General features: G+C 66.9%; 53 protein-coding genes (2 of these 53 running past the window's edge). 28 read left to right on the plus strand and 25 right to left on the minus strand.

The window, feature by feature from the left end:
- From EDF58_RS08690 to EDF58_RS08700, 3 genes are all read left to right on the plus strand, one after another.
- Positions 1-107: the final stretch of a 3-oxoacid CoA-transferase subunit B gene (locus tag EDF58_RS08690; RefSeq protein ID WP_132264552.1), read on the plus strand. 529 nt of this gene lie to the left of the window's left edge; 107 of the gene's 636 nt are visible here — the last part of the coding sequence; its start codon lies off the left edge, out of view; it ends in the stop codon at positions 105-107.
- Positions 108-130: 23 nt separating this feature from the next.
- Positions 131-817: a glutathione S-transferase family protein gene (locus EDF58_RS08695; RefSeq protein ID WP_132264554.1), complete on the plus strand. Its 687-nt coding sequence runs from the start codon at positions 131-133 to the stop codon at positions 815-817.
- A gap of 98 nt (positions 818-915) precedes the next feature.
- The gene (locus tag EDF58_RS08700) at positions 916-1461 is read left to right on the plus strand and encodes a glutathione peroxidase (RefSeq protein WP_132264556.1); all 546 of its coding nucleotides are present in this window, start codon (positions 916-918) and stop codon (positions 1459-1461) included.
- A 63-nt stretch (positions 1462-1524) separates the two neighbouring features.
- Here EDF58_RS08700 and EDF58_RS08705 read toward each other — a convergent pair whose 3' ends face one another.
- The 8 genes from EDF58_RS08705 to hisS form a co-directional block, all read right to left on the minus strand.
- Entirely contained in the window at positions 1525-4476 is a 2952-nt protein-coding gene (locus EDF58_RS08705) for a CHAT domain-containing protein (RefSeq protein WP_132264558.1), read from the minus strand.
- Between the two features lie 140 nt (positions 4477-4616).
- Positions 4617-5501 carry a sulfurtransferase gene (locus tag EDF58_RS08710; RefSeq protein ID WP_243654140.1) on the minus strand — a complete coding sequence of 295 codons (885 nt, stop codon included), beginning with the start codon at positions 5499-5501 and terminating at the stop codon, positions 4617-4619.
- 197 nt (positions 5502-5698) lie between these two features.
- Positions 5699-6916, minus strand: a complete 1218-nt coding sequence (gene metK, locus EDF58_RS08715) for a methionine adenosyltransferase (protein ID WP_132264560.1) — start codon at positions 6914-6916, stop codon at positions 5699-5701.
- Between the two features lie 41 nt (positions 6917-6957).
- The gene (lnt, locus tag EDF58_RS08720; protein WP_132264562.1) at positions 6958-8610 is read right to left on the minus strand and encodes an apolipoprotein N-acyltransferase; all 1653 of its coding nucleotides are present in this window, start codon (positions 8608-8610) and stop codon (positions 6958-6960) included.
- 227 nt (positions 8611-8837) lie between these two features.
- On the minus strand, positions 8838-9809 hold the full coding sequence (locus EDF58_RS08725) for a DUF4167 domain-containing protein (RefSeq protein ID WP_132264564.1): 972 nt from the start codon (positions 9807-9809) through the stop codon (positions 8838-8840).
- 238 nt (positions 9810-10047) lie between these two features.
- On the minus strand, positions 10048-10896 hold the full coding sequence (gene prmC, locus EDF58_RS08730; RefSeq protein ID WP_132264565.1) for a peptide chain release factor N(5)-glutamine methyltransferase: 849 nt from the start codon (positions 10894-10896) through the stop codon (positions 10048-10050).
- A gap of 61 nt (positions 10897-10957) precedes the next feature.
- On the minus strand, positions 10958-12028 hold the full coding sequence (gene prfA, locus EDF58_RS08735; RefSeq protein ID WP_132264567.1) for a peptide chain release factor 1: 1071 nt from the start codon (positions 12026-12028) through the stop codon (positions 10958-10960).
- Positions 12025-13269 (minus strand): histidine--tRNA ligase, encoded by a 1245-nt coding sequence (hisS, locus tag EDF58_RS08740; protein ID WP_132264568.1) that lies wholly within the window; start codon positions 13267-13269, stop codon positions 12025-12027. The genes prfA and hisS overlap by 4 nt, the downstream gene beginning before the upstream one ends.
- 104 nt (positions 13270-13373) lie before the next feature.
- Here hisS and EDF58_RS08745 point away from each other — a divergent pair, with 104 nt between their 5' ends.
- Both EDF58_RS08745 and ppa read left to right on the plus strand, forming a co-directional pair.
- The gene (locus tag EDF58_RS08745; RefSeq protein WP_132264570.1) at positions 13374-15317 is read left to right on the plus strand and encodes a M61 family metallopeptidase; all 1944 of its coding nucleotides are present in this window, start codon (positions 13374-13376) and stop codon (positions 15315-15317) included.
- Between the two features lie 263 nt (positions 15318-15580).
- Positions 15581-16129 (plus strand): inorganic diphosphatase, encoded by a 549-nt coding sequence (gene ppa, locus EDF58_RS08750; RefSeq protein ID WP_132264572.1) that lies wholly within the window; start codon positions 15581-15583, stop codon positions 16127-16129.
- 153 nt (positions 16130-16282) lie between these two features.
- Here ppa and EDF58_RS08755 read toward each other — a convergent pair whose 3' ends face one another.
- The 9 genes from EDF58_RS08755 to panC form a co-directional block, all read right to left on the minus strand.
- A complete protein-coding gene (locus EDF58_RS08755) occupies positions 16283-17032 on the minus strand; it encodes a glucose 1-dehydrogenase (protein WP_132264573.1) in 750 nt (249 codons plus the stop codon).
- Positions 17033-17212: 180 nt separating this feature from the next.
- Positions 17213-18655 (minus strand): PepSY domain-containing protein, encoded by a 1443-nt coding sequence (locus EDF58_RS08760; RefSeq protein ID WP_243654141.1) that lies wholly within the window; start codon positions 18653-18655, stop codon positions 17213-17215.
- Positions 18652-20952 (minus strand): TonB-dependent receptor, encoded by a 2301-nt coding sequence (locus EDF58_RS08765; protein ID WP_132264577.1) that lies wholly within the window; start codon positions 20950-20952, stop codon positions 18652-18654. The genes EDF58_RS08760 and EDF58_RS08765 overlap by 4 nt, the downstream gene beginning before the upstream one ends.
- 95 nt (positions 20953-21047) lie before the next feature.
- A complete protein-coding gene (locus tag EDF58_RS08770; protein WP_132264579.1) occupies positions 21048-21449 on the minus strand; it encodes a hypothetical protein in 402 nt (133 codons plus the stop codon).
- An 84-nt stretch (positions 21450-21533) separates the two neighbouring features.
- Complete coding sequence (locus EDF58_RS08775) at positions 21534-22124, minus strand: hypothetical protein (RefSeq protein ID WP_132264581.1); 591 nt, start codon at positions 22122-22124, stop codon at positions 21534-21536.
- Positions 22121-23464, minus strand: coding sequence for a HAMP domain-containing sensor histidine kinase (locus tag EDF58_RS08780; protein ID WP_243654142.1), 1344 nt, complete (start codon positions 23462-23464; stop codon positions 22121-22123). Before EDF58_RS08780 ends, EDF58_RS08775 begins: the two co-directional genes overlap by 4 nt.
- A 17-nt stretch (positions 23465-23481) precedes the next feature.
- Positions 23482-24168, minus strand: coding sequence for a response regulator transcription factor (locus tag EDF58_RS08785; RefSeq protein WP_132264585.1), 687 nt, complete (start codon positions 24166-24168; stop codon positions 23482-23484).
- 71 nt (positions 24169-24239) lie between these two features.
- The gene (locus EDF58_RS08790; protein WP_132264587.1) at positions 24240-25025 is read right to left on the minus strand and encodes a CsgG/HfaB family protein; all 786 of its coding nucleotides are present in this window, start codon (positions 25023-25025) and stop codon (positions 24240-24242) included.
- Between the two features lie 137 nt (positions 25026-25162).
- A complete protein-coding gene (gene panC / locus EDF58_RS08795) occupies positions 25163-26032 on the minus strand; it encodes a pantoate--beta-alanine ligase (protein ID WP_132264588.1) in 870 nt (289 codons plus the stop codon).
- A gap of 191 nt (positions 26033-26223) precedes the next feature.
- Here panC and EDF58_RS08800 point away from each other — a divergent pair, with 191 nt between their 5' ends.
- The 3 genes from EDF58_RS08800 to EDF58_RS08810 are packed head-to-tail and all read left to right on the plus strand — an operon-like array spanning position 26224 to position 28735.
- A complete protein-coding gene (locus EDF58_RS08800; RefSeq protein ID WP_132264590.1) occupies positions 26224-27036 on the plus strand; it encodes a division plane positioning ATPase MipZ in 813 nt (270 codons plus the stop codon).
- On the plus strand, positions 27033-27329 hold the full coding sequence (locus EDF58_RS08805) for a J domain-containing protein (protein ID WP_132264592.1): 297 nt from the start codon (positions 27033-27035) through the stop codon (positions 27327-27329). Before EDF58_RS08800 ends, EDF58_RS08805 begins: the two co-directional genes overlap by 4 nt.
- Positions 27330-27331: 2 nt before the next feature.
- Complete coding sequence (locus tag EDF58_RS08810; protein WP_132264594.1) at positions 27332-28735, plus strand: phosphomannomutase/phosphoglucomutase; 1404 nt, start codon at positions 27332-27334, stop codon at positions 28733-28735.
- Positions 28736-28741: 6 nt separating this feature from the next.
- Here EDF58_RS08810 and EDF58_RS08815 read toward each other — a convergent pair whose 3' ends face one another.
- The gene (locus EDF58_RS08815) at positions 28742-30013 is read right to left on the minus strand and encodes a DUF4010 domain-containing protein (protein ID WP_132265290.1); all 1272 of its coding nucleotides are present in this window, start codon (positions 30011-30013) and stop codon (positions 28742-28744) included.
- Positions 30014-30187: 174 nt separating this feature from the next.
- On the opposite strand from EDF58_RS08815, the gene EDF58_RS08820 reads away from it, so the two are divergent.
- Complete coding sequence (locus EDF58_RS08820; RefSeq protein WP_132264596.1) at positions 30188-32650, plus strand: ligase-associated DNA damage response DEXH box helicase; 2463 nt, start codon at positions 30188-30190, stop codon at positions 32648-32650.
- Positions 32651-32777: 127 nt separating this feature from the next.
- On the opposite strand, the gene EDF58_RS08825 is transcribed toward EDF58_RS08820, so the two are convergent.
- The 4 genes from EDF58_RS08825 to EDF58_RS08840 form a co-directional block, all read right to left on the minus strand.
- Positions 32778-33212 carry a biopolymer transporter ExbD gene (locus tag EDF58_RS08825; protein WP_132264597.1) on the minus strand — a complete coding sequence of 145 codons (435 nt, stop codon included), beginning with the start codon at positions 33210-33212 and terminating at the stop codon, positions 32778-32780.
- 29 nt (positions 33213-33241) lie between these two features.
- Complete coding sequence (locus EDF58_RS08830; protein WP_207912874.1) at positions 33242-33775, minus strand: biopolymer transporter ExbD; 534 nt, start codon at positions 33773-33775, stop codon at positions 33242-33244.
- 117 nt (positions 33776-33892) lie between these two features.
- Positions 33893-34666 (minus strand): MotA/TolQ/ExbB proton channel family protein, encoded by a 774-nt coding sequence (locus tag EDF58_RS08835; protein ID WP_132264599.1) that lies wholly within the window; start codon positions 34664-34666, stop codon positions 33893-33895.
- A gap of 73 nt (positions 34667-34739) precedes the next feature.
- Positions 34740-35411 (minus strand): energy transducer TonB, encoded by a 672-nt coding sequence (locus EDF58_RS08840; protein ID WP_132264601.1) that lies wholly within the window; start codon positions 35409-35411, stop codon positions 34740-34742.
- A 360-nt stretch (positions 35412-35771) separates the two neighbouring features.
- Between EDF58_RS08840 and EDF58_RS08845 the strand changes: the two genes are divergently transcribed.
- A complete protein-coding gene (locus tag EDF58_RS08845; protein ID WP_132264603.1) occupies positions 35772-36674 on the plus strand; it encodes a hypothetical protein in 903 nt (300 codons plus the stop codon).
- A gap of 107 nt (positions 36675-36781) precedes the next feature.
- Complete coding sequence (locus EDF58_RS08850; RefSeq protein WP_132264604.1) at positions 36782-38089, plus strand: homoserine dehydrogenase; 1308 nt, start codon at positions 36782-36784, stop codon at positions 38087-38089.
- An 85-nt stretch (positions 38090-38174) separates the two neighbouring features.
- On the opposite strand, the gene EDF58_RS08855 is transcribed toward EDF58_RS08850, so the two are convergent.
- Positions 38175-38516 carry a hypothetical protein gene (locus EDF58_RS08855; RefSeq protein WP_132264606.1) on the minus strand — a complete coding sequence of 114 codons (342 nt, stop codon included), beginning with the start codon at positions 38514-38516 and terminating at the stop codon, positions 38175-38177.
- A gap of 234 nt (positions 38517-38750) precedes the next feature.
- On the opposite strand from EDF58_RS08855, the gene glpX reads away from it, so the two are divergent.
- Together glpX and EDF58_RS08865 are read left to right on the plus strand one after the other, a co-directional pair.
- A complete protein-coding gene (gene glpX / locus EDF58_RS08860) occupies positions 38751-39734 on the plus strand; it encodes a class II fructose-bisphosphatase (protein WP_132264608.1) in 984 nt (327 codons plus the stop codon).
- Positions 39735-39947: 213 nt separating this feature from the next.
- A complete protein-coding gene (locus EDF58_RS08865) occupies positions 39948-40883 on the plus strand; it encodes a ribose-phosphate pyrophosphokinase (RefSeq protein ID WP_132264610.1) in 936 nt (311 codons plus the stop codon).
- Positions 40884-41005: 122 nt separating this feature from the next.
- On the opposite strand, the gene EDF58_RS08870 is transcribed toward EDF58_RS08865, so the two are convergent.
- Positions 41006-41950, minus strand: coding sequence for a helix-turn-helix domain-containing protein (locus tag EDF58_RS08870; protein ID WP_132264611.1), 945 nt, complete (start codon positions 41948-41950; stop codon positions 41006-41008).
- A 182-nt stretch (positions 41951-42132) separates the two neighbouring features.
- Between EDF58_RS08870 and hisN the strand changes: the two genes are divergently transcribed.
- The 15 genes from hisN to EDF58_RS08945 all read left to right on the plus strand — a co-directional run bounded on the left by hisN (position 42133) and on the right by EDF58_RS08945 (position 56324).
- Positions 42133-42915 (plus strand): histidinol-phosphatase, encoded by a 783-nt coding sequence (gene hisN, locus EDF58_RS08875; protein WP_132264613.1) that lies wholly within the window; start codon positions 42133-42135, stop codon positions 42913-42915.
- Between the two features lie 20 nt (positions 42916-42935).
- Positions 42936-43370, plus strand: coding sequence for a gamma-glutamylcyclotransferase family protein (locus tag EDF58_RS08880; protein ID WP_132264615.1), 435 nt, complete (start codon positions 42936-42938; stop codon positions 43368-43370).
- A gap of 22 nt (positions 43371-43392) precedes the next feature.
- Positions 43393-44157, plus strand: a complete 765-nt coding sequence (locus tag EDF58_RS08885; RefSeq protein WP_132264616.1) for an SDR family oxidoreductase — start codon at positions 43393-43395, stop codon at positions 44155-44157.
- Positions 44158-44402: 245 nt separating this feature from the next.
- Complete coding sequence (rpmI, locus tag EDF58_RS08890) at positions 44403-44606, plus strand: 50S ribosomal protein L35 (protein WP_021232722.1); 204 nt, start codon at positions 44403-44405, stop codon at positions 44604-44606.
- A gap of 13 nt (positions 44607-44619) precedes the next feature.
- Positions 44620-44982, plus strand: a complete 363-nt coding sequence (gene rplT / locus EDF58_RS08895; protein WP_132264618.1) for a 50S ribosomal protein L20 — start codon at positions 44620-44622, stop codon at positions 44980-44982.
- A gap of 195 nt (positions 44983-45177) precedes the next feature.
- Entirely contained in the window at positions 45178-46029 is an 852-nt protein-coding gene (locus EDF58_RS08900) for a helix-turn-helix domain-containing protein (RefSeq protein WP_132264620.1), read from the plus strand.
- 119 nt (positions 46030-46148) lie between these two features.
- Positions 46149-47246, plus strand: a complete 1098-nt coding sequence (gene pheS / locus EDF58_RS08905) for a phenylalanine--tRNA ligase subunit alpha (protein ID WP_132264622.1) — start codon at positions 46149-46151, stop codon at positions 47244-47246.
- Between the two features lie 20 nt (positions 47247-47266).
- The gene (gene pheT, locus EDF58_RS08910; protein ID WP_132264623.1) at positions 47267-49687 is read left to right on the plus strand and encodes a phenylalanine--tRNA ligase subunit beta; all 2421 of its coding nucleotides are present in this window, start codon (positions 47267-47269) and stop codon (positions 49685-49687) included.
- 56 nt (positions 49688-49743) lie between these two features.
- Positions 49744-50634, plus strand: coding sequence for an aldose 1-epimerase family protein (locus EDF58_RS08915; RefSeq protein ID WP_243654143.1), 891 nt, complete (start codon positions 49744-49746; stop codon positions 50632-50634).
- A 13-nt stretch (positions 50635-50647) separates the two neighbouring features.
- Positions 50648-51397, plus strand: coding sequence for an SDR family NAD(P)-dependent oxidoreductase (locus EDF58_RS08920; protein WP_132264625.1), 750 nt, complete (start codon positions 50648-50650; stop codon positions 51395-51397).
- A 187-nt stretch (positions 51398-51584) separates the two neighbouring features.
- Positions 51585-53120, plus strand: coding sequence for a peptide chain release factor 3 (locus EDF58_RS08925; protein WP_132264627.1), 1536 nt, complete (start codon positions 51585-51587; stop codon positions 53118-53120).
- Between the two features lie 99 nt (positions 53121-53219).
- Positions 53220-53924: an endonuclease/exonuclease/phosphatase family protein gene (locus tag EDF58_RS08930; RefSeq protein WP_132264629.1), complete on the plus strand. Its 705-nt coding sequence runs from the start codon at positions 53220-53222 to the stop codon at positions 53922-53924.
- A 150-nt stretch (positions 53925-54074) separates the two neighbouring features.
- Positions 54075-54413 carry a P-II family nitrogen regulator gene (locus tag EDF58_RS08935; RefSeq protein ID WP_132264630.1) on the plus strand — a complete coding sequence of 113 codons (339 nt, stop codon included), beginning with the start codon at positions 54075-54077 and terminating at the stop codon, positions 54411-54413.
- 29 nt (positions 54414-54442) lie between these two features.
- Positions 54443-55747, plus strand: a complete 1305-nt coding sequence (locus tag EDF58_RS08940; protein ID WP_132264632.1) for an ammonium transporter — start codon at positions 54443-54445, stop codon at positions 55745-55747.
- Positions 55748-55985: 238 nt separating this feature from the next.
- A complete protein-coding gene (locus tag EDF58_RS08945) occupies positions 55986-56324 on the plus strand; it encodes a P-II family nitrogen regulator (protein ID WP_132264634.1) in 339 nt (112 codons plus the stop codon).
- 37 nt (positions 56325-56361) lie between these two features.
- Here EDF58_RS08945 and EDF58_RS08950 read toward each other — a convergent pair whose 3' ends face one another.
- A protein-coding gene (locus EDF58_RS08950; protein WP_132264635.1) for a TIGR01244 family sulfur transferase crosses the window boundary here: on the minus strand, positions 56362-56623 show its 3' portion. The gene runs 167 nt beyond the window's last position; the window shows 262 of its 429 coding nt (coding positions 168-429); its start codon lies beyond the right edge, outside the window; it ends in the stop codon at positions 56362-56364.

The following is a 56623-nucleotide window of genomic DNA, read 5'->3' on the forward strand; positions in this document are numbered from 1 at the left end:
TGTTCCAGCGGCCCGACCACCAGAGCCCATTCAAGCTGATCGAACTGGCTCCGGGCGTGACGGCCGACGAAGTCGCCGCTAAGACCACGGCGCACTACACGACCTGATGTCCCGCGAAGGAGAGTTCCGGATGGCCTATACCTTGATCACCGCCAATCGGAACTACTCCAGCTGGTCGCTGCGGCCGTGGCTGTTGATGAAGGCGCTCGGCATCGATTTCGCCGATCGGATCGAGCCCTTCACCGCGCCTGCGAACTACGACGCATTCCGCAGCTTCTCGCCCACCGGGCAAGTGCCCGCGCTGATCGACGGCGACCGTACCTTGTGGGATTCCCTGGGCATCACGCTCTATCTGGCGGACCGCCATCCCGGCATCTGGCCGGCCGACGAAGCGGCACGCGCCTTCGCGCAATGCGCGGTCGCGGAAATGCACGGCGGCTTCTCGGCCCTGCGCAACGACTGCACGATGAATGTCGGCGTCCGCGTTCGCCCAAAGCCGATGCGGCCGGGGCTGGTCCGCGATGTGGCCCGGCTGCGCGAGCTGTTCAGCGAGGGGCTCTCGCGCTTCGGCGGCCCCTGGCTGGCCGGGGCCAGCTTCACCGCCGTGGATGCCTTCTTCGCCCCGGTCGCCTTTCGCATCCGCACTTACGGCCTCGATGTCGGCACCTGCCAGTCCTGGGTCGATGCCGTGCTGGATCACCCCGCGATGAAGCAGTGGGAAGCCGAAGCCCTGGCCGAGACCTGGCGTGAGGAAGGCCACGAGGCGGAACTGGCCGAATGCGGCGACGTGATCGCCGACTACCGCAACGCGGATTGATCGCGCGCAGCCTTGCCGCCAATGCCTTGCTTGCGTCACCAAGCTGACGCAGTCTCCGTCCCCGAACCTATTCCCTCGCTTCCCTTGGAGAGCCTCGAATGTCCGATATCGCCCAGATTCCGCTGACCCGCATCGATGGCAGCGCCGACAGCCTGGCCAATCACGAAGGCAAAGTCCTTCTGGTGGTCAACGTCGCCTCCAAGTGCGGACTGACGCCGCAGTACGAAGGGCTGGAAAAGCTTTACGAGGACTACAAGGGCAAGGGCTTCGAAGTGCTGGGCTTCCCGGCCAACGACTTCGGCGCGCAGGAGCCGGGCACCGACGAGGAAATCGTCGAGTTCTGCCAGCTCAACTACGGCGTCTCGTTCCCGCTCTTCACCAAGGCCGACGTTACCGGCGAAGCCAAGCAGCCGCTCTATGCCGCGCTCACCGCAGCCATTCCCACCAAGCAGGGCGATGTCGATGGCATGAAGGAGCGCTTCAAGGGCTATGGCATGACCCCGAACGACGATCCCGAAGTGCTGTGGAACTTCGAGAAGTTCCTGGTCTCGCGCGAGGGCGCCGTGGTCGGACGTTTCGCGCCGGGCACCACCCCGCAGGATCCGCTGCTGGTGGATGCGATCGAGGGCGAACTGGCCAAGTAAGGCGAACTGGCCGAGTAGGGCAGGGCGGGCCGGACGGGGAGGTTCTCCGGTCCGGCCACCTGCTCATTCGCCGACGAGGACGAAAGGCGCCCATGTCGCGGGGTGGGCCCCGCCAGCCACATGGGTGTCCCCAAGCACGGTCATCTGCGCGCGTCTCAGCGCCTCGGCGCGGCTGGTCCGGCCATGCGCCGCCCGCACGGTACGCAGCGTCATGCGACTGGCGACATCGTCGCGGACGGGCCAGTGCGACAGCAGGAGCGCGCGGGCTCCCGCCGAAACGAAAGCGCGGGCCAGGCCCGAATACGTCGGGGCATTCTCGCTCTCGCCCGCGCTGGTGTCGCAGGCCGAGAGAATCACCCAGTCCGCATCCAGGTTCAATCGCGCGATTTCCGAAGCGGTGAGCAGGCCATCTTCGGAGCCATCCGAGCCGGGGGCGGGCGTGAGCACCAGGGCAGGCTCCACCAGGTTGCGGTACGCGCCGCCGACGAGGCCGTGAGTGGCGAAGGCGATCACCCCGGCGGCTGAGAGCGGGGCTGCTTTCACGGCCGCCTCGGTCGCCCCCGCTCCCACGAGAACCTGGCGCTCGCCATGAAAAGACCGGGCCATGGCCTGAAGTTCCTGCGCCGCACCCGGCAGTTCGGGCAGGCCGGCGAGCGTGGATTCGAGGGAGTTCGTCCAGCTTTCCGTTCCGCCCCGGGGCAGAAGCGGCGCACCGATCCCGGCAAATCCGCGCGGGCGGGCATGGCGCTCGCCGGGGCGGGCGAGCGGCGCTGCGGTCACCAGCGTGCTCACGCCGTGATGGCGGGCGAGCCAGTCGGTCTGGCGCAGCGCCTGCGGATCGGCATCGTCGCCAGTCGGGGGCTTTGTCACCAGCGCGCCGAAGGGCAGGGCGGACAGCATGCCCGGCGCCAGGATCGCGACATCGCGGCTTTCCTGCAGCGCCCTGGCGATCGGCTGGGGGAACAGCAGCCGGTAGAGCTGGTAGGCCGAATCGCGGTCGAAGGCGGATTTGCCGTCGGTGAGCACGCCGTCCTCGATCGAGGCGCGAAGCCGCCGCTGCAATTCGGCAAGGCGGCGTCCGGGGATCGGCGTTTCCGCCGCCGTCACTGCCTTGCGGGTGACGGCCATGATCACGAGGCCCTCCGCGTCCTGCCCGTAGAGCAGGAGCGCCTGGCCCGGCGCCAGTCGGGACCGGGCGGCGGCCAGGCTGGCCGGTTCGAAACCCGTCAGCGAGGCATAGCCGGGCACCAGTGCGCCGATACGTTTGTCCAGTGCGCGGAGGTTTTCCTCGGCTGCGGCGATCCTCTCGGCGGTCGTGTCGGGGCTCTCGTTCGGGCTTGCGCCGGTCCGGTCCCGGGTGAGCGCGCGGTCGCGCTGCTTGTGCAATTCGCGCAGTTCGGCGCTGGCGGAGAGATAGGCGCGGATCGCGGCATTGGCCTCGGGACCATAGCGATCGGCAATGGCGTCGACGGAAGTGAACGCGGTCTGGAGATCGCCCATCCCCGCCATCTGCAAGGCGTCGAATGCGGTTTCCCGGTCTCCTGCGGCGATGGCGATCCGGGCTTCGAGGACGAATGTGCCCGCGGCCTGGTCGCGAAGGCGAATGGTGCCGGTGGCGGCGCTGGTGCGATCCAGCAGATGGCTGCGCAGAGGTTCGAGCGCGGGTTTTGCCGCAGCGAGCGCCGCTGCCGGATCGCCCCGGCGGGCGTCGACGGCGGCGCGCAGGGCCAGCGCGGCCACCCGGTCGAGATTGGTCGGCAGCGCCCGGCGCGCATAGGCTGCATTGACATGGTCGAGCAGCGCCTGCGCCGCATCGATGTCTCCGGTGGCAAGGAGCAGTTTGGCCAGGCTGAGTTCGGCGCGGAGCACTTCGGGATCGTCGGGCGAGGCGGCGATGCGCCGCGCCATGCCCAGTGCCTTGCGGTCGAGCGCGAGGGCGCGGTCGATCTGGCCGTCGTCGCGGACGATCCGGGCGATTTGCCCGAAGACATTGGCGCCGGACATCGGCTGGTCCGAAGCGGGCAGCTTTTCGAAAATCTCCGCCGAGCGCTCGTAGAAACCCAAGGCGTCCTCGGAAAATCCGGCCAGATCCAGCGCATAGGCCACGGCATTGAGCGAATAGCCCAGATCGCGCGGGTCGGGATCGCTCTTGGCCATGCGCAAGTCCAGCGCCCGCCGCAGGATCGGCGTGGCCTGGGCGTAAAGCCCCGCATCGTTGAGCGCGGCGCCCAGCGCATTGAGCGTGGCCAGCGTCAGGCGGTGCTCCTTGCCGAGATGCGAGTCGGCCCAGATCGCGGCGGCGCGGGCGGCGGCGATCGCGGACGTCGAATCGCCGGCCTGAATCTGCAAGGTGCTGAGGGTTATGCCGTAGACGGCGGGACTCTCGTTGTTCCGGCCCGTCCGCGTGCTGGCCAGGGTGGCCACGGTCACGGCCTGCTGCACTTTGGGAATCGCTTCCAGAGGCAGCCCGCGGCGGTAGTCGATCAGCGCCAGCCCGTAGAGCGCGGCGGCATATTCGCTGCTGTCGCGCCCGGCGAGGGTCTCGCTCAATTCCAGTGCGCGCAGCTTGTAGGTTCGCGCTTCGTCCAGCTTGCCCATGCTGGAGAGTGCGGATCCGATGTTGTTGACGATTTCCGCCCGGCGCGGCGTCATGGGTTGATTCCGCGCGGTCATCTCCGCGTCGAAATCGCGAAAGCCCGCCAGCGCTTCCTTGTAGCGGCCCATCCAGAACAGCGCTTCGGCCCGGGTGGCTTCGGCCATGAGGCGGTCCACGGGATCGACGGCGCCGGCCTTGCGGGCACCGGCAAGCGCGGCATCGATCCGGCGGAGCGCGGCCTTGGGATCGCCCGAGGTGTCGTAGTCGGCAAGGGCGCGAAGTTCGGCCACGGCGGAAACTGGCCCGGGCGCTGCCGAGGCTCCTGCCGCAGTCCGGGCCGAAGCCAGCGCCGCCGGAACGCCCACCGTCATTTCCGCCAGAAGGCCCGCTGCCAGGCAGGCCCAGAGCCGAGTCTTCATGCTTGCCCCCCGCCGTAAGTCGATGGCCGGGGCGAATCCCCTTCATCGAAACCGGCAACGCTCATTCAAGGGCAGAAATCCGGGCTTCGAGCAAGCATCCAATTGTTCTGACAGCGCAAACCCTGCTTCAGTAGGGGCGCTCAGGCGTCTCCGGTGGCGACGGGCCGGGCCGGGTCGGCGATCCATTCGCTCCATGATCCGGGGTAGAGCCTTGGCTGCGGCAGGCCAGCCACAGCCATCGCCAGGGCATTGTGACAGGCTGTCACACCCGAGCCGCAGGAGAGCAGGGCCGGCTGCTCTCCCAGCAGGGCGGTGAAGGCAGCGCCGAGTTCGTCGGCCGGGCGGAAACGTCCATCGGCGGCGAGGTTGTCGCGGAAGAAGCGGTTGCGGGCGCCCGGGATATGCCCGGCTACGGGGTCGACGGGGTTGGGATCGCCCCGGAACCGCGAAGGGTCGCGCGCGTCCAGCACCTGCGCCGCGCCTTGCTCGATATTGGCCAGGACTTCCCGCGCGGTGGCCGGCGAGGGGACGAGCGGATCGCCGGCGACGAAGTCGCCCGGCACGGCAGGTGCGGCGTCGCCGGTCTCCAGCGGCAGGCCGGCGACCGTCCAGGCTTGCTTGCCGCCGTCGAGCACGGCGACCCTGGCGTGGCCTATCCAGCGCAGCAACCACCAGGCCCGCGCCGCCCAGGCGCCGCCGCTGGAATCGCAGGCCACCACCTGCTGGCCCTGCTTGAGTCCCTGAGTCCGTAGCCAGGCCGCGAAAGCGACGCGCGCGGGCAGCGGATGGCGGCCGTTGCTGCCATCGGGCGGGCCGGCCAGATCCTCGTCGAGATGGGCATAGCGCGCGCCCGGCAGGTGCCCGGCGCGATAGGCGGCACGGCCCTTGTCCGGCATGCCCAGTTCGAAATCGCAATCGAGCACCAGCACGTCCGCACCGTCCGCGAAGAGCGCGTGCAACTGCGGAACGGATATCAGCGTGTCGTAAGCCATCGGGAATGCCTCGGAGAAGAGATCGGAAGCCATTAGGCTAAAGCCGGGCGTGCTGTCGACGCCGCGCATCGCGAATAGCGCAGCACCGGGCGCAGGCGGATGACAGTGGGGAGAAAAGTCCGAACCTGGCTGGACGGAACGAAAACGGGCCGGGTTCCCGCGTGGGAAACCCGGCCCGCTTCAAGGCCGTCCGCCGAATTCCGGGATCAGGTCCCGGATCGGACTGCGGTTCAGGCCAGAGCGGCCTTCAGCGCGTCGGCAAGGTCGGTGCGTTCCCAGGGGAACAGGTCGCCTTCGGGCTTGCGGCCGAAGTGGCCGTAAGCAGCCGTCTTGCCGTAGATCGGCTTGTTGAGGCCAAGACCCGTGCGGATGCCGCGCGGGGTCAGGCCGCCGAGCTTGTCCGCAGCGACCTTGGCGATTGCCACTTCGAGATCCGCGTCGCTGGCCGAGCCGGTGCCGTGAGTATCGACATAGAGCGAAAGCGGCTCGGACACGCCGATCGCATAGGCGATCTGGATCGTGCAGCGCTTGGCGAGGCCGGCTGCGACGACGTTCTTCGCGAGGTAGCGCGTGACGTAGGCGGCCGAACGGTCGACCTTGGTGGGGTCCTTGCCCGAGAAGGCGCCGCCGCCATGCGGAGCCGCACCGCCGTAGGTGTCGACGATGATCTTGCGGCCAGTCAGGCCGGCATCGCCGTCAGGGCCGCCGATTTCGAACTTGCCGGTGGGGTTGATGTGGAACTTGGTGTTTTCGGTGACGAAGCCGGCGGGCAGGATCTCGCCCACGGCCTTCTTCACGTATTCCTTGAGTTCCGCGTCCTTGCCGCCTTCGTGGTAGCCGGCCTTGTGCTGGGTGGAGACGACCACGGCGGTCGCTTCCACGGGCACGCCGTCCTTGAAGCGCAGGGTGACCTGGCTCTTGGCGTCGGGTTCGAGGAACGGCGCGGCGCCCGAGTGACGGTCGGCCGCGAGGCGTTCGAGGATCTTGTGGCTGTAATCGAGCGTGGCCGGCATGAGGTCCGGCGTTTCGTCGCAGGCGAAACCGAACATGATGCCCTGGTCGCCGGCGCCTTCGTCCTTGTTGCCGGCCGAGTCCACGCCCTGCGCGATGTCCGCGCTCTGCGGGTGCAGGTGGTTCTCGAACAGCAGGTCCTGCCAGTGGAAGCCGGCCTGTTCGTAGCCGATGCGCTTCACGGTTTCACGGACGATGTGCTGGATTTCCTCCTGCGCGCCGTCTTCCCAGTGACCGTCCTTGTCGATCATGCCCTTGCCGCGCACTTCGCCGGCAAGGACGACACGCTGGGTGGTCGTCAGGGTTTCGCAGGCAACGCGGGCTTCCGGGTCCTTCGAAAGGAAGAGATCGACGATGGCGTCGGAAATCTGGTCCGAAACCTTGTCGGGATGGCCTTCCGAGACGCTCTCGGAGGTGAAGACATAGTCATTTCGCATCGTGACACCACATATAAAGAAATCTTTATGTGGGCACTGGTCTAGCGACGACGACGGCGGAGCGCAATAACGGAAAGCGCAAGCGTCCAGAAAGCCGTGGCAAGTGTCAGCGGCAGCAAGTTTCCGAATATTGCGAAAGGCGTCGGTTCGCGGGGCGGCGGGATGCGTCCGTCCAGCCTGCCCGCGCTGTGCCAGGGCACATAGGCGCGCACCAGGCCATCGGCATCGATCACCGCGCTGATCCCGGTGGTGGTGGAGCGCATGACCGGAAGCCCCTCCTCGATCGCGCGAAGCCGGGCCTGGGCGAGGTGCTGCGGCGGGCCCCAGCGTCCGAACCAGCCGTCGTTGGAAGGATTGAAGATATAGTCCGGCCTCACGCGCGGGTCTGCCACCTGACCGCTGAAGACGATTTCGTAGCAGATCTGCACCCCCGCCTTGCCCCAGGCGCCGAGGTCGAACGTGCGCGGACCCGGTCCGGGCCAGAAATCCAGCGCGCCGGGCACGAGGCGCGTCGCGCCGAGCGGTTCCAGCAACCAGCGCAGCGCGAGGTACTCGCCATAGGGGACGAGATGGGCCTTCGAATAGCTCGCCAGCAGATTGCCGTCGCCATCGATCATGGAGACCGAATTGCGTGCGGCGATGCCTTCGCCGTCCTTGATGACAAGGTCGACCGCGCCGGTCATCAGCACGGCGTAAGGGCCGATGACCCGGCCGATACGCTCGCGCGCCAATACGGGGTCCTCCGCATAGGTATACATGCGGTAGAGGAACTGCGGATAGCCATCGCGAATATAGTCGCCCAGGCCCGATTCCGGCCAGAACACCACCCGCCGGTCACCCGGCGCGCGAGGCAGGGACAAGCGCGCCAGCTTGACGAAATTGGCCTCGTAGAAGCGCGGGTCGTCGATGAATTCCTGGCGAATGTCGGGCTGGACAAGCGTGTAGCGAACGGCGCCTTCGGTGCGCGCGGCCCAGGGGTCTGGCAGGGTCATCAGCGCCGCGAGCGGCCCGAACAGGGCGAGGGCAGGGAGTGCCCAGGCCCAGCGTGCGCCGCCGCGCGAGCTGCGCGAAAGCCGCCAGAGCAGGCCGGGGACACAGGCGATCAACGCGAGGAACCCGGACAGCCCATAGGTCCCCACCCAGGGCGCCAGCAGGGCCAGTCCGCGGGTATCGTGACCGCCGAGCATGGCCACGCCAAGCGGGTTCCAGGCAAAGCCGGTGAAGACCCAGGCCCGCAGCCATTCAGTGACGATCCAGGCCGGGACAAAGGCCAGCGCAAGAAGCAGGAAAGCGCCGGGACCGGCGGCATTCGGCGGGCTTTCCGGGGCTCGGCCGCGGTCCAGCCGCAGCAGCAGCCAGGCGCCCAGCGCGGCGAGGCCCGGATATACCGCGAGATAGAGAGAGATAAGGCAGACGGCGATCATGCCCAGCCAGGCAGGCATCGAGGCCTGATAGGTAAAGGCCGTCGCGATCCAGTTGTCGCCGAGCGTGAAGTGACCGAGACCGAAGAACCAGCCGATGAAGAACGCGCGCTTCCCGCTGGGCGCCCGCGCGATGAGTTCCACCAGCACGGCCACCCCGAGCAGGGTCAGCGGCCAGAGGCCCAGGGGTTGGAAGCCGCAGGCGGCGATGACGCCGGCCAGAATCGCGACAAGTCCGGCCGCAAGGCGCGGGCGGCGATCGAGGAAGTCCATTACGGGTTTCAGAGCCGGGCCTCGCGCCGATGGGAATCCAATGGCGCCGCTATGTAGGGGCCTGTCGTGGGAGGCAAGCGAAGTTCGTGAAAAGAGCGGATTTGCCTGCGCCGTGCCTGAACTTGCTACGCATATTGCCGGGCCGGAAAAGCGACGACCCACGTCCTGCCTTGCGGCGAGACGTGGGTCGCGAAATGCTGGACGTTTCCGCCCGGCCGGTCAGGCTCTTACGAGTTGACGGCTTCCAGCGGGTTTTCACCGCCCTCGTCCGACGACGGCGCAGCCTTGCGGGTGCGGCGGCGACGGGGCTTTTCCTCGGCGGCCTCGGCCTCCTCGGTGGGCTTTTCAACCGGCTTTTCCGCAGCCTTGGCGGCGCGGGGTGCGCGCTTGGCCGGAGCGGCGGCGATGGCGGGCGGCAGGATCGCGGGATCGAGGTTGCCGGTCGGTTCGGCTTCCACGGCGGGAGCCTCTTCACCGGCATTTTCGCCCGCTACTTCTTCGTCACGGCGGCCGCGCGGCTTGCGCTGCTTCAGGCCACGCGAGGCGCGATTGTCGCGAACGAACGGGTTTTCCGCCGGTTCGTAGACCATCGGATCGCCGGTGACTTCCGCCTCGTTGCCGGGTGCGGCAACCGCCTCTTCCTCGACCGATTCGGGGCGGGGAGCGCGCTCGTCGCGGCGGTTGTCGTCGCGACGGTTGTCTTCGCGGCGGGTATCCTCACGACGCCCATCCTCACGGCGGGTATCGTCACGACGGTTATCGTCACGGCGCGAATCTTCGCGGCGGGGCTGGCGCTCCTGGCGCTGCTCCTGCCGATCGAAGTTGCGCTCCGGACGCTCCTGGCGTTCCGAACGTTCCTGCCGTTCCGGGGCGGGCGATTCGTAGTCGCCGTACTCGTCGACTGCGTAATCGTCGCCATAGTCGGAACCGCGATCGTCGCGGCGCGGCTGGCGCGAATCTTCTTGGCGTTGCTTTTGATCAGCAAGGACGCGGAAGTAGTGGTCTGCGAACTGGAGGTAATATTCCTCCTGCACGCGGTCACCATTCAGATGCGCGTCATGGGCCAGCTTCTTGTACTTCTCCAGCAACTGCGGCGCATTGCCGCGAGCCCTGCTGTCGATCCGATTGATCTGCTGACCGCCCTGCTGGCGATTGTTACCGCGGCCACGCCGACGGTTATTACCACGATTATTATTCAAGGATTATTTCCTCAAAAACCCAGGGCATCGGCCTGTTCCCGTCGGGCCGATCTGCCACACGTCACATGATCACGGATCGCCCCCGAGTGCCGTGAACTCCACCGTTGCCGGGTCGTAGCCACTTCAGGCCGCGACGATCTGCAAAGGTTGGAGGCGAACCACCCACATGGGAAATTCCATCCATGTGCTGGTTCGCCGTAATCCTTAGGCATTCCGGGCCGGAATTCCAAGTGAAAACTTACGCAGCTGTTGAAAACTCCAGCACCCTGGGACGATTTCCCAGATCGCGATGGAGGCGGCTGGAGAGGCCGCACTCGCTGCCGATCGCGGCGACGGGCTCGGCCTGTTCGTGGCCGATCTCTACCAGCGCGGCGCCGCCCGGGGCAAGCAGGCCCGGCAATTGCGGGATCAGCACGCGATAGTCGTCCAGCCCCAGTTCGCCCGCGTAGAGCGCGCTGGCCGGCTCGTATCCGGCGACGGAGCGGTCAAGCGTCACGGTCGTCTCGACATAGGGAGGATTGGCGAGAATCAGGTCGAACGGCCCGCCCAGCGCATCGGCCCAGCAGGGCGCATGCCAATCGCCCAGCGCCATGCGGGCGCGGGCGCCAAGGCCCAGCGCTTCGGCATTGCCGGTCGCCACCGCGAGCGCGCCGGGAGAACTGTCCACGCCCACGCCGCGCGCTTCGGGCAAGTTGGCGAGCACGGCCAGCAGCAGGGCGCCGGATCCGGTCCCGCAGTCCAGGACGGCGCGGGCCGCGGGCCGGGCGGCCAGTGCCGCCTCGACGAGAATCTCCGAATCCCCGCGCGGGATCAGCACGTCCGGCCCGACCGTGAACGGCAGGCCGAAGAACTCCTGAGTGCCGGTGATATAGGCGACGGGTTCGTGCTCCGCGCGGCGCGCGACCAATGCGGCGAAGCCTGCGGGCGCAGGATCGCGCATGCGCGAGAGCAGCAGCGACGAGCGCGAGCAGCCGATGGCGTGGGCCATGAGCACTTCGGCGTCGAGACGGGCGGTGTCGCTGGTCGCGGAGAGAAGTCCGGCGGCTTCGCGAATCGCCTCGCCGGCCGTGAGCGCGGGATCAGTCATGGTTGGGCGCGTTCAGCAGGCGCGGGGCGCTTGGCCGGCGCCCGGCGCGAAGGCCAGTTCCTCAAGCATCCATGGCCGCGAGGCGCTTGGCCTCGTCCTCGGCCAGCAGGGCGTCGACCATTTCGGCAAGGCCCGGACCTTCGAGAATTTCGGGCAGGCGGTGCAGGGTCAGGTTGATGCGGTGATCGGTCACCCGGCCCTGCGGGAAATTGTAGGTGCGGATGCGCTCCGAACGGTCGCCCGATCCGACCATCGCCTTGCGGGCCTCGGCCTCGGCGCCGTGGGCCTCTTCGCGCATCTTCTCGTAGAGACGCGCGCGCAGGACCTGCATGGCCTTGGCCTTGTTCTTGTGCTGGCTGCGCTCATCCTGGCAGATCACCACGAGATTGCTGGGCAAGTGCGTGATGCGCACGGCCGAATCGGTGGTGTTGACGTGCTGGCCGCCCGCGCCCGAGGCGCGGAAGATGTCGATCTTGAGGTCCTTGTCCTCGATCTGGACGTCGACTTCGCTCGGCTCGGGCAGCACCGCGACGGTCGCCGCCGAAGTGTGGATACGGCCGCCCGATTCGGTGACCGGCACGCGCTGGACCCGGTGGACGCCGCTCTCGAACTTCAGCTTGGCGAAAACGCCCGCGCCGGCGACATTGGCGACCACTTCCTTGAAGCCGCCGAGATCGTTGGCGTTGACGGAGATCATCTCGACCCGCCAGCCCTGTTCCGCGGCATAGCGCTCGTACATGCGATAGAGGTCGGCCGCGAAGAGGGCGGCTTCGTCACCGCCGGTGCCGGCGCGGATTTCCAGCATGGCCGGGCGCACGTCCGCCGCGTCGCGCGGGAGCATGGCGATGGCCAGCTGCCGCTCGGCCTCGGGCAGTTCGGCCTTGATCCGGTGGATTTCCTCCTCGGCCAGGGCGCGCATGTCGGGGTCGGGGTCTTCCAGCGTCTGGAGCGATTCCATTTCCCCGCGCATCGACACGACTTCGGCAGCGACGCGCGCCACCGGTTCCAGCTCGGCATAGTCGCGGCTGGCGGTGACGAAGGCGTCGCCTTCCAGCGTGCCCGAGGCGAGACGCGCCTCAAGCTCGGAGAAACGCGCGGCGATCTGCGCCAGACGGGTGTCGGATATGCTCACGGATGGACCGACTGGAGGACCTGCTCGACCGCGAGGTATTCGGCGGTCGGCTCGGCCGCGCGCAAGTTGGCGCTGGGCTGGCCGTCCTTGGCGCCGAACGAGACGAGCACCTTGGCGCCCATCTTCACGGCCTTGTCGAAGCGCTTGCGGGGGCTGCCGGTGGCGACCATCTCCGCGTCGAGGCCCTGGAAACGCAGCGCGGTGATGACCTTCTGGGCATAACCCAGCGCGGCATCGTCCTCGACCGCAAGCACCACGGTCAGCGGCGCTTCGGTGAGCGTGCCGGCATCGGCCACCAGCATGGCGAGCCGCTCGATCCCTGCCGCCCAGCCCACGGCCGGGGTGGCAGCCCCGCCGAGGCTTTCCATCAGTCCGTCATAGCGGCCGCCGCCGAGCACGGTGCCCTGCGCGCCGAGGCGGGTGGTGACGAATTCGAAGGCGGTGTGGCGATAGTAGTCCAGCCCGCGCACCAGCGACGGCGCGCGCTCATAGGCGACGCCGGCGGCATCGAGCCCGGCGGTCACCGCGGCGAAGAAGTCCTGCGCCTCTGCCGAGAGATAGGCGTCGATCTTCGGCGCGTCGCCGACGAAGACCTTGTCGCGCGGGTCCTTGGAATCGAGGATGCGCAGCGGGTTGCGTTCGAGGCGGTCCTGCGAATCCTCGGACAATTCCGCCTTGTGGGCGCGGAAATATTCGATCAGCGCCGCGCGCCAGGCATCGCGGCTGGCAACGTCGCCCAGGGTGTTGAGCTGGAGCGCCACGCCGTCGGAAATGCCGAGTTCCTTCAGCAGGTGGTCGGCCATGGCCAGCAGTTCCACGTCGGCCAGCGGTTCGGGCGAGCCGATCAATTCGGCGTCGATCTGGTGGAACTGGCGGTAGCGGCCCTTCTGCGGGCGTTCGTAGCGGAACAGCGGGCCGTGAGTCGCGACCTTGAGCGGGGCGAACTGCTTCCAGCCGTCGGTCAGGTAGGCACGGGCGAGCCCGGCGGTGAATTCGGGGCGCAGCGTCAGCGATTCGCCGCCGCGATCCTCGAACGAGTACATTTCCTTGGACACCACGTCGGTGGTCTCGCCGATCGAACGCGAGAACACTTCGGTCTTTTCGAAGACCGGCATCTCCACCCGGCGGAAACGGTAGAGCTTGCGGACACGCTCGAACGTCGCGACGACATGGGAGAAAGCCTCGGCATCGGTGCCGAAGATGTCCTGGGTTCCGCGAATAGCCTGTGGTGTGGTGCTCATGACGCGCGCGCTTAGCCCGATTGCAGCGGCGGGGAAAGTGGCCCCGGCCGGTTTAGTGGATTGGACGGTTGCCAAATCGGGCAACTGTCGCAAAGAATGACGTAATGAAATATCGTTCCGCGGTCGTCACGCTCCTCGCCCTTCTCTCCGTATCAACCCCGGCCCTCGCGCAGGACACGGCGCAGCGCAGCCGTCCTGCGGCCCCCGCGCTGCCCGCACCGCTTCCCGCCGCGCAGGACAAGGCCTATCCCGGCACGATCGCGCTCGACATCGATGCCAGCGATGTCGTCCACGGCGTCTACCGCGTCATGCAGCAATTCCCCGTTGCGGCCGGCACCGACAAGCTGATCCTCGTCCAGCCGAGCTGGCTGCCGGGCAACCATTCGCCCACCGGCCCCGCGGCGCTGCTCGCGCAGGTCCATTTCTTTGCCGATGGCAAGGAGATCAAGTGGCAGCGCGACACCGTGGCCGTGAACGCCTTCCATCTGGAGCTGCCGGCAGGAACGCAGGTCGTCACGGCCAGGTTCATCCACACCTCGCCGGTGCAGGCCAAGGAAGGCCGCATCACCATGACGCGGGAAATGCTGAACCTGCAGTGGGAAAAGATGAGCCTCTATCCCTCGGGCTACTACACCCGCGGGTTGACCGTGAAGCCCACCGTCAAGTTCCCGGCCGGCTGGACCGTCTACACCGCGCTCGATGGCAAAAGCCAGCAGGGTGACACCGTGACCTGGGCGCCGACCGACTACGAGCGCCTGGTCGACGAGCCGATCTTCGCGGGCAAGTACGCCCAGCGCTGGGACCTTGGCCATGACGTCAGCATGGACGTGGTGGCGGACGAGGCCAAGCTGCTCGGCATCAAGCCCGAGAACATGAAGACCTACCGCAACCTCGTCTCGGAAGCGCTGCTGACGTTCGGCGCGCGCCACTTCGACCACTACGACTTCCTGCTGGCCCTGACCGACCGCATGGGCGGGATCGGCCTGGAGCACCATCGTTCGAGCGAAAACCAGATGGAGCCCAAGGTCTGGACCGAGTGGGACAAGATGGACTTCGATCGCAACGTGATCCCGCATGAATTCGTCCATAGCTGGAACGGCAAGTATCGCCGCCCGGCCGATCTCTGGACGCCGGACTACCAGCAGCCGATGCAGAACACGCTGCTCTGGGTCTATGAGGGCCAGACCCAGTTCTGGGGCTATATCCTGGCCGCGCGTTCGGGCGTGCAGACCAAGCAGACCATCCTCGACACGCTGGCCGGCGCGGTCGCGCGCTATGCGGAAGCGACGCCGGGGCGCGGCTGGCGTTCGGTGGAGGACACCACGTTCGCGCCGGTCCTCAACATGCGCCGCCCGCTGCCCTACACCTCGGTCACCCGCACCGAGGACTATTATGTGGAAGGCGCGCTGACGTGGCTCGAAGCGGACCAGATCATCCGCCAGGGCACCGGCGGCAAGAAAGGCCTCGACGATTTCGCCAAGGCCTTCTTCGGCGTTCGCGACGGCGATTGGGGTGAACTGACGTACGACTTCGACGAAGTCGTCAAGACGCTGAACGGCGTCTACCCTTACGACTGGGCCAGCTTCCTCAAGACCCACATCTACGACACCAACCAGCCCGCGCCGACCAAGGGCGTGGAGATGGCCGGGTACAAGCTGGTCTGGAAGGACACCCAGAACGGCTACGAGAAGGGCGTCGCGGATTCGCGCAAGTCGCTGGACCTCAGCTATTCGCTGGGTGTCTCGCTGGACAACGAGGGCACCGTGACGGGCGCCGTGTTCGATGGACTGGGCTACAATGCCGGTCTCGTCAGCGGGGTGAAGGTCATGGCGGTGAACGGCACCGCCTATAGCGGCGAGACCATCAAGGACGCGATCACCGCGGCCAAGACCGCGAAAGAGCCGATCTCGCTGCTGGTGAAGCGCGGCGATGCCTTCAGCACCGTGACCATCGACTATCACGGCGGCCTGCGCTGGCCGTGGCTGGAAAGCACCACGCCGGGCAAGGTGAACGGGCTCGACCGCCTGCTGGCGCCGCGCAGCAAGTAACGCTCCGTCCGCGCGGGGGTCATCGCGCAAGTTAGCCTTTGCAGGCAACGAGATAGCCCGGAAGCGGATCCCCGTCCGCTTCCGGGTTTTTTCGTGCCGGGCCATCAGTGTCTGAGGGGATTCGTCTATCGCAGCAGCGCATGTGTCGCAAACTGGCTACATCTACCACGATAAGGCAGTTGCGGTGCATAAGTTGCAAGGCTAAGCCCCGCGGTCAAAGACTAACCGGCACTATTGACCCGTGCCTGTAATGAAGGACCAACATGCGCATCGACATGATTCCTGTCGGCAAGAACCCGCCGGAGAGCCTGAACGTCATCATCGAGGTCCCCATCGGCGGTGAGCCCGTGAAGTACGAGTTCGACAAGGATTCCGGCGCCCTGTTCGTCGATCGTATCCTGCACACCCCGATGCGCTATCCGGCGAATTACGGTTTCGTGCCGCACACCCTGTCGCCCGACGGTGACCCGCTCGACGCGCTGGTCGTCGCGCGCTCGCCCTTCGTCCCCGGCGCGGTGGTGCGCGTTCGCCCGATCGCGGTGCTGAACCTGGAAGACGAACACGGCGGCGACGAGAAGCTGGTCTGCGTGCCTGACGACAAGACCTTCCCTTACTATTCCGACGTTCAGGAAAAGGGCGATCTGCCGCCGATCGTGTTCAGCCAGATCGAGCACTTCTTCACTCACTACAAGGATCTCGAGGCCGAAAAGTGGGTCCGCGTCGGCACCTGGGGCGGCGCTGAGGAAGCCCGCCGCATCGTCGTCGAGGCGATCGAACGCTACGAGACCGAGGGCAAGAAGGCCGAGGCCTGATCTTCCTCCAGTAATTCCACCACCCCCCATGTGGAACGAAGGGCCGGCGGTGCAAACCGCCGGCCCTTTACATTTGTCCGGGCAAGCCTGGCCCCATAGGCGAGGCTGCGGCCCGCCGGTCTGGCCTGAGCCCTGACCGGGGGGAAGACCCTCTCAGGTCACCACGCGTCCGCCGTTGACGCCGATGGTCTGGCCGGTGACGTAGCCCGAATCCTCGTGGCAGAGCCAGGCGCAGGCATTGGCGATGTCGTCCGGTTCGCCAAGGCGGCGTACCGGGACCGACTGCAGCAGCACCTCGGTCGGGATCTGGAAGCGGTCGCGGTTCGCTTCCGACATGATCGTCCCCATCACCGATCCGGGCGGGATGTTGTTCACGGTGATCCCGTAAGGCCCGAATTCCTGCGCCATGGAGCGGGTCATGGTCACCACCGCGCCTTTCGAGGACGAATAGGGGATCATGTTTATCGCCCCGGTCTGCGCGCTGGAGGACGATATATTGACGATCCGGCCCCAGGCCGCCGCCTTCATGTCGGGCAGGCACTCCTGCGTCATGATGAACGGACCGCGCACGTTGACGGCGTAGATGAAGTCCCAGCGCTCGTCCGTGAGTTCCTCGAACGGCGTGAAGTCGGTGACGCCTGCATTGTTGACCAGGATGGAGATCGGCCCCAGCGCCTCGCGCACCTGTTCCACGGCGGCCTGCACCGAGGCACGGCTCGACACGTCGGCCCCCACGGCCAGGGCCGTGCCGCCCGCCTCGCGAATGGCAGCGACGGTATCGGCGCAGCGCTCGGCGTCGAGGTCGAGCACGGCGACGGCCACGCCCTGTCTGGCCAGCCGCCTGGAGCAGGCCGCGCCGATGCCGGCGGCGGCGCCGGTGACGATGGCAACCTTGTAGGACACACGCATTCTCCCGTTGCGGCGCCTGTCTCGGCCTGGATCGATGGCCGGGCCCGGCGCGCTTCCCCACTGGGCTAGACCGAAACGGCCGCCATCAGAAGAGGGGTGCTGAACGGGTGTTCAAGAATTCGCCGGAGCGAAGCGCCACCATTTCCTTGCTCCGCCCCGGTGTCAGCTGGAGTCTCAGCTGGAAATGCGTGGCGACCGCCAGCCCATCCAGGCGCCCAGCCGGGGCGCCAGCCGCTTGCCGGCCCCTTCCAGCGCCGCCGCCAGGGCGAGCGACAACCCGAACAGCGGCATCGCCAGCGCCAGTGCGAAGACCAGCGCGACCAGCAGCCAGCTATGTCGCAGCGGCGCGAAAGCGGCGGGCGCGCCCAGCACCCGATCCGGCCGCCTACGCCACCAGAGCACCACGCTCGACAGGCATAGCATGACGAGGCCGAGCAGGACGGCGAGGTTGACCAGTTGGTTGGCCAGTCCCCACCACGCGCCCTCGTGCACGGCGACGCCATAGCCGACTGCGCGGTCGATCCAGTGGCGCTGGCCGAAGCGCTGCACGCCGACCAGTCGGCCATCGCCGGAAATCTCGGCGCTGTCGCGGGCGGGGCGGTTCTCGGCCTGGCTGCGCACTTGCCACAAGGCGCCCTCGGCCATGGGCGGGCTCACTTCGACCGGCGCGGCAAAGTGAAGGCCCTGCGCCTGCGCCACGACGGCATCGAGCGCCTTCTCTCCCGGCGCCGTCATCGCCTCTGGCGCGGCCATCATCATTCCCCCGGGCATGGTCATCGCACTCTGCGCGCCATGCTCGGCATGTTCCGCCATCATCGCCCGCATGCCGGCATCGGCGATGGCGCGGCGATCGGCATCGGCAGCGGAGCCGGCGGACCAGTCCTGCACCCCCTCCAGCGTGCCGGTGACCGCGCGGATGTCCCGGAAGTAGTCCCCCCAGGCATTGGCCCAGGGCAGGCCGGAAGCGATCAGGAACAGCGCACCGAGCGAGATCCACAGGCCGGTCACGGCATGTATGTCGCGCCAGAACAGCGCGCGGCCGCGGCGCAGGCGCGGATAGACCACGCCGGCCAATTTCCCTCCCGTCTGCCGGGGCCACCAGAGGAACAGGCCGGTAAGCAGCATGACGATGGTCCAGCACGCGGCCGTCTCGACCAGGGCCGATCCGCGATTCCCCGCCAGCAATTCGCCATGAAGGCGGAAGACGACGCGCATCAGCCTGTCCTCTTCGGCCACCTGGTGAAGGACCCGGCCGGTCTGCGGATGGACCCAGACCCGCACCTCGTCCGTGCCCTGGCCCACCAGCACTTCCACGGCATCGCCCTTGGCCTCGGGCAGGACGTACTTGTGGAGCACCGACCCCGGCACCGCGGCAACGGCGCGCGCCGCGATCGTCGCGGGCGCCAGCGCAGGGGCCGGGCCGCTCGCGACATCGCGGAAAGGTGCATAGAGCAGGCCCTCGATCTGCGGCTTGAACAAGTAGATGCCCCCCGTCACCGACAGCCACAGCACGAACGGCAGGCAGAACAGCCCGGCATAGAAATGCCAGCGCCATACGGCACGATACCAGCGTTCGGTGCGCGGCGCGGCAGCGTTCACGGTTCGGATCGTCGTCACAGTTTCCATCCCGCTTCCACCAGGAAGCTGCGCTGCGGATAGGGGTGATAGACCCAGGCCCGGTCGTTGGTGAGATTGTCCACGCCCGCGCTGAAGCGAAGCTGGTCGGTAACGTCCCAGCTCACCTTGGCGTCGAGCGCGAAAAGTTCGGACGTGTAGCCGTAAGTGTCGCCGCGCTGGAGCCCGAACAGGTCGGTGTTCGGGCGGCTGGCATAGCGCACCCCGATCGAGACAAGGACCGGCGGCGCCACGCGGTATCGCAAGTTGCCGTTGAGGCGCCAGCGGGGGATGCGGGGGAACTGCACGCCTTCCGCTGCTGGCGCGCTGTCGTTGCGCAAGGTGGCCGAATCGATCCAGGCCGCATTGGCATCGAGGTCCAGGCCCTCCAGCAGCACGCCGCGTGCTTCCGCGATCAGCTCGAAGCCATATTGCCGGGTCAGGTCGATGTTCTTGTACGTGGACGTCGTTACCCCGTTCTGGTTGAATCCGGTAAACGAGAAGATCGTGTTGCGCACCCGCTGCCAGAAGGCGGAGCCGGTGAGCTTCACTTTGCCGAACTGCCGCGCCAGCACCAGATTGGCATCGGTGGATCGCTCCGGCTTCAGGTTCGGATCGAAGCTCTGGGGGTCGAACAGGCCGTTGCCGTCCAGGCTGCCCTGAAACAACTCGCCCACCGTGGGAAACCGCGTGGCCTTGGCGAGGCTCAGTTGAAGTCTCGTATCCCCGTCGATGGACCATTCGGCCGAGGCCTTGGGCTGGAAGGCATCGGCATGGCGGCCGTCATACCGGTTGTCCACGGCAAGGCCGTTCGAACCGATCCGGCCGAGCCCGCCATCGAAGGCGTGCCAGTCCTCGAACCGGCCGCCGAGGGTGAGTGTCACGGCCTCGACCGGCACCCGCAGTTCGGCCCAGGCGGAAAGCGTGCGGGTCTTGCCGAAGCTGCGGGTCGCGAATGTCCGGCCCGTGTCGCGGCGCCAGTTGGCCAGGCCGTAAGTGATGAGGTCGGTGCGATAGAGGTTGGCCGCGGTGCCGCCCGCCAGTTCGGCGCCGCCCAGCCGGGCCGTGGCCGCAAGCTCTCCGGTGTACCATGCCGTCGGCCCCTGCCGTGCGAGCGTCCCCGCGCCGTCCTGCGCGCCGGCATTGTAGCCCTTCGAGGTGAAGGCGTCCGAGCGCAGGATCTGGTAGGTCGAGACATTGGCCGTCACCGTCACCGCATCCGAAACCGGCGCGGAAAGCTTGATCCCTGCCAGCAGTTCGTCGCGGATGGTGCGGGACCAGTTGGCGCCGCTGGCAGTGTAGGCCTGCCCACCGAAGGTCACGGTGCCGTCGCAGACCGTGCCTCCCGCGGCGTCGCGCAAATAGCAGTCGGGCGCGGTCTGGCTGTCGAGATTGTGCCAATAGGCCAGCAGCGCCTCGCCGGTCACGCCGGAAGCGCCATCGTAGCCGAGGCGGAGCTTGGCCTGGTCCTGGGTGATGATCGCCGGGCTCTGCGCTGCGAAGATCGGGTTGGTCGCCGTGCCCGGGGCACTGGTCATGTGCTGGCCCGGATCGACCACGGCGCCGGTCACCGCCGGAAGGGCGGAGGCGCCGACGCTCGCCGTGCTCGGAGGGAGCCCGTAGAACATCTGCGGATGGCCCTCGTTGCGGAAGTGGCGGCCCGACAGGCGGATCGACCAGGGACCGTCTTCCTGCCGGAAACCCATGCCCGCTTCGGCCGAATAGCCCCAGTAGCTGTCATGGGTGCCGTACTGGTCATAGGGCTGGTTCATGCCCTGGACGGAGACGAAGGCTTCGGTCTTCTCGGGCGAGCGGGTGGTGATATTGACCACTCCGCCCATCGAATTGCCGGCATAGCGGGCCGAGTAGGGGCCATAGACCACGTCGAACTGCGAAACCTCGCCCGGGCCGACCACGCCCCATTTGGGCGCATAGGCAAAGGAGTTGCCCAGGAAGTTGGAGACCGTGAAGCCATCCACCATGACCAGCGTCCGGGCGCTCTGGGTGGAGTGCGTGCCGCGAAACCCGGGGACGCCGTTGGAATCGCCGGCGTAGCGGGTGCGCACGAAGAAGTCGGGCGCGTATTTCATCAGGTCCTCGACGTTGCGGGCATTGACGCCCGCGAACTGTTCGTTGCCGAGGCTGACGGAAAGGCCGCGGGCTTCCAGGCTGATGGGCGCGTCGCGCTGGCCGACGACGAGGATGGTCGAGCCGGGCGCCGCATCGGCGTCCTCGGCAAGGGCTGCCCCGGAAAACAGGGCAAGCGGCGTCGCGCCAAGCGCGAGCAGGAATCTGTACATGGGGATATTCACCTGATCGGCAGGCCGTCCATTAGGATCGGCATGCGCGCGTCATGTCGTGCCGCAGGCTCGGGACCGGCAGCGTCGCATCGGGATCAGGCGGGGAGGGGCGGCCCTCTCAGGGGCGGACGGATCTGCGCGCGAAGGCGGCGAAGCGCCAGCGGACGGTGCAGGACGGCCGCGACGAAGACGAACAGCAAGGCCGCCGCGACGAGCGCCGGAAGCACGGCATCGAGCGCGGCCGCAGAGTGCGAGGAAAAGGCGCAAGGGTGATCGGCGGTGTTGGACGCGTCGTGACTGCCGCCCTTGCGCTCGACGTGGATCAGCACCTTGGAGCCGGCCGGTGCCGAGCCGGAGCAAAGCTCCACCGTCAGCGCGCCGCCCTGGGCCGAAGGCATGTAGCCGGTGGGCACGAAGATCTTGAGGCACAGGGCCGCGGCCAGCAGCATTGCCGCAAGGCCGGGACGGGCCCGGAAGAACTGCCTGAGAGTGCCCACGGCGGATCGTCTACCCGCAAAGACCGGGTGCGTCATCAGGCGAAAATGTCCCAGGTGGCCCTGAGGGGCTTTTCGCGGCGGCGATCAGTCGACGACCAGGAAATAGTTGGCCTGGCTCTGGCCGCCGTTGCGCACTTCGATCAGGTAGCGCTGGGTGAACACCGGCACCCAGCGGCAGGCGCGGCGCTGGGCGTCCGCCAGGCAGACCGGCTTGTGGTCGGCATCGACGACGCGCAGGCTCAGCGGCTCGCCGCCCACGGCGGAAAGGGCGATGCTGGCCTTGCGGCCCGAAAGGAACACCTGCTGGAAGGAATCGCTCTTGCCCGCGCCGATCTGGCCGGAGCGGTAGCCCGGTCCGAGCGGACTGCCGCGCAAGGGCGAGCCTGCCGCCGCCGGCACCAGCGCGCGCCAGGCGGGGACCGGATCGGCGCCGGTCCAGCCTTCCATCGGCCGGGCGCCGGAACGGTCGATCACGCGCAGCGCATCGCCCAGCGCCGCCGCGTCGGCGGAACCGGCGGCTTCCTGCGCGGCAAGCAGGGCCTGGACCACGCGCTCGTCCCGCGACGGGGTCAGGGCTGGTGCGGCTGAGACTGGGGCAGGCACGCAGAGCGCCGGCGTGCCGACCAGCAGCGCCGCGCCGGCCAGGACGTTCAGGGCGGATCTGGGCGCATTCATGGTTTCGACTCCGGTGCAATCGTGAAGCAGGCGCCTTTTTCGGTGGGCGCGAGAGTGATTTCAAGATGATGGCGCTCGGCAATCGCCTTGCAGAGGGCAAGACCCAGCCCGGCGCCGTTCTGGCCGTCCCGGTTGGCCGCGCGGCCGAACTTCTCGAAGATACGCTCCCGCTCTTCGGCCGGAACGCCGGGGCCGTCGTCGCGCACGGTCAGCAGCGGCCCCTTCTCCAGTTCCAGCCTGACGTTTCCGCCCGGGGGGACGAACTTGAAGGCATTGTCGAGCAGGTTGGTGATGAGCCGGGTCAACTGCATTTCCTCGCCTTCCACCACGACGCCGGGGGTGATGGCGAGTTCGAACCCGTGGCCCGATTCCTCGGCACTGTCGGCATAGAGTTCGCCCAGTCGCTCGGCGAGAAGGCTGAGGTCCACCGGGGCCAGGCCATGGCGGTCGCCGCGGCGGGCCTGGCTGGCGGCGATGTCCAGCAGCGATTCGAGCATGCGGATGATGCCGCGGATCTCCAGCCGGGCATCGACGATCCGCGCCGACGTTTCGCCGTCGGGCGTCGCGGCCAGCGCCCGCACCAGGCGGTTGTCCAGATGCATGAGCGGGGTGCGCATCTCGTGCGCGACCTGGTCCGTGGTTTCGCGCTGGGCGCTGGCGAGGCGGCGCAGGCGGGCGAGGGCATCGCCGGAGTGGCGGGTCAGCTCGTCGATCTCGTCGCGGTCCTTGGAGCCTTTGGCGAGCTGGGCCAGCGCTGCATCGTCGGGGTGGCGGAAGGCGGCGTTGATGCGCTCGATCCGGCCGGCCAGGCGGCGCGCGGCGAACCAGCCGGCCAGCGCCACGGCACCCACCGCCAGCAGCCCGCCGGCCAGGAAGGCCAGCGCGACTTGCCGCAGCAGCAGGCCGAGGTCGCGGTACTCGTGGGCAACCAGCAGCCGCAGGTCCGGTCCGAGCTGGGTGGCGCGGCCCAGCGCGCGCTGGCCATCGGGCAAAGTGACGTCGCCGGTTTCCGAGACGCCGGCGTGGAGGCCGGGCCATGCGCGAAGGTCGCCCGCGAGCGGTGCGCCCCTGGCGTCGGCCAGAAGATAGTGCGCCGGGTTGGCATCGCGCGGCTGAAGCGCGAGGCGGTCGTTGATGCGGTTGGAAAGCTCGACTGCGCCGCCGCTGGCGAAAATGTCGACCATGCCCGCAAGGTCCACGTCCACCGCGCGTTCCAGCGCCAGGCGGTTGGTGCGCTGGATCGTGGTATCGGTCAGCAGCCAGAGGCCGAACGTGATCATCGCCGCGATCAGGATCGCCCAGGCGACGATCTGGGTAAAGATCGACCTGTGAATTTCCACGAGGCGCGCCATGGCGTCTAGCGCCCGTCGAGCAGGCGGTAGCCCGAGCCCCAGATCGTCTCCAGCGCAGGCGTATCGAAGCCTTCCTCCAGCTTGCGGCGGAGGCGGCCGATATTCACGTCGACGACGTTGGTCTGCGGGTCGAAGTTCATCTTCCACACATCGCGCAGCAGCATCTCGCGCGTCAGCACTTCGCCGGCGTTTTCCATGAAATAGCGGAAAAGCTCGAATTCCTTGGGGCTCAGCGCGAGGTGGCAATTGTTGCGGAAGGCGGTGCGCGCTTTCACGTGGCACTCGAAGGCGCCGTAGAGGATCACCGCGCTATGCGCCCGCCCCGAGGCGCGGCGATGAAGCGCGCGGAGCCGGGCGAGCAGTTCCGGCGCTTCGAAAGGCTTGGCCAGGTAGTCGTCCGCCCCGGCGTCCAGCCCCTCGGCCCGGTCGCTGGTGCGGCCCAGCGCGGAAAGCATCAGCACGGGCGTGCCGATGCCGCTTTCGCGCAGGCGCGAGAGGATCGTCAGCCCGTCGAGATCGGGCAGCATGCGGTCGAGGATGATGACGTCGAAATGCTCGAAGCCGGCCAGCTTCAGGCCTTCCTGTCCGCTTTCGGCCCAGACGAGCGGGATGCCCGCCTGCGCGGCCAGCTCCTTCACTTGCGTTGCGGCGCGGACGTCGTCTTCGATATAGAGGGTTTTCGGGCCGCTCATGGCGCTGTTCGCTGCTGCGTCGTACCGGCCGGGAAAAGGCCCCGGCCGGTCATTCCGCAAGATCGTGTCGATCAGTGGGCCTGGGCGTTGGTGGCCTGCGGGGCCGCCGCCGAGGCGCTTTCGGGCAGGCCGCCGAGCTGGGTGACCAGCTTGGTATAGGCATCGAGATAGGCGAGCACGATGATCTGGCCGATCTGGGTGTTCTGGTAGCCGCCGCCGCCGGCCGCGCCGAACGTGCCGCCGAAGAAGCCGCCACCGCCGCCGCCGAAGCTGACGTCCGACTTGCGGGCATAGCCCTCGGTCAGCGCTTCCTCGACCGTGGTGCGCGCGTTGACGATGGAGAGCGTGACGTTGGCCTCGCCCTTCTTGACGTTGAGGCCGCCGGCGATCGCGCCGAAGCCGCGACCGAACAGGCCGCCCACGCCGCCAAGCGCGGCGCCGAGACCGCCGCCGCCGGAATTGTTGTTGGTGGAGACGATATCGGGCTGGATGAAGTAGTCTGCCGCCTTGATCTGGCCCTTGCCGATGTTCGAGCCCTTCTGAAGCTCACCCTGTTCGGCCAGCGCGCGTTCCATCGCGCTGTTCTGCAGCGAACGGCCGCGGTTCACCATGGTGAAGCAGCCGGACTTCTGCACGAAGACGCGCAGGATCGCCTCGGGGCTGCCCAGGCTCAGTTCGCGCCACCACTGGTTCTCGGGCTCGACGATGGCGACGGTGCCGAGGTTCTTGCGGCACACCGGGATTTCCTGGGTGCCCTTGTCCTGGACCTTGCGTGCGGAAGAGCGGTCTTCGGCGAAAGCCGAGGGCGCGCCGGCCACGACGGCAAGTGCGGCGAGCGCACAGGCGAATTTCTTCATGATGACTTCCCTCTGTTGCACCGGACGCGGGGCGACCCGGCCTTCCCAACCCGGTTCGACCTTAAGCCGGAATTCCCGGCACGCAAATGACTATTGCTGTGAGATTTCCCGAAGGAAAAATCGGGATGGCGCAGCGGCTATTCCGGCAAGACCGCCATGTTGTCGATCAGGCGGGTCGTGCCGATCCGCGCCGCCACCAAAAGACGCATCGGCGCGGTCCCGCGCGAATCCAGCGGGGCAAGGCTGTCGGCATCGCGAAGCTCGGCATAGTCGACCGAGGAGAAGCCGCCTGCCAGCAAGGCGTCCTTCAGATGGCCGATGCAGGCCGCTACGGGCTCGCCGTTCCGAATGCCCGCGATCGCGACTTTCATGGCCATCGGCAGGGTGACGGCCTGCAGGCGCTGCTCGGCCGTGAGGTAGGCATTGCGCGAGGACATGGCGAGGCCGTCCTCCTCGCGGACGGTGGCCACGCCCAGCACGGCGTCGGCGTGGGGCCTGGTCAGGTCCAGATCGCGGGCCATGCGGCGGATCACGGCGAGCTGCTGCCAGTCCTTCTCGCCGAACAGCGCCACGTCGGGCAGGACCTGGTGGAACAGCTTGCACACCACGGTGGCGACGCCGTCGAAGTGACCGGGGCGCGATGCGCCGCAAAGGCCGTCGCTGACGCCGGTGACGGAGATATTGGTGGCAAAGCCCTGCGGGTACATCGCCTCCACGGTGGGTGCCCAGACCAGGTCCACCCCTTCCGCTTCCAGCAGCGCACAATCGCGCTCCAGCTGGCGGGGATACTTGTCGAGATCCTCGTTCGCGCCGAATTGCAGCGGGTTCACGAAGATCGAGACGACGACGTGATCGGCCTGCTTCCGCGCTTCGCGCACCAGTGTCAGATGGCCTTCATGGAGCGCGCCCATGGTCGGCACCAGGGCGACGGTTTTCGGCCCGTCGGGCGACTGGCGCAGGGCGGCAACGGCACGGCGCAGTGGATCAAGGCTGTGGAGGGTTTGCATTGGGTGTCACTGCTCCGATAGGATGCACTTGACCGGTGGTCGCGCCTGCCCTTAGCCGCACCGCGCCCCGGGCGGCAATGGGTTTGACCCGCTTCGGCGGTTAAGGATTTGATTTCGCTTCCCGGGCTAAAGTCCGGGGGCAGCGAATCCGGGCTAGGGCCCGGGGGCAACAGGGAAAGCGAACAGGGTCCGTGACAGCGCATCGCATCGTCTTCGCCAATGAAAAAGGCGGCACCGGCAAGTCCACGACAGCCGTCCACGTCGCCATCGCGCTCGCCTATCAGGGCGCCAAGGTCGCCGCGATCGATCTCGATCCGCGCCAGCGCACTTTGTACCGCTATCTGGAGAACCGCGTCGAAACCGAGCGCCGCCGCGAAATCGCGCTGCCCGGCGCTCGCTTCTCGGTCTACGACGGCGAGGATATCGGCGAGCTGGACGATCTGGCCGAAGCCATCGCCGATGGTTACGACTTCCTGATCTTCGACACGCCCGGCCGTGACGACCAGTTCGCCCGCCACGTCGCGGCAACGGCCGATACCCTGGTCACCCCGCTGAACGACAGCTTCATCGACTTCGACCTCATCGGGCAGGTCGAGAGCGAATCGTTCAAGGTGAAGAAGCTTTCGTTCTACGCCGAACTCATGTGGGAAACCCGCAAGAAGCGCGGCCTCAAGACCATCAACGAAGGTCGCCGCGAACTCGACTGGGTGGTGGTGCGCAACCGCGTCCAGCACGTCGAGGCGAAGAACATGCGCCGCCTGGAAGGCGCGCTGCTCGAACTGTCCAAGCGCGTCGGCTTCCGCATTTCCAACGGGCTTTCCGAGCGCGTCATCTTCCGCGAGCTGTTCCCCTCGGGCCTGACCCTGCTCGACAAGGGGCATCTTGGCGAACTCGGCACCAGCCATCTCGTGGCGCGCCAGGAACTGCGCCAGCTGGTGGCGGGGCTCAACCTGCCGATGCCGACGAACCGTGAGCCGGATCTCCAACTCGCCGGCGACGAATGAAACTGCTCTGGCTCATCGCGCTCGGCTGCATTGCCTGGCGGCTGATCAAGGGGCGCTGGCCGTGGCAGGGCAAGGCGCTGCCCGGTCCCTCCTTCGCGGACGTTCACGCCAGCGCGCAGGCGCGGGCGCTGCTGGGCGTGAGTGAAGGCGCGGACCGCCGCGAAATCCTCGACGCGCACCGCCGCGTCGTCGCGCAAGTCCATCCCGACCGGGGCGGCACGAACGAGAAAGTTCACGAAGCGAACGCGGCGCGCGATCTCCTGCTGGCCAGGCTGAGCAGCCCGCAGGCCTGAACATGGGCCACAGGTTCGATCCCACCATCCTGCGCGAATACGACATTCGCGGCGTGGTCGGCCGGGATCTCGGGCCGCAGGACGCTCATGCGATCGGCCGGGGCTTTGCCACCGTGCTGCGCCGCGCCGGGGGGCGCAAGGTGGCGGTGGGCTACGACGGCCGCCTCAGTTCCCCCATGCTGGAAGCGGCGCTGGTCGAAGGGCTGCGCGCCAGCGGCGCGGACGTGGTCCGCATCGGCCTGGGGCCGACGCCGATGCTCTATTATGCCGAGGCGACGTCGGGCGACGTGCAGGGCGGCATCCAGATCACCGGCAGCCACAATCCCGCCGATCACAACGGCTTCAAGCTGGTGCTGGGCGGGCGGCCGTTCTTCGGCTCCGATATCGTCCGCCTGGGCGAGATGGCGGCGGTGGGCGACTGGGACGAGGGCGCCGGGCAGGTCGAGCAGCGCGAGGTGCTGGAGGCTTATGTCGATCGCATCGCGCAGGGCGTTTCGGGGCTCTCGCACGAGGGTCTTGCCGGTCTGCGGATCGGCTGGGATGCCGGCAACGGCGCGGCCGGACCGGCGCTGGAGCGGCTCGCGGCGCGCCTGCCGGGCGAGCACCATCTGCTGTTCACGCAAGTGGACGGTACTTTCCCGAACCACCATCCCGATCCCACGGAAGAGCGGAACCTGGCGGACCTGAAGGCGCTCGTCGCCGCGAAGGGCCTGGACTTCGGGGTGGCTTTCGACGGCGATGCCGACCGGATCGGCGCCGTCGACGGCCTGGGCCGGGTGATCTGGGGCGACCAACTGCTCGGGATCTTCGCGGAAGACGTGCTGGCGCGCATGCCGGGGGCGACGGTGATCGCCGACGTCAAGGCGTCCGGCGCCGTGTTCGACACGATTGCGCGCCACGGCGGGCGCCCGCTCATGTGGAAAAGCGGCCATTCGCACATGAAGGCCAAGATGAAGGAGACCGGCGCGCTGCTGGCAGGCGAAACCAGCGCCCATGTCTTCTTTGCGGACGAATTCTACGGTTTCGACGACGGTCTCTATGCGGCGGTCAGGCTGATGGCGGCCACGGTCCGGCTGGGGCGCTCGGTGACCGAACTGCGCGGCGCGATGCCGGAGATGCTCAATACGCCGGAACTGCGGTTCCGGGTGGACGAGGCGCGCAAGTTCGCGGCCGTCGCGGAAGTGCGCGCGCGGCTTGCCGAGGCGAGGGCGGTTTTCGTCGACATGGACGGCGTTCGCGTCACCACGCCCGATGGCTGGTGGCTGCTGCGCGCTTCCAATACGCAGGACGTGCTCGTCGCCCGTGCGGAAAGTCACTCGGCCGAGGGGCTGGAGCGGCTGGTGGGCGAGATCGACGGGCAACTGGCGGCCTCGGGCCTGCAACGCGGGCCGCAGGCGGGGCACTAGCCGCCCTTAGCGCAGGACGAGCCAGGCAAGGCCCACGGCCAGGGCGCTGCCGACCAGGGGGATCACCCCGTCGCGGCCTTTCTCCCATCCGGCCACGCTGGCGACCACGCCGGCCTTGAACAGGGTGTTGAGCGCCACCGGCACTGCCAGGACCAGTCCGGCGGTACGCGGATCGAGCGTCTGGCCGGCCAATCCGCCCATGGTGATGATGGCGGAATCGACGTCCACCGTGCCCGAGATCGCTAGGACCAGCGCAAGGCCGCGGTCCCCGAAATTCTGCAGCACCCATAGCGAGGCGACGGTGAGCACCATGACCAGACCGGCGAGCATCAGCGCGGGGGCGACGTCGAAGGGATTGCGGATCGTCATCTCGTGGCTGGTGTCGCCCACTTCGGCGAAGCGTGTGCGGTGGAGATACCAGGCGGCCAGCGCGAGGCTGACCGTGAGGCCCGGGGCGATGAGCCTGACCAGCATCGGCAAGGCGGCCGGCGCGAGCAGGCCGGTCAGGACCATCACGCGCAGGAACATGACGACGGAGGATACCGATACCGCAGAGGCCAGCACGGGCGCCGGTATGGCGCCGTCCTTCATGCGGTTGGCGATCGAGGCGGTGACCGCGGTCGAGGAGACCAGCGCGCCGGCCGCGGCCGTGGCGATGACCCCGCGGGCCGCGCCGACGATGCGGGTGGCGAAGTAGCCCGCGAAGGAAAAGCCGGAGACCAGCACCACGATCAGCCAGAGCTTCCGCGGATTCCACGCGCCGTAAGGGCCGAAATCCTGGTTGGGCAGGAGCGGCAGGATCACCAGCGCGATCAGGGCGAACCGGGCGATCGAGAGCACCTCGCGGTGGCTGAGGCGATCTATCCAGCCGTGCAATTGCTCGCGCATGGCGAGCAGCAGGACCATGACCACCGCGATCACGGTGCCGATCAGCCGCTCGCCCAGGCCCACCATCAGGCCGCTCGCCAGAGTCAGCAGCGCGACGACGCCGGATGTGCCGCTGACGCTGCTGTTCAGCCGCGCGTCCCGCCAGTAGCCCACGATCACCAGCAGGGCGGCGGCGCCGAGCAGGACGGTGGCCGGGCCGGGGGCGGGGGCGAAGAGAATGCCCGCAAGCCCGCCGGCAAGGCCCATCAGGGCAAAAGTGCGGATGCCGGCGAAGCGCGACCCGTCGGCCTGTTCGCGCGCGGCCCAGCCGCGTTGCAGGCCCACCAGCAGCCCCAGTGCGAGGCTGACGGCCAGGGCGATCAGGTGTCTGAGATCGAGATCCGTTGGCATCGTCACCCTGGCCCTCGCTGCTGGGAACCGGCCGACCATCCGCGAAGGGGCACAAGTACGCAAGAAGATTGGCGCAACCGCGCCGCATGCTCGGGCTTTCCTGTTGTTCGCCCCCATGCTTCAACGGAGCCGTGCTGCAACCACCTGAGCGATGACCGTGCCGAGATCGACTTCATGACGCCGGCAACGGCCGTCCCTCCCGAGCTTGGCGACTGGTTCGCCGGGCGCGGATGGCGCGTGCGGCGGCACCAGCTGGAGATGCTGGAAGCCTCCGACCGCGGACTTCACGCCTTGCTGGTGGCCGATACCGGCGCCGGCAAGACGCTGGCGGGCTTCCTGCCCACCCTGGCGGCGTTCTGTCCCTCGCGGCTGGACGGCGGGCCGCTGCCCGAGGGCCTGCACACGCTCTACGTCTCGCCGCTCAAGGCGCTGGCGCACGACGTTCAGCGCAATCTCCTGACGCCCGTGGAGGAGATGGGACTGCCGATCCGTATCGAGACCCGCAGCGGCGATACCCCCTCGGACCGCAAGGCCCGCCAGCGCGCCCGGCCGCCGCATGTGCTGCTGACCACGCCCGAATCGCTCTCGCTCCTGCTGAGCTATCCCGAGGCGCCCACGATGTTTGCCGGGCTTCGGCGCGTGGTCATCGATGAAATTCACGCCTTCGCCACCGGCAAGCGCGGCGATCTCCTGGCGCTGGCCTTGTCCCGGCTGCAGGCGCTTTCGCCGGCGCTGCAACGCGCGGGCCTGTCGGCGACGCTGGCGGACCCTGACGCCTTTCGCGGCTGGCTCGCGCCCTGGGGCGAGATCGATGCCGTCCAGCTCGTCGAAGGCGAGGCCGGCGCCGAGCCCGAAGTGTCGATCCTGCTGCCGCAGGAAGAACGCATCCCGTGGAGCGGCCACGCCGCCACCTGGGCGATCCCGCAGCTGATCCAGCAGGTCAAGGCCCACCGCACCACGCTGATCTTCACGAACACGCGCTTCCTGGCGGAATATATCTTCCAGGAGTTGTGGAACGCTAACGAGGACAACCTGCCGATCGGCATCCACCATGGCTCGCTCTCCAAGGAGGCGCGGCGCAAGGTGGAAGGGGCGATGGCGGAGGGGCGGCTGCGGGCCCTGGTCTGCACCGCCAGCCTGGATCTCGGGGTGGACTGGGGCGACATCGACCTGGTCGTGCAGATGGGCGCGCCGAAGGGATCTTCGCGTCTGCTCCAGCGCATCGGTCGCGCCAATCACCGGCTCGACCAGCCGAGCAAGGCGCTGCTGGTGCCGGGCAACCGGTTCGAGTTTCTCGAGGCTTTCGCCGCGCAGCAGGCCGTTCACGAGGGCCAGCGCGATGGCGAACCGTTCCGGCCCGGCGGCCTAGACGTCCTGGCCCAGCACGTCATGGCCGTCGCCTGCGCGGGTCCGTTTCGCGAGGATGCGCTGCTATCGGAAGTGCGCTCGTCGCTGGCCTATGCCTGGGTGGACGAGGCTATTTTCGCGCGCGTGCTCGATTTCGTGGCGACCGGGGGGTACGCGCTGCGCTCCTACGATCGCTTCCGCCGGATCGTGCGCGAGAAGGACGGGACCTGGCGGCTGACCCACCCAGAGCATGCCGCACGCCACCGGCTCAACGCCGGGATCATCGTCGATTCAGAGATGCTCGACGTGCGCTTTCGCAACGGCCGCTCGCTCGGCAAGGTCGAGGAGGGGTTCGGGGCGAGCCTCAAGCCGGGGGACACTTTCCGCTTCGCCGGAATGGACCTGGAAGTGGAGGCGCTGCGCGAACTGGAGCTGGTCGTGCGCGCGGCGCGGCGCTCGGCGACGATCCCCAGCTACATGGGCCAGCGCATGCCGATCTCGACCCATCTTGCGGACCGGGTGCGTGCCATGCTGTTCGACCGCGCCGGCTGGTCGCGTTTTCCCGACGACGTGCGCGAATGGCTCGAAGTGCAGGACTGGCGCTCGCACTTGCCCGCGCCCGGGCGTCTGCTGGTGGAGAGCTTCCCACACCAGGGCCGCGCCTACACCACCTATTACACCTTCGAGGGCTGGCCGGCGAACCAGTCGCTGGGGATGCTCGTGACGCGGCGGATGGAAGACCGGGGGCTGGGGCCGCTCGGCTTCGTGGCGACGGACTATGCGCTGGTGGTCTATGGTCTCAAGCCGGTGGACGATCCGGCCTCGCTGCTCTCGCCGGACATCCTGACGCACGAATTCGTCGACTGGGTGCAGCAGTCCTATCTTCTGCGCCGGGCTTTCCGGGAGGTTGCGGTGATTTCCGGCCTTGTCGAGCGGCAGCAGCCGGGCAAGCGCAAAACCGGGCGGCAGGTGACCTTCTCGACCGACCTGATCTACGATGTCCTGCGCAAGTACGAACCCGATCACCTCCTGATCGAGGCGGCCTGGGCCGATGCTCGGGCGCGGATGACCGACGTGGCGCGCGTGGCCGATGTGCTGGACCGCGCGGCGAAGGAAGTGGACCATGTGCGGCTGGAGCGGATCAGCCCGCTCTCGGTGCCGGCGATTTCGATGATCGGGCGGGAATCGCTGCCCTCGGGATCGGCCGACGAGGATCTGCTGGTGGAGGCGGAAAGCCTGGCCTCCATGGCCATGCGAGTGGACCCGGTGGCCGAGCCTGAGGAAGACTGAGCCAGACAACCATTTGGCCTGAATAGGACTGGGCCGGCTCCAGACTAAGGCCGCTCAGACAACAAAAAAGGGGCGGATCGCTCCGCCCCTTCATTGGTCCTTGAGAGACCGGTTCCGTTCGTTCGGCTTACTTGCCGAAGTCGCGGAACTGTTCGTTGCCGACGAAGCCGAACTTCGTGACTTGCGCCGCCTTGATCACCTGCAGCACCTGGGCCGAGAGATCGTAGCTGGCGTTCGCTTCCGGCTGGTACTGCAGCTCGGGTTCGACCGCGTAGCTCAGCGACTGCTTGAGCAGATTCGCGAGGCCCGGGCCGTCGACCGGCGTACCGTTCCAGAGGATCTTGTCGTCCGCGGTGAGAACCACCTTGTTGCGGATCGGATCGACCGGAGGAGGCGTGCTCGTCGGAGGGGTTGCAACCGGAAGATCGATGTCGATCGAGTGGGTCGCAACCGGGATGGTAATGATGAACATGATGAGGAGAACGAGCATGACGTCGATCAACGGCGTCGTGTTCATTTCCATCATCGGCTCGCCATTTTCCTTGCCGCCTGACATTGCCATGGAAAGTTACTCCTGTTCCTGCCTGAACGTCAGCCGTTCGGGTCGACCGGGTTGGTGATGAAGCCAACCGTGGGGTAGCCCGAGATCTGAACGTTGTAGATCGCACCGGCAACGCAGCGCCACGGGGCGTTGACGTCACCACGGATGTGGACCTGCGGCACGAGATCGGGGTTGGCCTGAAGGGCCTGCGGGCCGCCTTCGCGCTTCACGATTGCATCGAGACGCTTGAAAGCCTGGTCGCGCAGTTCCTGCGAGGTCACCGGCGTGATGTTGTTGAAGTAGACTCGGCATTCGCCGTTGCGCGAAGCGCCGACGTAACCGGGTTCACCCGCTGCCTTGCCCGCATCGTCGGTGGTCGAAACGGTGAGGAGAAGGTTTTCGACCTTGTCCTTCGATTCAACGGCCTCGACGACGGGGATCTTCAGCTTTTCGATCGTCTGGATCGCAACCGGAACCGCGATCAGGAAGATGATCAGAAGCACCAGCATGACGTCGACGAGCGGCGTCGTGTTGATGTCGGACATCGGTGTCTCGGCACCGCCTCCGCCCGAGGATATCGCCATAGTTTTATCCTAATCCTTGCGTTGCCCTGGGCAGGCGACGGACGCGCATGCAACGCACCGCCGCCTGAGTCCCTCGGATGTGGCCTGCCGTCCTGCGACAGGCCCATCCCATGCTGCTTACGGCTTGGCCGGAGCAGCAGCCGGCTTGGCCGGAGCAGCGGCGGGCTTCGCCGGGGCAGCAGCAACGATCGGCTTCACGGCGCCGCGCGAGTTGATGTTCGCGAGAACGTCGCTGGAGAAGCCGGTCAGGTTTTCGGCGATGCGCTTGTTGCGGCTCTGGAGGTAGTTGTAGGCCAGAACTGCAGGAACGGCGACGATCAGGCCGAGCGCGGTCATGATCAGCGATTCACCGACCGGACCAGCGACCTTGTCGATCGAAGCCGAACCGGCGATGCCGATGGCGATCAGGGCGCGGTAGATGCCGACCACGGTACCGAACAGACCGATGAACGGTGCGGTCGCGCCGACGGTGGCGAGGAACGGCAGGCCCTGAGCAAGGCGAGCGTTGATCGAAGCTTCCGAACGCGCGAGCGAAGCGTGCATCCAGTCATGGGCTTCGAGCGAATCGGTCATCTTGGCGTGCTGGTCTTCGGCGGCGATGCCGTCGTCGACGAGCTGGCGCCATGCGCTGTTCTTCTCGAGCTTGGTGGCGCCTTCACGGAGGGTCGGAGCCTTCCAGAAGGTGGTGCGCACAACGTTGTACTGGCGCATGATCTTGGACTGTTCGAACCACTTGGTGAACAGGATGTAGAACGAGCCGAAGGACATGATGCCCATGATGATCACGGTGGCGTACGAAATGAAGCCGCCAGCCTGAAGGGCTTCCATGAAACCGAACTTGTTCTGGGGCGCAGCTTCGCCCGCTGCGGCAAGGATATCAACGATAAGCATGCGATTTACCTCTCAAGAAGAATGCAGGGACTGATTCCGGCCGGGGTGTGGGCCTAACCAGTCTTAAAAGGAGTTAGTTCAGCTTGTAGACGATGGCCGTCGAGAACTGGCCGCTCGTCGGGTTGCCGGCATCGTCGAGCGCCGGGTTGAACCGCGCGTAGCGGGTCATGCCGTCGCAAGCTGCCTCGTCAAGGTCAGGGCTGCCGCTCGATGCGGTGACCGAGCAAGCGGTGACCTTGCCGTCCGGACCGATTCCGACGCGCACACCGACACGGCCTTCACGCTCTTCACGAGCGGCGCGGGTCGGATAGTTCGCCTGAATGCGGGCGGCCCAGCTGCCCTGACCCTTCGGCGAAGCGCCGCGGGCCTTGGACGGACCCGGAGGTGCCGGAGCCGGAGCCGGGGGTGCGGGCGGAGCCGCGGTCGTGATCACCACCGGCGGCGGCGGCGGAGCCGTCACCACGGTTTGCACCGGCGGCGGGGCCGGGGCAATGTTGATCGGCGGCGGAGGCGCGACGATCGGCGGCGGCGGAGCTTCTTCCTGCTTCGGCGGCGGCGGCGGCGGCTCTTCCTCCTTCGGTTTCTCTTCCTTGATGTCGACTGTGGTCACCTTCTTGATGACCTGTTGCGCAGCCTGATAGGCCAGGCCCGTGACGAGCGCATAGCCTACAAAGACGTGGATCAGCGCAACAATGACAAGCGCGGTAATCTTGTTACCGCTCATTTGCTGGTCAGCGTAAGCCATTCAAACGCATCACTCCATTATCTAGCCCCGGGAAAGCCCGTGCCGGACGTGTCCAAGGGCGCCCATGGCCCTCACCCTGAGGCAAGGTCCATGACGAAACTCCAACTTACCCACCCTGACGGCTGACAGTCAGCCCATCCGTAAACTTTTAACGGGAGGCGAACCGCGGGGCTTATTCGTTTTTTTGCCCCAATTTGCGAGTTTCCTTAGCCCGACAGTTGCATGTGTGCAACGCCTTATCGGCACGTCAACGGTTAACGGTCAATTCAGGGCGGATAAGTTCCAATCGGAAAAGGGGGATTTTGTGGCCGGGCCCCAAAGCCGCTATAGGCTGGCCTTTTTCCACGGAGAGTGTCCCCCATGTCATCCCATCTGCACCGACTTGTCGCGAATCTGGCGGGGGTTGCGCTGGCCGTGCAGGCTGTTCCGGTCCTGGCCCAGGGGGTAACCGGTGGCAATTCGAACGAAGCCGGCGCGCGTGACTTGACGAGCGCGGGCGGACCGACATTTGCCGATATCGCCGACTTGTCCGAATCGGCCGGGCTGGTGGTCAAGGCACAGATTCGCAAGATGGTGCGCGTTGAGGATGCGCGGGCCCCCGGCCTCGCCCAGGGCATGGCGCGCTTCTACATGACCGCGCAGACCCAGGCGCTGATCGCCGGCAAGGCGCCGATCGGCGAATCGTTCGTCTATCTGGTGGACCTTCCGCTCGATTCCCGCGGCAAGGCACCGAAGCTGAAGAAGCAGGACGTGCTGCTCTTCGCCCGCGCCGTTCCCGGCCGCCCCGGCGAGCTGCAACTGGTGACGCCCACGGCCCAGCAGCTCTGGAGCGAGCAGGCCGAGGCGCGCGTGCGCGGCATCCTGCGCTCGCTGCTCTCCGGCAATGCCCCGGTCAAGATCACCGGCGTGCGCGAACTGCTCTATGTTCCGGGCAATCTGGCAGGGCAGGGCGAGACGCAGATATTCCTCAAGACCAAGGACAATTCTGCGGCCTCGATCACGGTGCATCACGAGCCGGGCGCGGCGCCCGCCTGGGGCGTTTCGTTCTCCGAGCTGGTGGCCGACACCGGGAATCCGCCGCAGCCCGAGACAGTGGAATGGTACCGCCTGGCCTGCTTCCTGCCCAATAACCCGCCGCCGGGCACGAATGTGGCCGAGGGCATTGCCGAGCGCCGCCAGGCCGAGGCCGATTATCGCACGGTGATCGGACAGCTCGGTGAATGCCGCCGGACGCTCAACCAGGGCACCAAGGTTTCCGGCTGATTCCCGGCGCCGGGGTCCTCGCGCCCGAAGTTTCGGGACGGACCCCGGCGAAGGTACTGGAATTTCACCGTGGGCTCCCCTAGGGCCCGGACCCGAAAGGGTTGTCCATGGTTGAACCGCTGAATATTGCGCTGGCCGGTCTCGGCACTGTCGGAACGGGCGTCGTCCGTCTTATCGAGACCAATGCCGAACTCATTGCCCGCCGCGCGCGCCGGCCGATCCGCATCGCCGCCGTCAGCGCGCGCGATCGCACCAAGGATCGCGGTGTCGACCTGTCGCATTACGACTGGGAAGACGATCCCGCCGCGCTCGCGGCCCGTCCCGATGTGGACGTGGTGGTGGAAATGGTCGGCGGGTCTGACGGACCGGCGCTGACCCTGGCGCGCAATGCCATCGGCCAGGGCAAGGGGCTGGTCACCGCCAACAAGGCGATGATCGCGCACCATGGGCTGGAACTGGCCTCGGCCGCTGAAAAGGCAGGCGTGGCGCTCAAGTTCGAGGCCGCCGTCGCGGGCGGCATCCCGGTCATCAAGGGGCTCAGCGAGGGTGCGGCGGCCAATGCCATCGACCGCGTCTATGGGATCCTCAACGGCACCTGCAACTACATCCTCTCCACCATGGAGGATACCGGGCGCGATTTCGGCGACGTTCTGGCCGAAGCCCAGCGCCTGGGCTACGCAGAGGCCGACCCCACGTTCGACGTGGAAGGCATCGATGCCGGCCACAAGCTCTCGATCCTGGCGGCAATCGCCTTCGGTTCGCGCCTGCGCTTCGATGCGGTGGAGACCACCGGCATTTCGCGGGTAAAGGCGGCCGACATCGAGCAGGCCCGCTCGCTCGGCTACGTCATCCGCCTGCTGGGCATGGGCGAGATCGACCGCACCGGCGGCAGCGCCCGCCTGTTCCAGCGGGTCCATCCGCATCTCGTGCCTTTCGACCATCCGCTCGCTCACGTCGACGGTGCCACCAATGCCGTCGTCGCCGAGGGCAATTTCATGGGCCGCCTGCTGTTCCAGGGCGCGGGCGCCGGTGACGGGCCGACCGCCAGCGCGGTGGTCGCCGACATCATCGACATTGCGCGCGGAGAGAAAGGCGCTGCCTTCTCCATGCCGGAAGGCGAGCTGGAAGCCATGGAGCCGGCCGAAACCGGCCACCGCCGTGGCCGCAGCTATATCCGCTTCGCCGTGCCGGACCGTCCGGGCGTGCTGGCCGAGATCACGGCCGCCATGCGCGATGCGGGTGTCTCGATCGCCAGCATGATCCAGAAGGGCGAGGATGCGCAGACCGGCGAGGTGATCCTGGCCATGGTCACGCACGAAGGGCCGGAATCGGCGGTGACCGAGGCGCTGCGTATTCTCGACGGATCGCAGAGCCTCGCGGCGCGTCCGCTGGTGATGCAGATCATCGAAGGCTGACAGGGGTCTGGGCCGGCGGCTTTTGGTCAGCGGCGCGGCGTGTTCCAGATGGAAAACGGGCGCAGCGATGCGCCCGTTTTTCGTATCAGTGCGCGCGCATTTCGCCCCTGGCGACCTTGTCCGCGTCCGAGCCGGCAGGCGCTTCGGGGATGGCCGACAAGTCGATCAGGTAGGGCTTTTCCACTTTGCCGAACGTGGCGGTGGCTTTGCCCTTGAAGATGCCGTTGCCCGCGACGTCGGGCGGCGTCAGCCGGCCGTCGTTCAAGGCCTGGTCGGACATCGGGTCTTCCTGAGACGTGGACTGGACGCGGAACTTGTCCTCATCCGGGGCACAGACGACGATCTCGCCCGGGCGGGCGCTGCGGGTGTCGCTCAGGCATTTCTGCCGTGCGGTTTCCGGCGTGACCCTGCCGGCGCCGGACATCATGCGCTGGGCAATGGCCCTGTCTTCCGCGGAAACCGAGCCGTTTCCATTACTTGCCGAAGTGGATTTCGTCTGGCCGGCCGTACCGGCAGAAGCGCCAGCCGATTGCTGGGCAATCGCCGGAGCGGGAGCTAGTAATGCGATTGCGAATAGGATCCGCCCTCTTCTCGACAATTGAAAATCCTCTGTCTAAGCCGCTCCCAGAACCTTTCCTCCTCGGATTAATCCGGAGTGAACATGCCTGAAAACAAGACGCCTGCAAGTAAAGTTCTCGACCGTGTCCTCGTCCTCGAAATGGTTCGCGTAACCGAGGCCGCGGCCATTGCCGCATCGCGCCTCGTCGGCCGCGGAGACGAGAAGGCGGCAGACCATGCCGCAGTCGAAGCGATGCGCAAGGCCTTCGATACACTTTACATGGATGGCACCGTGGTTATCGGTGAAGGCGAGCGCGACGAAGCGCCGATGCTGTTCATCGGCGAGAAGGTGGGCGGGGCGCCCGGTCGCGGGCCGAAGATCGACATCGCACTCGATCCGCTGGAAGGCACCACGATCACCGCCAAGGCCGGGCCGAACGCGCTGGCGGTACTGGCCGCCGCGGAAGAGGGCTGCCTGCTCAACGCACCCGACGTCTATATGCAGAAACTGGCCGTGGGCCCCGGCTATCCCGAGGGCGTGATCGACCTCAACCGGACCGCGACCGAGAACGTCGCATCCGTGGCGGCGGCCAAGGGCGTGAAGCCGGACGAGATCATCGTCTGCGTGCTCGATCGCCCGCGCCATGCCGATCTCATCGAGGAACTGCGCGAGATCGGCTGCGGCATCCACCTGATCCCCGACGGCGACGTGGCCGGCGTGATCGCGGTGACCGACGAGAACACCACGATCGATATCTACATGGGTTCGGGCGGCGCCCCGGAAGGCGTGCTGGCCGCTGCGGCGCTGCGCTGCGTAGGCGGCCAGATCCAGGGCCGCCTGCTGTTCCGCAACGAGGACGAGCGCAGCCGGGCGCGCAAGTGGGGCATCAAGGATCTCGACAAGATCTACACCCTCAGCGACCTGGCCAAGGGTGACTGCATCTTCGCCGCCACCGGCGTGACCGACGGCTCGCTGCTCTCCGGCGTCAAGCGCCTCAAGGGCGGCAAGATGACCACCGAAAGCGTCGTCATGCGCGCCAGTTCCGGGACGGTGCGCTGGATCAAGGGCGAGCACCGGGACCGGTGACGTGCCGCGGCGCACGCGCGTCCCGCAGCGGGACTCGTCTTTGCGCTCAGATGGTTAGTCCATCGAACCGCCGGTTCCGGAACCTCCGGAGCCGGCGTTTTCACATCCGGGTCACGGTGACAGGCTGACGCTTTCTGTTGCAATCCGATGACTCATGGCTAGAGGCGACCGCGTCCAGCCACCCATCACCTCAAGCCGTCTCGGGGATTCGCAATGAAGATCATGTCCGGCAACAGCAACCTTCCGCTCGCACGCGCGATCGCGGGGTATCTTGAACTGCCGCTCACCGATGCGGCTGTGCGTCGCTTTGCCGACGAGGAAATCTTCGTCGAAATCCACGAGAACGTCCGCGGCGAGGACGTCTTCATCGTGCAGCCCACCAGCTACCCGGTGAACGACAACCTGATGGAACTGCTGATCGGCATCGACGCCCTGCGCCGCGCCTCGGCCAAGCGCATCACCGCCGTGGTGCCCTACTTCGGTTATGCCCGCCAGGACCGCAAGCCCGGCCCGCGCACGCCGATCTCGGCCAAGCTCGTGGCCAACCTGATCACCGAAGCCGGCGCCGACCGCGTCCTCTGCGTCGACCTGCACGCAGGGCAGATCCAGGGCTTCTTCGATATCCCGACCGACAACCTCTTCGCCGCGCCGGTGATGGCGGCCGATATCCAGGCCCGCTACGGCGACCAGTCGCTGATGGTGGTTTCGCCCGACGTCGGCGGCGTGGTCCGCGCCCGCGCGCTCGCCAAGCGCCTCGACAACGCCCCGCTGGCGATCGTCGACAAGCGTCGTGACCGTCCCGGCCAGTCGGAAGTCATGAACATCATCGGCGACGTCAAGGGCCGCGCCTGCATCCTGATCGACGACATCATCGATTCGGGCGGCACGCTCTGCAACGCCGCGCAGGCCCTGATGGACGAGGGCGCCACCAGCGTCACCGCCTACATCACTCACGGCGTGCTGTCGGGCGCGGCGGTTTCGCGCGTGACCAACTCGGCGCTGAAGGAACTGGTCATCACCGATTCGATCCAGGCCACCGAAGCGGCCCAGCAGTCGGACAAGATCCGCATCCTGACGATCGCGCCGCTGATCGGCGAGGCCATCCGCCGCATTGCCGACGAAAGCTCGGTCTCCAGCTTGTTCGATTGATCGGCCTCCCGGACCAGCGCCGGGCCGCCAGACAGCAAAAAGGCGCGTCCTCCTGGGAGGGCGCGCCTTTTTGTTTCATGTGGAACGTTTTTACGGCCCGCGCTCTTTCCGGGCGGGGACGGTTATTCCCAGGGCCGCGTCTGGCCGGGCTCCAGCCGGTGCAGCGCTTCCAGCCGCCGGGCCTGGCGCGATTCCAGCGACAGGGTGAGGATCGGCTGCGGAGTCTGTGCGAACTGGCGGGGCGAGATGCCGAACAGTTCGGTGAACTCGTGGATCAGGTGGCTCTCGTCATAATAGCGCAGGGCCATCTCGTCGGCTTCGTCCTTGTCGGCCACGCCGCGCAGGAAGCTGGCCATGTCCAGAGCGCGGGCGCGGCGCAGCACCTGCTTGGGGGCCATGCCGAAGTCGCGATTGACCACCCGCTCCAGCTTGCGCCGCTCCACCCCGCAGGCCGCCGCGGCATCGGCGATCGACATGGCGGGGTCGCGGTAGCTGATGTCCTCGAACCGGGCGCTGATCGGGTCGGGCAGGGGCGCGCCCATATGCTCGACCCGCTTGCGCATCATCGCTTCCAGGGCGTGGAACCATTCCTCCGGCTCGGCATCCGGTTCGAGCATGGCCAGGATCCGGGCGGAGGGTATCCCGACGAGATCGGTGGAGGCCAGACGGTCGAGATGCTCGCCCACGCGCGGCCCGCGCAGCGCGGTGCAGGCGCCGGGCCGAAAGGCCAGGCCCACGCTGATGAAGCTGCCGGTGACGCGGATCGGCATGCGATGCGATTGCGGGCCGCAGAACATCGCGGCATTGCCTGCCTCTATCCGGCCGCCGGCGGTCTCGGCCTCCCAGAGACCGGCCAGCTGGATGCGCAGGAAGGCGGTGTCGTTGAACAGGCCGCACTGCAGCGTGTAGTCCGCCGGTGCCGCCACCTTGGTGACATAGAGCCGCCCGATCCAGGGCGCGAGGTCCGGGGCGGGTGCTCTGTTGTAGCTGAGCGGTTGTCCGCCCTTGGTCGTTCCCTGTTCCGGCACGATCGCACTATCGATGGCCGGCCGCACTTTATGGTACATGTACCCTGCTTCCGTTCTTCTGCATTCGCTGCGGCCCCAGCCATGGAATAAGTGCGTGTCCGGAGCGCTGCAATGTGGGAAAAACCCATAGAGTTTCTCCACAGGCCCGGATTGCGGCCAATCTGGCGGTTTTTCCGATGGTCCCTTGACCTGCCATCGCCGTGGCGGGCAGAGCAGGGGGCATGAAACTCGACAACGACATCGCCCTCGCCCTGCGCCTTGCCGACGCCGCCGGGGACGCGATTCGCCCGCACTTCCGCTCCGGCGTCGGGGTGGAGCGCAAGGGCGACGCCTCGCCGGTCACTGTCGCGGACCGCGCCGCCGAGGAAGCGATGCGCCGGATGCTCAAGGCCGAAGTCCCGCGCGACGGTATCATCGGCGAGGAGTTCGGCAGCGAGGAAGGCACTTCGGGCCGGACCTGGGTGCTCGATCCGATCGACGGCACCGTCTCCTTCATCGCCGGCCGCCCGATCTTCGGCACGCTGATCGCGCTGCTGGTCGATGGCTGGCCGGTGCTGGGCGTGATCGACCAGCCGATCCTGGGCGAACGCTGGGTCGGCGCGAGCGGCTTCCCCACCACGTTCAACGGCAAGGAAGTGCGCACCCGCCCCTGCCGCGAACTCTCCGACGCCATGCTGGCAACCACCGGCCCCCACTATTTCGACGACCACCAGGGCGAGCACTTCATGACCCTGGCGGCCAAGACCGACCACAAGCGGATGGTCATGGGGGGCGACTGCTACAACTACGGATTGCTAGCGAGTGGCCATCTCGACGTCGTTTGCGAGGCCGGTCTGAAGCTGCACGACTGGGCCGCCCTGGTCCCCGTGGTCGAAGGGGCGGGCGGGACGATGTGCGACTGGAACGGCGAACCGCTCCATGCGCAGTCGGATGGGCATGTCCTGGCCATTGGCGACCCGGCACGGCTGGAAGACGTCGTGGAAGCGCTGGACTGCCACCACTGACCCCGGCGTAGAAGCCCGCAATGCGCAAGGTCCGGCTGTTCGTCTATGGAACGCTCCAGCCCCACGCCGGAACCCGCATGGGGCGTTGGGTCGCGGCGCGGATGGTCTCGGCCGAGCCGGCCAGCGTTCCGGGGAGGATCCGGGCGATTCGCGGCGGGGACGGCTGGTTTCCCGCGCTCGTGCCGGCCAAGTCCGGAGCGCGGGTGCAGGGAACGCTTTGCGAACTGGCGCTCCATCCGGGCGACCTTGCCAAGCTCGACCGCTACGAGGGGCGCGAGTACCGGCGCCGGACCATGCCGGTGCGCGGCGCGAACGGCCGGCGGCGCCAGGCGGAAATCTATCTCTGGCGCATTGCCTTGCCCAAGGGCTCTCCGCCGATCCTGACCGGCGACTATCTCGCCTGGCTGGAACTGACGGGGCGTCAGGCCTTTACCACTCCGCGCAATGGCGCCTGAGAGGGCGCCCGAGGAGATGGACATGACGGACAGGACGGCAATCGTGACGGGCGGCGGGGCGGGCATCGGCCGCGGACTGGTCCTGCACTTCGCGGGTCTCGGTTGGCGGGTCGCGGCGCTGGACCGCGATGAAGAGGCGCTTGGCGAACTGGCGGCGCTGCTGCCGGAAGACCGTTTCCTGCCGCTGACGTGCGACGTCGGACAGGAGCAGCCGGTCCGCGCCGCCTTCGCCCGGATCGGCAAGTGGACCGAGGCTGCCCACCTGCTGGTCAACAATGCCGGAATCGCCGATCCCTATGCCGGCCCGCTGGAGGACCTTACGCTGGAGGCGTGGCAGGGCTGGATCGATGCAAGCCTCACTTCCGCTTTCCTCTGCACCCGCGAGGCGCTGGGCCTGCTTCGCAGCGGCGCCCCGGCAAGCGTGGTGCATATCGCCTCCACCCGGGCCTTGCAGTCGGAGCCTCATACATATGCCTATGCCGCTTCGAAGGGCGGGCTCTGCGCGCTGACCCACGCCATGGCGGTGGGACTGGGGCCGGCGATCCGGGTGAATGCGGTCCTGCCCGGCTGGATCGAGACGGGCCCCTGGCAGAAAGCGGCAAGGCGGGAAGAGCCGCGGCATTCGGCCGAAGACCGCGCGCAGCACCCGGTGGGACGCGTGGGGGTGGTGGAGGACATCGCCGCCACCGTCGAGTGGCTGGCGGGAGAAGGCGCCGGTTTCGTGACCGGCCAGCAGATCGTCGTGGACGGGGGCATGACCCGCAAGATGATCTACGCGGGGGACTAGGCGGGGTCGGGCGCATGTGTGCCCGGGTCGGGCTGGCGCTGGCGCTGCCCGGAACGCCCGGCGGCCGTTTTTGCAGACCACCGTGTCTGGCAACGCGCTCACCCCTTGCCTTCCGCCGATTCTCTCACTAAAGGCGCCCCCTTCAATCGACACGGTTGAGTCTTTAACCAAAGAGATTCGCGCGTCCGCCTGGCGAAAAGGGCTGCCATGGCTGACCGGACGTGTCCCTGTGAAAGGAGACGAAAATGCCCAAGCTGAAGACCAAGAGCGGTGTGAAGAAGCGCTTCAAGCTCACCGCCACCGGCAAGGTGAAGCACGGCGTAGCCGGCAAGCGCCACCGCCTGATGAGCCATAACGGCAAGTACATCCGCCAGAATCGCGGCACCGAAGTCATTTCCGACGCCGATGCCAAGACGATCAAGAAGTGGGCGCCCTACGGGCTCAACTGAGGAGTACTGACCTATGAGCCGTATCAAGAGGGGTGTTACCACCCGCGCCAAGCACAAGCGTCTTCTGGAACAGGCCAAGGGTTACCGCGGCCGTCGTAAGAACACGATCCGCGTTGCCCGCCAGGCCGTCGAAAAGGCCGGCCAGTACGCGTACCGCGACCGCAAGATCAAGAAGCGCACCTTCCGCGCTCTCTGGATCCAGCGCATCAACGCTGCCGTCCGCGCCGAAGGCCTGACCTACTCGCAGTTCATGCACGGCGTTAAGCTCGCCGGCATCGAACTCGATCGCAAGTCGATGGCCGACCTCGCCATGAACGAAGGTTCGGTGTTCTCGGCCGTGGTCGCTCAGGCGAAGGCTGCCATTCCGGCAGCCTGAACCGTCGAAGCCGGGGCCTAGGCGCCGGTCTTCGCGGATCACGCGAAACACATTCGGGGCGCGGGTGCTTAAGGCATCCGCGCCCCGAATTGTTTGTGCGGTAAATTATCCACGCCTTCGAAAAGTTTGCACTCCCCTGCAAGTCCTCGTACCAAAAGGACAGGGGTAAGGCGTGACACGAAGAATAGACAGGGAATGACAGCTAGGCGGGTCGTCATACAGTATTGTCCCGTACCAGCGGGCCTCGATCGCTACCTGTCGGTGCTGTTTTACTGTGAAATCGAACTGGGCGAGAACGAGCGTCTCCATGACGTCCTGTTTCCCGACTGGGCCAGTCTGCGCTTCCATTTCGGGTCGACAGGCGATGGCGAGATTCGCGCCGGATCTCGACTGGAAAGCTGCCGCTTCTCGGTCACCGGCCCGCGCTCGCAGGAAGTGCGCTTCTCCATGGCCACGGCGCGGGAGTGGGGCTTCGGCCTGACCCCGCTCGGTTGGGCGACGTTCCTGGGCGTGCCGGCCGACCGCTATGCCAATGTGCTGGTCGATGGCGACGCGGATCCGGTCTTCGCCCATTTCAAGCCGCTTCACGATGCCCTGGCGGCCGAGGATAGCCCAGGCGATCAGCTCGATCGGTTGACCGCTTTCGTCGCCGCCATGCCGCGCCGCCCGGTGGTCCACGAAGACCTCATCCTGGCCATCTGCGAAGCGCTCGCCAATCCGGAAGTGCGCTCCGCCACCGACCTGGCCGCCCGCGTCCGCGCGCATCCGCGCATGGTGGAGCGCGTCTGCCGCGCCGCTTTCGGTTTCCCGCCCAAGCTCCTGCTGCGCCGCCAGCGGTTCCTGCGCAGCATCGAGCAGTTCACGCTGGAGCCCAAGCGCAAGTGGATCGGCGCGATCGATTCCGCCTATCATGACCAGGCCCAGTTCGTCCGCGATTTCCGGGCCTTCATGGGCATGACCCCGCGGCAATACGCCAAGCTGGACAAGCCGGTGACCGGGCCGCTCATGCGCGAAAGGGCGCGCCACGCGCGTCTCGCCTTGCGCTAGTCGGGGCCGGCGACATGCCGTCCGGATGAGTGTCATCGCGATTGCCGCCGTTGCGATTTGCCGGCCGGCCCCTTAAGGACCGCGCTTCCAGATATCAGCAACAGTCAGGCAGACCACCAGTGGACTACGCAGCAACCGGCCAGGAGGCGCTTTCGCGGATTGCGGAAGCATCCGATCTCGATACGCTGGAGGCGCTGCGTGTCGAGTTTCTGGGCAAGCAGGGTTCGATCTCCGGCCTGCTGAAGACGCTGGGCAAGCTCGATCCCGAAGAGCGCAAGGTCGAAGGGCCCAAGATCCACGCGCTGCGTGAAAGCGTGAGCGACGCGCTCGCCGCCCGCAAGGACGCGCTGGAGACGGCGGCGCTGAACGCCCGCCTCGCCGCCGAGACCATCGACCTGTCGCTGCCCGCACCCGAAGCGCCGCGCGGCACCGTCCACCCGATCTCGCAAGTGATGGACGAGATTGCCGAGATCTTCGCCGACCTTGGCTTCTCCGTCGCCACCGGGCCGGAAATCGAGGACGACTGGCACAACTTCACTGCGCTCAACATGCCGGAAAGCCACCCGGCGCGCGCGATGCACGATACGTTCTACTTCCCGGACCGCGACGCCCAGAACCGTGAGATGCTGCTGCGCACCCACACTTCGCCGGTGCAGATGCGCACGATGCTGGCGCAGGGCGCTCCCTTGCGCATCATCGCGCCGGGCCGCGTCTACCGTTCGGACAGCGACGCCACCCACACGCCGATGTTCCACCAGGTCGAAGGCCTGGTGATCGACAAGGACGTCCACCTCGGCCACCTCAAGTGGACGCTGGAGACGTTCCTGAAGGCATTCTTCGAGCGTGAGGACATCGTCCTGCGCCTGCGCCCCAGCTACTTCCCCTTCACCGAACCCTCGGTGGAAGCGGATATCGGCTTCACCCTGATCGACGGCAAGCGCGTGATCGGCGGCGATCCGTCGAAGGGCGAGGGCGGCTGGATGGAAGTGCTCGGCTCGGGCATGGTCAACCGCCGCGTCATCGAATTCGCCGGACTCGATCCCGACGAATGGCAGGGCTTCGCCTTCGGCATCGGCATCGATCGCCTTGCCATGCTGAAGTACGGCATGGACGACCTGCGCGCCTTCTTCGACGGCGATGTGCGCTGGCTCTCCCACTACGGTTTCTCCGCCCTCGACGTGCCGACCCTTTCGGGCGGCGTTGGCACTCCGGCCTGAGCGCGGGAAGGATCTAGAAAATGAAGTTCTCGCTTTCCTGGCTCAAGCAGTACCTTGAGACCGACGCCTCGCTTGAGGATATCGCGCTGAAGCTCAACGCCATCGGCCTTGAGGTCGAAGGCATCGAAGACCCCGCTGCCAAGCTGGCCGGTTTCCGCGTGGCCAAGGTGCTGGCGGCGGACAAGCATCCGCAGGCGGACAAGCTGCAGGTCCTCACCGTCGATACGGGCGAGGGCGTGCTCCAGGTCGTCTGCGGCGCACCCAATGCGCGTGCGGGCCTTGTCGGCGTGCTCGGCCTTGCCGGTGCCACGGTGCCTGCCAATGGCATGGTGCTGAAGGTTGCCGCCGTGCGCGGCGTCGAATCGAACGGCATGATGTGCTCCACGCGGGAGCTGGAGCTGGGCGAAGACCACGAGGGCATCATCGAACTGCCCGAGGACGCGCCGGTCGGCACGCCTTTCGCGGACTATCACGGCGCCGATCCGGTGATCGAGGTGGCCATCACCCCGAACCGTCCGGACTGCATGGGCGTCTACGGCATCGCCCGCGATCTGGCCGCCGTTGGAATCGGCACGCTGAAGCCGATCGAAGTGCTGGACATTCCCGGCAGCTTCCCCTGCCCGGTGGACGTGCGCACCGACGATGCAGAGGGCTGCCCGGCGTTCTACGGCCGCGTCATCAAGGGCGTGAAGAACGGTCCCTCGCCGCAGTGGCTTCAGGATCGCCTGAAGGCGGCAGGGCAGCGTCCGATCTCGGCGCTGGTCGATGCTACCAACTATCTGATGCTGGCTTATGGCCGCCCGGCGCATGCCTATGACCTGGCCAAGCTGAACGGCGCGGTCGTGGCGCGCCGTGCGACGGACGGCGAGACGGTCATCGCGCTGAACGAGAAGACCTACACGCTCGACGCCGAGATGACCGTGATCGCCGACGATTCGGGCGTGCACGACATTGCCGGCATCATGGGCGGCGAGCATTCGGGCTGCGGTGAAGAAACCACCGACGTCCTGCTCGAAATCGCCTACTTCGATCCGGAGCGCATCGCCAGGACCGGCCGCAAGCTCAACCTCACCTCGGACGCGCGCAGCCGTTTCGAGCGTGGGATCGATCCCAACTTCCTCGACACCGGCCTCGACCACCTCACCCAGCTGATCCAGACGCTCTGCGGCGGTGAAGCCTCGCAGGCGGTGCGCAGCGGCGCGGCTCCGGCCACGCCGAAGATCGTCCACTTCGATCCGGCGCTGACCGAGAAGCTGGGCGGCGTGACGATCGAGCCCGGCGAACAGCAGCGCATCCTGGAGAGCCTGGGCTTCTCGGTCGTCGCCGAGCAGGCAAACTTCGACAAGTCGTGGGCCATCACCGTTCCCGGCTGGCGTCCGGACGTGGACGGCGCGCCCGACATCGTCGAGGAAGTGGTCCGCATCAACGGTCTCGACAAGGTGACCAGCGTCGCCCTGCCGCGCGCCGATGGCGTTGCCCGCCCGACCGCCACGCCGACGCAGGCGCTGGAGCGCCGCGTTCGCCGCGCCGCTGCCGCGCGCGGTCTGCACGAGGCGGTTACCTGGTCGTTCCTGCCCACCGCCGAGGCCGATGCCTTTGCGGACGGCAATGACCTGTGGTCGCTGGCCAACCCGATCAGCGAGGATATGAAGGTCATGCGGCCTTCGCTGCTGCCGGGCCTGCTGATGGCGGCCAAGCGCAACCTCGATCGCGGTGCTTCGTCGCTGCGCCTGTTCGAACTCGGCCGTCGCTATCTGCGCGGCGCGGGCGGTGCGAGCGACGAGCGCCTTGCGCTCGGCTTCGTCCTGGCGGGCGAGAAGGTCTCGCGCGGCTGGGCGACGGGCAAGGCGACCACGTTCGACGCCTACGACGCCAAGGCCGAAGTCACCGCGCTGCTGGCCGAGGCCGGCGCTCCGGTCGAGAAGCTGCAAGTGATGGGCGTTGACGACTCCGGGCATGGCCCGCAGTTCCACCCCGGCCAGTCGGCCACGCTGCGCCTCGGCCCCAAGAACGTGCTGGCGCGCTTCGGCATGCTGCACCCTACGGTCGCCAAGCAGTTCGACATCGAAGGCCCGGTGGCCGTGGCCGAGATCTATCTCGACGCCATCCCCGGCAAGAAGGGCGCCGCCACTTTCGCCCGCACCCGCTATGCGCCCCCGGCGCTTCAGGCGGTGACGCGCGACTTCGCGTTCCTCGTGCCGGTCGAGCAGGCCGCAGGCGATCTCGTCCGCATGGTGGCGGGCGCGGACAAGGCGAACATCGTCTCGGTCCGCCTGTTCGACGACTTCCGGGGGCAGGGCGTGCCCGAGGGCCAGAAGTCGCTGGCGCTCGAAGTCACGCTCCAGCCTCTGGACAAGAGCTACAAGGAAGAAGACCTCAAGGCGATCAGCGACAAGGTGACCGCCGCCGCCGCCAAGCTGGGCGCGGTTCTGCGGGGTTGATGCAATACGTCGTCCCGGACTTGGTCCGGGGCGACGAATCCTTTCGGAGATAGCCGGTGACCGACATGGACTTCGTGACGATTTCTTCCGGCGACCTCACGGCGCGAATCGCGCTGTTCGGGGCCGAACTCTGGTCGCTCACCGACTATGCCGGCCTCGAATACATGACCGATGCCGACCCGGCGTTCTGGACCGGCCATGCTCCGATCCTGTTCCCCATCGTCGGCGCGTTGAACGACAATCGCTATCGGCTGGGTGACCGCGAATACGAACTGCCCAAGCATGGTTTCGCGCGCCATTCGCTGTTCGAACTCGTGGAGATTGCGGGCGATCACGTCCGCCTCCGCCTTCGCGACAGCGACGAGACGCGCAAGGTCTATCCCTTCGCGTTCACGCTGGACCTGGACTTCCGCCTGGAAGGCATGAGCCTCCACACCCAGGCCACGGTGACCAATGCGGGCGGCGAGGTCATGCCGTTCAGCTTCGGCTATCATCCCGCCTTCGGCTGGCCGCTGCCGGGCGGCGCGGCCAAGGCCGATCACACGATCGCCTTCGAGCAGCCGGAACCCCAGCCGATTCGCCGCATCGACATGCCGACCGGCCTCGTTCTGCCCGAACCGGTGGCGACGCCGGTCGAGGGACATCTGTTGACGCCCGAGCCCGCGCAGTTCGAGACCGACGCGCTGATCTGGGACCGGCTCGCCAGCCGGGCGCTCACGTTCGGCGCACCCGGCGGCGGGCAGCTGGCCGTTGCTTTCCCGGACACGCCGATGCTCGGGATCTGGCAGAAGCCGGGGGCGAACTATCTCTGCATCGAACCGTGGCAGGGCATCGCCGATCCCCTGGGCTATACCGGCGAATTCCGCGCCAAGCCCGGCGTGCTTTCGCTCGACCCCGGTGCAAACCGCAGCTTTCGCATGGACGTTACCGTCCTGACCGCCGACTAGGAGACCTTTCCCGATGAAGACCGCACTCGTAACCGGCGCCACTTCCGGTATCGGCGAGGCCTGCGCCCGCGCGTTCATCGACGCCGGCTGGCGCGTGGTCGGCACCGGCCGCCGGGCCGAACGTCTGGACGCGCTGAAAGCCGAACTGGGCGCGGACACGTTCCACGCCGCCGTCTTCGACGTGCGCGACGAAGCCGCGCGCGACGCTGCCCTTGCCGCGCTCCCGGCCGAATTCGCAGGCATCGATTGCCTGGTGAACAATGCCGGTCTCGCCCTCGGCACCGAGCCTGCCCAGAGCGCCTCGCTGGAAAGCTGGAAGACCATGATCGACACCAACGTCACGGCGCTGGTCTCGCTCACGCACAAGCTCCTGCCCGCGCTGGTCGAGCGCAAGGGCGCGATCGTCAATTTGTCCTCGGTGGCGGCGACTTACCCCTACACCGGCGGCAACGTCTACGGCGGCACCAAGGCCTTCGTGCACCAGTTCTCGCTCGGCCTGCGCTCGGACCTTGCGGGTACGGGCGTGCGCGTCACCTCGATCGAGCCGGGCATGGTGGAGACCGAGTTCACCCTCGTGCGCACGGGCGGCAACCAGCAGGCCTCGGACAACCTTTATGGCGGCGCGAATCCGATGACGGCCGCGGATATCGCCGGAACCGTGCTCTGGGTGGCGACCTTGCCGGCGCACCTCAATATCAACACGCTGGAACTGATGCCGGTCAGCCAGTCCTTCGCGGGCTTCCAGGTCGCGCGGGAGGGCTAAGCGCGGCTTCTCTCCTAGGTTCGTCATTGCGAGGAGGCGAAGCCGACGCGGCAATCCAGAGCGGCGCGGAACTGCCCTGGATTGCTTCGCTCCGCTCGCAATGACGAAGGTGGGCTGGGTAGCGGCGGTGGGCCGTGTCCCCTTTCCGCCCTTTCCATCTTGCCCCGCGCCCACTAATAGCGCGCCGATGAGCAATGTCCCCCACCAGTCCCGGCGCACCTTCGCGATCATCTCGCATCCTGACGCCGGTAAGACCACCCTGACCGAGAAGCTGCTGCTGCAAGGCGGCGCGATCCATCTGGCGGGGCAGGTCAAGGCACGCGGCGCCGCGCGGCGCGCGCGGTCGGACTGGATGAAGATCGAGCAGCAGCGCGGCATTTCCGTGACCAGCTCGGTCATGACCTTCGAGCGCGACGGGATCACCTTCAACCTGCTCGACACGCCGGGCCACGAAGACTTCTCGGAAGACACGTACCGCACGCTCACCGCCGTCGATTCGGCGATCATGGTGATCGACGCGGCCAAGGGTATCGAGCCGCAGACCCGCAAGCTCTTCGAGGTCTGCCGCCTGCGCTCGGTGCCGATCATCACTTTCATCAACAAGGTCGACCGCGAAGGCCGCGCCTGCTTCGACCTGATGGACGAAGTGGCCGACATGCTGGCGCTGGATGTCTGCCCGATGTCCTGGCCGGTCGGCATGGGGGGCCTGTTCGAAGGCATTCTCGACATCGCCACGGGCAAGGTCAGCCGTCCGGAAGGGCCGAGCAAGGAGTTCCTCGGCAAAGTCGACGAGAACGTGACCCTGCCCGAAGCCGTGGCCGAGGAACTGGAACTGGCCCAGGCCGGCTATCCCGAATTCGACGTCGACGCCTATCGCGGCGGCGACCTCACCCCGGTCTACTTCGGCTCGGCGCTCAAGAACTTCGGCGTCACCGAACTGATCGACGCGATCGAGAAGTTCGCACCGCCGCCGCGCCCGCAGCCTTCGAATGAGGGCACGATCGAGCCGGAGAACAAGGAAGTCACCGGCTTCATCTTCAAGGTCCAGGCCAATATGGACCCCATGCACCGCGACCGCATCGCCTTCATGCGGCTGGTCTCGGGCACCTTCAAGCGCGGCATGAAGCTGACGCCCTCGGGCCTGGGCAAGCCGATCGCGGTGCACTCCCCGATCCTGTTCTTTGCGCAGGACCGCGAGATCGCGGACAATGCCGAGCCGGGCGACATCATCGGCATTCCCAACCACGGCACCCTGCGCGTGGGCGACACCCTGTCCGAGAAGAACCAGGTGCGCTTCACCGGCCTGCCGAACTTCGCGCCCGAAATCCTGCGCCGCGTCGCCCTGAAGGATCCGACCAAGACCAAGCAGCTGAGGAAGGCGCTGGACGACCTTTCGGAAGAGGGCGTGATCCAGGTGTTCTACCCGGAGATTGGTTCGCAATGGATCGTCGGCGTGGTCGGCCAGCTCCAGCTCGACGTGCTGATCAGCCGCCTCGAAGCCGAGTACAAGGTCGAGGCCGTGCTGGAAGGCTCGCCCTTCGACACCGCCCGCTGGATCAAGGGCGACGACAAGACGCTGCGCGACTTCGCCGAGTTCAACAAGATGAACCTCGCCAAGGACCGCGACGGCGACCCCGTGTTCATGGCGCGCTCGGCCTGGGACGTCAGCTATCAGCAGGAACGCAACCCGGACCTGACCTTCAGCGCCACCAAGGAGCGTTGAGGATCTCGTCGTCCCGGATCAGGTCCGGGACGACGAACCGGGAACCTCATGCTATTCCGGCGGATTGCTACGCTATCCCCTTGGCCGGAAAGTCGTTCGTTGCAGATCAAGTTCGCCAGCTACAACATTCACAAGGCCGTCGGTCTCGACCGGCGGCGAGACCCTGAGCGCATCCTGACCGTCCTGCGCGAGATCGATGCGGACGTTGTGGCCCTGCAGGAAGTGGACCGCCGTTTCGGCCGCCGGATGAGTGCGCTTCCCCTCGATGCGATCCATACCACCACCGATTATGTGCCGGTGCCGCTGTCGATGAAGCCGGACAGCCTGGGCTGGCACGGGAACGCCATCCTGGTCCGCAAGGGCATCGAACTGCTCGCGGCGGAGCCCGTCCCGCTCCCGGTGCTGGAGCCGCGCGGGGCGATCCGGGCCGATCTCTCGCTGGAGGGGCATCGTTTCCGGGTCGTGGGCATGCATCTCGACCTTTCCGGACTGCGCCGCCGGTTGCAGGTGCGAAGCGTCCTCGACCATTGCGCCCGCTGCGATAGCGCCGTGCCCACCGTGATGATGGGCGATCTCAACGAATGGTCGGCCAATGGCGGCTGTTTCCGGGAATTTCACGCGCCCTGGCATGTTCTGGTGCCGGGCCGCAGCTTCCCCTCGCGCAGGCCGATGGCCAGGCTGGACCGTATCATTGTGTCCGAGCAGTGGTCTGTCCTGGGAACAAATGTGCACCACAGCGCGCTCTCGGCGATAGGATCCGATCATCTGCCCGTGTTCGCCTCGCTGGAGCTGCCTAAAAAATAGGCAAGTGCTCACGAATCGAGCGACGCATCATGCTGCACTTGCGTTCGGCTGATTAAATTCACGCCGAATTGAGCCAATCGAAGAATTGGCACGCCCTTTGCATATCCTGTTTTCAGCCGGCGCGGGGCCGGTACCAAACAGGGGATAGGCATGAAGTTCATCATAGCCATCATCAAACCCTTCAAGCTCGACGAAGTTCGGGAAGCGTTGGGCGCAATCGGTGTCGCCGGAATGACCGTGTCCGAAGTGAAGGGCTTCGGGCGCCAGAAGGGTCAGACCGAAATCTATCGTGGGGCCGAGTATTCGACCAACATGCTCCCGAAAGTGAAGATCGAAGTGGCCGCGCCGGACGATCTGGCGCCGAAGATCGTGGAAACGATCCAGCAGGTCGCCAGCACCGAAGCAATCGGCGACGGCAAGATCTTCGTCCTCGATCTGGCCGCAGCCGTGCGCATCCGCACCGGCGAGTCCGGGGATACCGCGCTTTGACCGGCGCTTTCGACAGGAGGGAAACCACGATGAACCGCAAGATTCTTTGCGGCGCCGGCGCACTGGGTGCGTCGTTGTTCGCCGCCATGCCTGCCTGGGCGCAGGACGCCGCCGCCACGCCGACCATCGACAAGGGCGATACCGCCTGGATGCTGACGTCGACGTTGCTCGTCTTCCTGATGATCCTGCCTGGCCTCGCCCTGTTCTACGGCGGCCTGACCCGCTCGAAGAACATGCTCTCCACCATGACGCAGATCGGCGCAGCGGCCAGCTTCGCCATGCTGATCTGGGTCATGTACGGCTACACCATGGCCTTCGGTGATGGCGGCAACGCCTTCGTCGCCGGCTTCGGCAAGGCCTTCCTCAAGGGCATCACCCCCGATTCGGTTTCGGGCACCATTCCCGAATACGTCTTCGTCTGCTTCCAGATGACTTTCGCGGCGATCACCATCGCGCTGGTCCTGGGCTCGACGGTCGAACGCATCAAGTTCTCGGCAGTCATGGTCTTCGCGGCCATCTGGCTGACGATCGTCTACTTCCCGATCGCGCACATGGTATGGGCACCGACCGGCTACTTCTTCGGTCTCGGCGCGCTCGACTATGCCGGCGGCACCGTGGTCCACATCAATGCCGGCGTTTCGGCACTGGTGGCCGCGCTGATCCTGGGCAAGCGCAAGGGCTACCCCAACGAACCGATGCCGCCGCACTCGCTCACGCTGACTTTCGTCGGCACCGGCCTGCTGTGGGTGGGCTGGTTCGGCTTCAACGCCGGCTCGGCTCTCTCGGCCAACGGCGCCGCCAGCCTTGCCATGATCAACACTTTCGTCGCCACTGCCTCTGCCGGCCTGTTCTGGATGCTCGCCGAGCGTCTGGCCGGTCACAAGGGTTCGGCCCTGGGCTTCTGCTCGGGCGTCGTCGCCGGCCTCGTCGCCGTCACCCCTGCTGCTGGCAATTCGGGACCCTTCGGCGCCATCGTTCTCGGCGCGGTCGCTTCGATCATCTGCTTCTTCGCCGTCAGCAAGCTCAAGCCCATGCTCGGCTATGACGACGCGCTGGATGCCTTCGGCGTCCACGGCATCGGCGGCATCGTCGGCGCCATCGGCACCGGCATCGTCTGTTCGCCGGCGCTCGGCGGCCCGGGCAAGGCGGACTTCTCGATCGGCTCGCAGCTCGTGATCCAGTTCGAAGCGGTTCTCGCCACGATCGTGATCTCCACGATCGGCACCGTCGTCGCGATCTATGTCGCCAAGGCAGTCACCGGCCTGCGCGTCGCTCCCGAAGTCGAACTGGAAGGTCTCGACATCGGCGAGCACGGCGAGCGCGCCTACAACTGAGCTTCAAGTTTGGCGGCGGCGGGTACTTCCTCCTCTCCTCTCACCTGTCGCCGCCTACAGATGTTCCTCCTGCGAACACAAACTCAAGGGCCGGAGCCAGCCGCTCCGGCCCATTTTTCGTGCCAAATCGCTTTGTGGTCGCGCCCGGATGTGGGATGCTCGCCCTGCAGCTTCCGCGCAGGAGCCGTCGGGTACTTGAACCGGCCTTTCGGGGCTTGAACCGGCCAGGAGAACGGGCGTGAAGTACATCATCGCGATCATCAAGCCGTTCAAGTTCGCCGAAGTCAGGGAGGCGCTGTCCGCCGCCGGAATTTCGGGCCTGACAGTCTCTGAAGTCAGCGGCTTCGGCCGGCAGAAGGGGCAGAGCGAGATCTATCGCGGCGCGGAATACGCCTCGAGCATGGTGCCCAAGCTGAAGCTGGAAATCGCCGTTTCGGATGCTTTTGCCGGCACGGTGATAGAGATCATCCGCAACACGGCCAGCACCGAGGAAATCGGGGACGGGAAGATCTTCGTCTTCGACCTGGCCGATGTGCTGCGCGTCCGCACCGGCGAACAGGGCGAAATCGCGCTCTAGCGCGCGAAAGCCCCGAAGCGCCGTGCAGCCGCCAGGCTCAATTGCCGGCGGCGAACATATCGATAAGCTGGCGGATCGGCGAGACGTCGTAGCCCGCTGCGGCGGCCTTCGATGCGATCACGGAAGGGTTGTCCCCCGCCTTGGCACGGGCCAGCGCCCAGAGCAGGGTCGATCGCGTTCCCGAACGGCAATAGGCCAGAACCGGACCATCGGCAGTATCCAGGGCCTTGGCCATGGCATCGACCTGGGCCTGGCTGAAACCGCCATGGCCTACGGGAATGGCCACATAGTCGATCCCC

This window comes from Novosphingobium sp. PhB57 (genome assembly GCF_004342985.1).
In the GTDB taxonomy this organism is placed as follows: domain Bacteria; phylum Pseudomonadota; class Alphaproteobacteria; order Sphingomonadales; family Sphingomonadaceae; genus Novosphingobium.

Excerpts from the sequence above, each read along its gene's own strand:
- EDF58_RS08925 (WP_132264627.1), top strand. The coding sequence starts at position 51,585 with ATGAGCAATGTCCCCCACCAGTCCCGGCGCACCTTCGCGATCATCTCG.
- EDF58_RS08815 (WP_132265290.1), bottom strand. The coding sequence starts at position 30,013 with ATGCCAACGGATCTCGATCTCAGACACCTGATCGCCCTGGCCGTCAGC.
- EDF58_RS08845 (WP_132264603.1), top strand. The coding sequence starts at position 35,772 with ATGTCATCCCATCTGCACCGACTTGTCGCGAATCTGGCGGGGGTTGCG.
- EDF58_RS08820 (WP_132264596.1), top strand. The coding sequence starts at position 30,188 with ATGACGCCGGCAACGGCCGTCCCTCCCGAGCTTGGCGACTGGTTCGCC.
- pheT (WP_132264623.1), top strand. The coding sequence starts at position 47,267 with ATGAAGTTCTCGCTTTCCTGGCTCAAGCAGTACCTTGAGACCGACGCC.
- prmC (WP_132264565.1), bottom strand. The coding sequence starts at position 10,896 with ATGACTGATCCCGCGCTCACGGCCGGCGAGGCGATTCGCGAAGCCGCC.
- hisN (WP_132264613.1), top strand. The coding sequence starts at position 42,133 with ATGAAACTCGACAACGACATCGCCCTCGCCCTGCGCCTTGCCGACGCC.
- EDF58_RS08870 (WP_132264611.1), bottom strand. The coding sequence starts at position 41,950 with ATGTACCATAAAGTGCGGCCGGCCATCGATAGTGCGATCGTGCCGGAA.
- EDF58_RS08700 (WP_132264556.1), top strand. The coding sequence starts at position 916 with ATGTCCGATATCGCCCAGATTCCGCTGACCCGCATCGATGGCAGCGCC.
- EDF58_RS08880 (WP_132264615.1), top strand. The coding sequence starts at position 42,936 with ATGCGCAAGGTCCGGCTGTTCGTCTATGGAACGCTCCAGCCCCACGCC.
- rplT (WP_132264618.1), top strand. The coding sequence starts at position 44,620 with ATGAGCCGTATCAAGAGGGGTGTTACCACCCGCGCCAAGCACAAGCGT.
- panC (WP_132264588.1), bottom strand. The coding sequence starts at position 26,032 with ATGCAAACCCTCCACAGCCTTGATCCACTGCGCCGTGCCGTTGCCGCC.
- EDF58_RS08765 (WP_132264577.1), bottom strand. The coding sequence starts at position 20,952 with ATGTACAGATTCCTGCTCGCGCTTGGCGCGACGCCGCTTGCCCTGTTT.
- EDF58_RS08920 (WP_132264625.1), top strand. The coding sequence starts at position 50,648 with ATGAAGACCGCACTCGTAACCGGCGCCACTTCCGGTATCGGCGAGGCC.
- EDF58_RS08695 (WP_132264554.1), top strand. The coding sequence starts at position 131 with ATGGCCTATACCTTGATCACCGCCAATCGGAACTACTCCAGCTGGTCG.
- ppa (WP_132264572.1), top strand. The coding sequence starts at position 15,581 with ATGCGCATCGACATGATTCCTGTCGGCAAGAACCCGCCGGAGAGCCTG.
- EDF58_RS08835 (WP_132264599.1), bottom strand. The coding sequence starts at position 34,666 with ATGCTTATCGTTGATATCCTTGCCGCAGCGGGCGAAGCTGCGCCCCAG.
- rpmI (WP_021232722.1), top strand. The coding sequence starts at position 44,403 with ATGCCCAAGCTGAAGACCAAGAGCGGTGTGAAGAAGCGCTTCAAGCTC.
- EDF58_RS08705 (WP_132264558.1), bottom strand. The coding sequence starts at position 4,476 with ATGAAGACTCGGCTCTGGGCCTGCCTGGCAGCGGGCCTTCTGGCGGAA.
- EDF58_RS08775 (WP_132264581.1), bottom strand. The coding sequence starts at position 22,124 with ATGAATGCGCCCAGATCCGCCCTGAACGTCCTGGCCGGCGCGGCGCTG.
- EDF58_RS08810 (WP_132264594.1), top strand. The coding sequence starts at position 27,332 with ATGGGCCACAGGTTCGATCCCACCATCCTGCGCGAATACGACATTCGC.
- EDF58_RS08850 (WP_132264604.1), top strand. The coding sequence starts at position 36,782 with ATGGTTGAACCGCTGAATATTGCGCTGGCCGGTCTCGGCACTGTCGGA.
- glpX (WP_132264608.1), top strand. The coding sequence starts at position 38,751 with ATGCCTGAAAACAAGACGCCTGCAAGTAAAGTTCTCGACCGTGTCCTC.
- metK (WP_132264560.1), bottom strand. The coding sequence starts at position 6,916 with ATGCGAAATGACTATGTCTTCACCTCCGAGAGCGTCTCGGAAGGCCAT.
- EDF58_RS08885 (WP_132264616.1), top strand. The coding sequence starts at position 43,393 with ATGACGGACAGGACGGCAATCGTGACGGGCGGCGGGGCGGGCATCGGC.
- EDF58_RS08900 (WP_132264620.1), top strand. The coding sequence starts at position 45,178 with ATGACAGCTAGGCGGGTCGTCATACAGTATTGTCCCGTACCAGCGGGC.
- EDF58_RS08865 (WP_132264610.1), top strand. The coding sequence starts at position 39,948 with ATGAAGATCATGTCCGGCAACAGCAACCTTCCGCTCGCACGCGCGATC.
- EDF58_RS08790 (WP_132264587.1), bottom strand. The coding sequence starts at position 25,025 with ATGAAGAAATTCGCCTGTGCGCTCGCCGCACTTGCCGTCGTGGCCGGC.
- EDF58_RS08785 (WP_132264585.1), bottom strand. The coding sequence starts at position 24,168 with ATGAGCGGCCCGAAAACCCTCTATATCGAAGACGACGTCCGCGCCGCA.
- EDF58_RS08830 (WP_207912874.1), bottom strand. The coding sequence starts at position 33,775 with ATGGCGATATCCTCGGGCGGAGGCGGTGCCGAGACACCGATGTCCGAC.
- EDF58_RS08935 (WP_132264630.1), top strand. The coding sequence starts at position 54,075 with ATGAAGTTCATCATAGCCATCATCAAACCCTTCAAGCTCGACGAAGTT.
- hisS (WP_132264568.1), bottom strand. The coding sequence starts at position 13,269 with ATGAGCACCACACCACAGGCTATTCGCGGAACCCAGGACATCTTCGGC.
- EDF58_RS08805 (WP_132264592.1), top strand. The coding sequence starts at position 27,033 with ATGAAACTGCTCTGGCTCATCGCGCTCGGCTGCATTGCCTGGCGGCTG.
- EDF58_RS08710 (WP_243654140.1), bottom strand. The coding sequence starts at position 5,501 with ATGGCTTCCGATCTCTTCTCCGAGGCATTCCCGATGGCTTACGACACG.
- EDF58_RS08940 (WP_132264632.1), top strand. The coding sequence starts at position 54,443 with ATGAACCGCAAGATTCTTTGCGGCGCCGGCGCACTGGGTGCGTCGTTG.
- EDF58_RS08855 (WP_132264606.1), bottom strand. The coding sequence starts at position 38,516 with ATGATGTCCGGCGCCGGCAGGGTCACGCCGGAAACCGCACGGCAGAAA.
- EDF58_RS08840 (WP_132264601.1), bottom strand. The coding sequence starts at position 35,411 with ATGGCTTACGCTGACCAGCAAATGAGCGGTAACAAGATTACCGCGCTT.
- lnt (WP_132264562.1), bottom strand. The coding sequence starts at position 8,610 with ATGGACTTCCTCGATCGCCGCCCGCGCCTTGCGGCCGGACTTGTCGCG.
- EDF58_RS08745 (WP_132264570.1), top strand. The coding sequence starts at position 13,374 with ATGAAATATCGTTCCGCGGTCGTCACGCTCCTCGCCCTTCTCTCCGTA.
- EDF58_RS08825 (WP_132264597.1), bottom strand. The coding sequence starts at position 33,212 with ATGGCAATGTCAGGCGGCAAGGAAAATGGCGAGCCGATGATGGAAATG.